Annotated in this window: 44 protein-coding genes and 1 tRNA gene (1 of these 45 running past the window's edge); 27 read left to right on the forward strand and 18 right to left on the reverse strand. The window is 58.8% G+C overall.

Features of this window, described 5'->3' with window-relative positions; translation table 11 throughout:
- Positions 1-583: 583 nt before the first annotated feature.
- On the reverse strand, positions 584-2,323 hold the full coding sequence (locus tag ACX80D_RS13280) for a dolichyl-phosphate-mannose--protein mannosyltransferase (RefSeq protein WP_459323318.1): 1,740 nt from the start codon (positions 2,321-2,323) through the stop codon (positions 584-586).
- A 69-nt stretch (positions 2,324-2,392) separates the two neighbouring features.
- On the opposite strand from ACX80D_RS13280, the gene rsmI reads away from it, so the two are divergent.
- Entirely contained in the window at positions 2,393-3,343 is a 951-nt protein-coding gene (gene rsmI, locus ACX80D_RS13285; RefSeq protein ID WP_459323234.1) for a 16S rRNA (cytidine(1402)-2'-O)-methyltransferase, read from the forward strand.
- Between the two features lie 247 nt (positions 3,344-3,590).
- On the forward strand, positions 3,591-5,117 hold the full coding sequence (locus tag ACX80D_RS13290) for an NAD-dependent succinate-semialdehyde dehydrogenase (protein WP_459323236.1): 1,527 nt from the start codon (positions 3,591-3,593) through the stop codon (positions 5,115-5,117).
- A gap of 64 nt (positions 5,118-5,181) precedes the next feature.
- Here ACX80D_RS13290 and ACX80D_RS13295 read toward each other — a convergent pair whose 3' ends face one another.
- The 3 genes from ACX80D_RS13295 to ACX80D_RS13305 are packed head-to-tail and all read right to left on the reverse strand — an operon-like array spanning position 5,182 to position 10,346.
- The gene (locus ACX80D_RS13295) at positions 5,182-7,716 is read right to left on the reverse strand and encodes a transglutaminase family protein (RefSeq protein ID WP_459323238.1); all 2,535 of its coding nucleotides are present in this window, start codon (positions 7,714-7,716) and stop codon (positions 5,182-5,184) included.
- A complete protein-coding gene (locus ACX80D_RS13300; protein ID WP_459323239.1) occupies positions 7,713-9,191 on the reverse strand; it encodes a DUF58 domain-containing protein in 1,479 nt (492 codons plus the stop codon). The genes ACX80D_RS13295 and ACX80D_RS13300 overlap by 4 nt, the downstream gene beginning before the upstream one ends.
- Positions 9,192-9,200: 9 nt before the next feature.
- On the reverse strand, positions 9,201-10,346 hold the full coding sequence (locus tag ACX80D_RS13305; RefSeq protein WP_459323241.1) for an AAA family ATPase: 1,146 nt from the start codon (positions 10,344-10,346) through the stop codon (positions 9,201-9,203).
- Between the two features lie 157 nt (positions 10,347-10,503).
- Here ACX80D_RS13305 and ACX80D_RS13310 point away from each other — a divergent pair, with 157 nt between their 5' ends.
- From ACX80D_RS13310 to ACX80D_RS13385, 16 genes are all read left to right on the forward strand, one after another.
- Positions 10,504-11,412 carry a TatD family hydrolase gene (locus tag ACX80D_RS13310; protein ID WP_459323242.1) on the forward strand — a complete coding sequence of 303 codons (909 nt, stop codon included), beginning with the start codon at positions 10,504-10,506 and terminating at the stop codon, positions 11,410-11,412.
- Between the two features lie 257 nt (positions 11,413-11,669).
- On the forward strand, positions 11,670-12,854 hold the full coding sequence (locus ACX80D_RS13315; RefSeq protein WP_459323244.1) for a transglycosylase family protein: 1,185 nt from the start codon (positions 11,670-11,672) through the stop codon (positions 12,852-12,854).
- Positions 12,855-13,012: 158 nt separating this feature from the next.
- Positions 13,013-13,885: a 16S rRNA (adenine(1518)-N(6)/adenine(1519)-N(6))-dimethyltransferase RsmA gene (rsmA, locus tag ACX80D_RS13320; protein ID WP_459323245.1), complete on the forward strand. Its 873-nt coding sequence runs from the start codon at positions 13,013-13,015 to the stop codon at positions 13,883-13,885.
- 3 nt (positions 13,886-13,888) lie between these two features.
- Positions 13,889-14,863, forward strand: a complete 975-nt coding sequence (locus tag ACX80D_RS13325; RefSeq protein WP_459323247.1) for a 4-(cytidine 5'-diphospho)-2-C-methyl-D-erythritol kinase — start codon at positions 13,889-13,891, stop codon at positions 14,861-14,863.
- Positions 14,864-14,905: 42 nt separating this feature from the next.
- The gene (locus ACX80D_RS13330; protein WP_459323249.1) at positions 14,906-16,696 is read left to right on the forward strand and encodes an ABC-F family ATP-binding cassette domain-containing protein; all 1,791 of its coding nucleotides are present in this window, start codon (positions 14,906-14,908) and stop codon (positions 16,694-16,696) included.
- Between the two features lie 236 nt (positions 16,697-16,932).
- Positions 16,933-17,109 (forward strand): hypothetical protein, encoded by a 177-nt coding sequence (locus ACX80D_RS13335; protein WP_459323251.1) that lies wholly within the window; start codon positions 16,933-16,935, stop codon positions 17,107-17,109.
- Positions 17,084-17,914: a hypothetical protein gene (locus tag ACX80D_RS13340; RefSeq protein WP_459323253.1), complete on the forward strand. Its 831-nt coding sequence runs from the start codon at positions 17,084-17,086 to the stop codon at positions 17,912-17,914. Before ACX80D_RS13335 ends, ACX80D_RS13340 begins: the two co-directional genes overlap by 26 nt.
- 140 nt (positions 17,915-18,054) lie before the next feature.
- A tRNA-Gln gene (locus ACX80D_RS13345) sits at positions 18,055-18,129 on the forward strand.
- 115 nt (positions 18,130-18,244) lie between these two features.
- Positions 18,245-19,696, forward strand: a complete 1,452-nt coding sequence (glmU, locus tag ACX80D_RS13350; protein ID WP_459323255.1) for a bifunctional UDP-N-acetylglucosamine diphosphorylase/glucosamine-1-phosphate N-acetyltransferase GlmU — start codon at positions 18,245-18,247, stop codon at positions 19,694-19,696.
- 38 nt (positions 19,697-19,734) lie between these two features.
- Complete coding sequence (locus ACX80D_RS13355; protein ID WP_459323256.1) at positions 19,735-20,715, forward strand: ribose-phosphate diphosphokinase; 981 nt, start codon at positions 19,735-19,737, stop codon at positions 20,713-20,715.
- 543 nt (positions 20,716-21,258) lie between these two features.
- Positions 21,259-22,095 (forward strand): type IV toxin-antitoxin system AbiEi family antitoxin domain-containing protein, encoded by an 837-nt coding sequence (locus tag ACX80D_RS13360; protein WP_459323258.1) that lies wholly within the window; start codon positions 21,259-21,261, stop codon positions 22,093-22,095.
- Between the two features lie 395 nt (positions 22,096-22,490).
- Positions 22,491-23,063, forward strand: coding sequence for a 50S ribosomal protein L25/general stress protein Ctc (locus ACX80D_RS13365; RefSeq protein WP_459323260.1), 573 nt, complete (start codon positions 22,491-22,493; stop codon positions 23,061-23,063).
- Between the two features lie 12 nt (positions 23,064-23,075).
- Positions 23,076-23,648 (forward strand): aminoacyl-tRNA hydrolase, encoded by a 573-nt coding sequence (pth, locus tag ACX80D_RS13370; RefSeq protein ID WP_459323262.1) that lies wholly within the window; start codon positions 23,076-23,078, stop codon positions 23,646-23,648.
- Between the two features lie 112 nt (positions 23,649-23,760).
- The gene (locus ACX80D_RS13375) at positions 23,761-26,490 is read left to right on the forward strand and encodes a LuxR C-terminal-related transcriptional regulator (RefSeq protein ID WP_459323264.1); all 2,730 of its coding nucleotides are present in this window, start codon (positions 23,761-23,763) and stop codon (positions 26,488-26,490) included.
- Between the two features lie 3 nt (positions 26,491-26,493).
- Positions 26,494-29,250, forward strand: coding sequence for a helix-turn-helix transcriptional regulator (locus ACX80D_RS13380; protein ID WP_459323265.1), 2,757 nt, complete (start codon positions 26,494-26,496; stop codon positions 29,248-29,250).
- Between the two features lie 262 nt (positions 29,251-29,512).
- Positions 29,513-32,215 carry a LuxR C-terminal-related transcriptional regulator gene (locus ACX80D_RS13385; RefSeq protein ID WP_459323267.1) on the forward strand — a complete coding sequence of 901 codons (2,703 nt, stop codon included), beginning with the start codon at positions 29,513-29,515 and terminating at the stop codon, positions 32,213-32,215.
- On the opposite strand, the gene cysC is transcribed toward ACX80D_RS13385, so the two are convergent.
- Both cysC and ACX80D_RS13395 read right to left on the reverse strand, forming a co-directional pair.
- Positions 32,212-33,537 (reverse strand): adenylyl-sulfate kinase, encoded by a 1,326-nt coding sequence (gene cysC / locus ACX80D_RS13390; protein ID WP_459323269.1) that lies wholly within the window; start codon positions 33,535-33,537, stop codon positions 32,212-32,214. The two genes, ACX80D_RS13385 and cysC, sit on opposite strands and share 4 nt — an antisense overlap.
- On the reverse strand, positions 33,527-34,507 hold the full coding sequence (locus tag ACX80D_RS13395) for a sulfite exporter TauE/SafE family protein (RefSeq protein ID WP_459323271.1): 981 nt from the start codon (positions 34,505-34,507) through the stop codon (positions 33,527-33,529). Before ACX80D_RS13395 ends, cysC begins: the two co-directional genes overlap by 11 nt.
- 189 nt (positions 34,508-34,696) lie before the next feature.
- Between ACX80D_RS13395 and ACX80D_RS13400 the strand changes: the two genes are divergently transcribed.
- Genes ACX80D_RS13400 through ACX80D_RS13415 form a run of 4 tightly spaced genes read left to right on the forward strand, consistent with a single transcriptional unit; the run spans position 34,697 to position 37,877 of the window.
- Positions 34,697-35,752, forward strand: a complete 1,056-nt coding sequence (locus ACX80D_RS13400; RefSeq protein ID WP_459323273.1) for an ABC transporter substrate-binding protein — start codon at positions 34,697-34,699, stop codon at positions 35,750-35,752.
- Complete coding sequence (locus ACX80D_RS13405) at positions 35,749-36,525, forward strand: ABC transporter ATP-binding protein (protein ID WP_459323275.1); 777 nt, start codon at positions 35,749-35,751, stop codon at positions 36,523-36,525. Before ACX80D_RS13400 ends, ACX80D_RS13405 begins: the two co-directional genes overlap by 4 nt.
- Positions 36,522-37,385 (forward strand): ABC transporter permease, encoded by an 864-nt coding sequence (locus ACX80D_RS13410; protein ID WP_459323277.1) that lies wholly within the window; start codon positions 36,522-36,524, stop codon positions 37,383-37,385. The genes ACX80D_RS13405 and ACX80D_RS13410 overlap by 4 nt, the downstream gene beginning before the upstream one ends.
- Before the next feature lie 36 nt (positions 37,386-37,421).
- Positions 37,422-37,877 carry an RrF2 family transcriptional regulator gene (locus tag ACX80D_RS13415; protein ID WP_459323279.1) on the forward strand — a complete coding sequence of 152 codons (456 nt, stop codon included), beginning with the start codon at positions 37,422-37,424 and terminating at the stop codon, positions 37,875-37,877.
- A 9-nt stretch (positions 37,878-37,886) separates the two neighbouring features.
- Here ACX80D_RS13415 and ACX80D_RS13420 read toward each other — a convergent pair whose 3' ends face one another.
- Both ACX80D_RS13420 and pssD read right to left on the reverse strand, forming a co-directional pair.
- Positions 37,887-38,465 (reverse strand): hypothetical protein, encoded by a 579-nt coding sequence (locus ACX80D_RS13420; RefSeq protein ID WP_459323280.1) that lies wholly within the window; start codon positions 38,463-38,465, stop codon positions 37,887-37,889.
- Positions 38,462-38,911, reverse strand: coding sequence for a PssD/Cps14F family polysaccharide biosynthesis glycosyltransferase (gene pssD / locus ACX80D_RS13425; protein WP_459323282.1), 450 nt, complete (start codon positions 38,909-38,911; stop codon positions 38,462-38,464). The genes ACX80D_RS13420 and pssD overlap by 4 nt, the downstream gene beginning before the upstream one ends.
- 930 nt (positions 38,912-39,841) lie before the next feature.
- Between pssD and ACX80D_RS13430 the strand changes: the two genes are divergently transcribed.
- The 4 genes from ACX80D_RS13430 to cysN are packed head-to-tail and all read left to right on the forward strand — an operon-like array spanning position 39,842 to position 44,492.
- Positions 39,842-41,404 carry a sugar transferase gene (locus ACX80D_RS13430; protein WP_459323284.1) on the forward strand — a complete coding sequence of 521 codons (1,563 nt, stop codon included), beginning with the start codon at positions 39,842-39,844 and terminating at the stop codon, positions 41,402-41,404.
- Between the two features lie 51 nt (positions 41,405-41,455).
- Positions 41,456-42,262 carry a 3'(2'),5'-bisphosphate nucleotidase CysQ gene (locus tag ACX80D_RS13435; RefSeq protein WP_459323285.1) on the forward strand — a complete coding sequence of 269 codons (807 nt, stop codon included), beginning with the start codon at positions 41,456-41,458 and terminating at the stop codon, positions 42,260-42,262.
- A 50-nt stretch (positions 42,263-42,312) separates the two neighbouring features.
- Complete coding sequence (gene cysD / locus ACX80D_RS13440) at positions 42,313-43,242, forward strand: sulfate adenylyltransferase subunit CysD (protein ID WP_459323287.1); 930 nt, start codon at positions 42,313-42,315, stop codon at positions 43,240-43,242.
- Positions 43,242-44,492, forward strand: a complete 1,251-nt coding sequence (gene cysN / locus ACX80D_RS13445; protein ID WP_459323289.1) for a sulfate adenylyltransferase subunit CysN — start codon at positions 43,242-43,244, stop codon at positions 44,490-44,492. The genes cysD and cysN overlap by 1 nt, the downstream gene beginning before the upstream one ends.
- A 64-nt stretch (positions 44,493-44,556) precedes the next feature.
- On the opposite strand, the gene ACX80D_RS13450 is transcribed toward cysN, so the two are convergent.
- The 5 genes from ACX80D_RS13450 to ACX80D_RS13470 form a co-directional block, all read right to left on the reverse strand.
- Positions 44,557-45,309, reverse strand: coding sequence for a hypothetical protein (locus tag ACX80D_RS13450; protein WP_459323291.1), 753 nt, complete (start codon positions 45,307-45,309; stop codon positions 44,557-44,559).
- Positions 45,310-45,412: 103 nt separating this feature from the next.
- Positions 45,413-46,327 carry a glycoside hydrolase family 26 protein gene (locus ACX80D_RS13455; protein ID WP_459323293.1) on the reverse strand — a complete coding sequence of 305 codons (915 nt, stop codon included), beginning with the start codon at positions 46,325-46,327 and terminating at the stop codon, positions 45,413-45,415.
- Between the two features lie 278 nt (positions 46,328-46,605).
- Positions 46,606-48,216, reverse strand: coding sequence for a CBM96 family carbohydrate-binding protein (locus tag ACX80D_RS13460; protein ID WP_459323295.1), 1,611 nt, complete (start codon positions 48,214-48,216; stop codon positions 46,606-46,608).
- A 247-nt stretch (positions 48,217-48,463) separates the two neighbouring features.
- Complete coding sequence (locus tag ACX80D_RS13465; protein WP_459323297.1) at positions 48,464-50,017, reverse strand: lipopolysaccharide biosynthesis protein; 1,554 nt, start codon at positions 50,015-50,017, stop codon at positions 48,464-48,466.
- 7 nt (positions 50,018-50,024) lie between these two features.
- On the reverse strand, positions 50,025-51,572 hold the full coding sequence (locus ACX80D_RS13470) for a GumC domain-containing protein (RefSeq protein WP_459323299.1): 1,548 nt from the start codon (positions 51,570-51,572) through the stop codon (positions 50,025-50,027).
- A gap of 361 nt (positions 51,573-51,933) precedes the next feature.
- Here ACX80D_RS13470 and ACX80D_RS13475 point away from each other — a divergent pair, with 361 nt between their 5' ends.
- Positions 51,934-52,911: a sulfotransferase gene (locus ACX80D_RS13475; RefSeq protein WP_459323301.1), complete on the forward strand. Its 978-nt coding sequence runs from the start codon at positions 51,934-51,936 to the stop codon at positions 52,909-52,911.
- Positions 52,912-52,966: 55 nt separating this feature from the next.
- Here the strand turns inward: ACX80D_RS13475 and ACX80D_RS13480 are convergent, their stop codons facing one another.
- The 5 genes in view from ACX80D_RS13480 to ACX80D_RS13500 are tightly spaced (at most 29 nt apart) and all read right to left on the reverse strand, a layout consistent with a single transcriptional unit that may run on beyond the window.
- A complete protein-coding gene (locus tag ACX80D_RS13480; RefSeq protein WP_459323303.1) occupies positions 52,967-53,902 on the reverse strand; it encodes a glycosyltransferase family 2 protein in 936 nt (311 codons plus the stop codon).
- A 20-nt stretch (positions 53,903-53,922) separates the two neighbouring features.
- The gene (locus tag ACX80D_RS13485) at positions 53,923-54,729 is read right to left on the reverse strand and encodes a Wzz/FepE/Etk N-terminal domain-containing protein (protein ID WP_459323304.1); all 807 of its coding nucleotides are present in this window, start codon (positions 54,727-54,729) and stop codon (positions 53,923-53,925) included.
- Positions 54,730-54,758: 29 nt separating this feature from the next.
- Positions 54,759-55,613 carry a sulfotransferase family protein gene (locus ACX80D_RS13490; RefSeq protein WP_459323306.1) on the reverse strand — a complete coding sequence of 285 codons (855 nt, stop codon included), beginning with the start codon at positions 55,611-55,613 and terminating at the stop codon, positions 54,759-54,761.
- Positions 55,610-56,872: a hypothetical protein gene (locus tag ACX80D_RS13495; protein ID WP_459323308.1), complete on the reverse strand. Its 1,263-nt coding sequence runs from the start codon at positions 56,870-56,872 to the stop codon at positions 55,610-55,612. The genes ACX80D_RS13490 and ACX80D_RS13495 overlap by 4 nt, the downstream gene beginning before the upstream one ends.
- A protein-coding gene (locus tag ACX80D_RS13500; RefSeq protein ID WP_459323309.1) for a hypothetical protein crosses the window boundary here: on the reverse strand, positions 56,862-57,671 show its 3' portion. 621 nt of this gene lie beyond the right edge of the window; only the last 810 of its 1,431 coding nucleotides appear in the window; its start codon lies off the right edge, out of view — the gene reads right to left on this strand; it ends in the stop codon at positions 56,862-56,864. The genes ACX80D_RS13495 and ACX80D_RS13500 overlap by 11 nt, the downstream gene beginning before the upstream one ends.

Raw genomic sequence — 57,671 nt, forward strand, 5'->3', positions numbered from 1 at the left:
ATCTTAGACAATCTGATTCTCTACCAAGGCCCTCACCTATGCCGAAACGAGTTCCACACCCGGATTCATCACTGAGCAACCCTGACTACACCCTGCATTCGGAAGAGCCTCATATAGCACCGTAATACCAACCATCTCCGATCAGCACCATCTGTGTAACTGGTAACTAGCTTATTGAGCCACAGTGACGGGTCCGTAACCAGGGCCAACGCAGAGGTGGGGTCGGCTGACATCAGCCCACTGAAGAAATTGTCGAAGTCGAGGAACAAAGCGGCTTTCATGGCCGACGATCTCGAGTTCTTCAGTTGGTTTGATGCCAGAATTCCACCTTTTGTGCCTCAGCAATAGAGTGCCAATCCTAATGAATGCTACGTTTTTCCTTTTTTCATCAACACATTGGTATTAAAAATTCGACGATGTCGAAGAAGTATATACATAGTAGTCCAGGCGGCGGTCGCCGTAGACTTCGGTGGAAACCGGTACGTTCATTAATCTGAAGAGAAACTACGGAGAAGATATTCCGTAGAATTGTTGTGGTGCGAAGTCCGGGCTGTGGTGCCCGGGACCAGCGACTACCGGTTCCTTAGATCCAGCTCGGCAACCACATGTGTTGGCGCCAGTATTCCTGCGGGATGATCTCCGCGGCCCAGATTGGGTAGAAGAAGGCACTGACGGCGACGACCAGAACTAGGAAGATTCCCACGATGATGGCACCTTGCTGCCGCCGCCACGGAGGGTCGCTCGCTTTGCCGAGAACCAGCCCGAGCACCATGACAATGGCCAGGATCATGAACGGCTCGTAGGCAATGGCGTAGAAGAAGAAGATGGTGCGCGACGGGTAGAAGAGCCACGGCAGGAAACCAGCGGCGAAGCCCGCCAGAATGGCTCCGGCACGCCAATCGCGCTTGGCAATCCACACACCGATCAGGAACAGGATGGCTAAGGTTCCGACCCACCAAATGAGTGGATTACCCACACTGGTAACGGCCGCCGTGCACTTCTCAACCGTGCAGCCGCCGTCGCCGTTTTCATAATTTTGGACGTAGAAGGATGTAGGCCGTCCCATGACCAGCCATGACCAGGCGTTGGCCTTATAGGGGTGGTCCGAGCCCAGCCCCGTGTGGAAGTTGTAGGCAGTGAAATGGTAGTGCCACAGCGACCGCAGCGAGTCCGGGATCCAGCCCCATGTGCCTGAGGGGTTAGTTGCCGCCCAGTTTCTGTCGTAAGCGTCGGTGGAACGGAACCAGCCGGTCCAGCTGGCCAAGTAGGTTGCGGCTGCCACAGGAACCATGCTGACAAAGGCTAGAACGCCGTCATTCCACACGGCCCCCGAAATCCAGTACCTGATACCCGCGATGCGGCGGGCGTTCATATCCCACAGCACGGTCATCAAACCGAAGGCTGCTAGAAAGAACAGTCCGGACCACTTGGTGCCAATGCACAGACCGAGGGCTACTCCGGCGGCGATCCGCCACCAACGGATACCAAGCCACGGACCGTACATCAGCGCCTTGCTCGGGACTAAGCCCCCCGGGCCGGCGAGGGCCGAGAGCCGCGCAGCCAGCCGGCGTCGTCCATCATCACGGTCCATGATCAGGGCGCCAAAGGCGAGCAAGGCGAAGAACATCACGAAGATATCCAGCAGTGAGGTGCGGGATTGGACTATGGCGTGACCGTCGACGGCGAAGAGCAGGCCGGCGGCGGCGCCCAGAATGGTGGAGCGGAACATCTTCTGGGCGATCAGGGCCAGTATGAAGATGGAGAGGGTGCCCACCACAGCCGCGGAGAAACGCCAACCGAAGGTACTTTCCGGGCCAAAGAGCCACATGCCGAAGGCGATCATCCACTTGCCCACAGGTGGATGGACTACGTATTCTGGAGTGTTTTCCAGGCTGGTAAAGATGCCCTGATTAAAGAGGTCGTTGGCTTTGTCGGCCCAATTGCGTTCGTAGCCGCTTTGCAGATAGCTGTAGGCGTCTTTGACGTAGTAGGTCTCGTCAAAGACCAACGACGGCGGCTGGCCCAAGCGCAGGAAGCGCAACAGTCCACCGACTAAGGCTGTCAGGATTGGGGCCATCCAAAACCAGACCCGCAGGCTCACCGGCGTGGTGCCGAAGGAGTGACGCAGGCCCAAGAGCCTAGAACGCAGGGCGGAACGGGTGAAGGCCTCAGCAGGGTCGAGCACCCACCGCCGGGGCACAGGCTGTGTGCTGGCAGGCCGCTTGCCTGCGGAGTGTCTGCTGGTGGACGCGCCTGAGCCAGTACCGTCCGTTAACGGTTGAGCGGCGGCGGTGGGTTCCGGGGCCGCCGCAGCGGTATCCATAGCTTGGGGTTGCACGGGGTCAATGCTACCCAAGTGGGCCCTGAGGCCGCGGCGCACTACGCTGGAGTAATGGAAGATGACTTTGGCACAAATCCCGCACCCGCACACGACGACTCGGACGTGTCCGAACCGGAGGTAGCCGAAGAAACTCTCGATTCCAGCCTCGCCCCTGTTGCGGCGCCGGGTGAGGGCTACATTATTTTGGCGGCAACGCCTATTGGCAATATGGGTGATGCCTCTGCTCGGCTCATCGCTTGGCTGGGATCTGCGGACATTGTTGCCGCCGAGGACACTCGCCGCCTGCACCGGCTTGTGACCAGTCTGGGTGTGAAAGTCGGTGGACAGATTGTCAGCTATCACGAACACAATGAAGCTGCGAAGACTCCAGAGCTGCTGGCCCAGGTGCAAGGCGGAAAAACGCTGCTCATGGTCACAGACGCTGGCATGCCGTCCGTGTCCGATCCCGGTTTCCGGTTGGTGGGCGCCGCCGTTGCAGCAGGCGTGAAGGTGACCTCCGCGCCTGGACCTTCTGCTGTTCTGACAGCCCTGGCGCTGTCCGGGCTGCCCACGGACAGGTTCTGTTTTGAAGGGTTCTTGCCACGGAAATCGGGGGAGCGGGCCTCTCGGCTCCACGAGCTGGCGCTGGAAAAACGCACCATGGTCTTCTTCGAGGCACCGCACCGGCTCGAAGCCATGCTGCGGGCCCTGCACACAGCCTTTGGCCCGTCGCGTCCAGGTGCCGTCTGCCGGGAACTGACCAAAACGTATGAAGAAGTGATTCGCAGGCCGCTGTCCGGATTGCTGGAATGGGCGGAGCAGAGCCAAATTCGTGGTGAGATTGCCATCGTTGTAGGCGGCGCGCCGGAGGGCGATCTGGGCACGGTGGAGGACCACGTGGCGGCTGTCAACGATCTCATTGGCAAGGGCATGCGGCTCAAAGAAGCTGTTGCCGTGATTTCGCACGACGTGCACGTCAGCAAGCGAGAGCTATACAGTGCCGTGCTGGCCGCGAGGGGCTAGTCCCCGCGTTGCCAGTCGCTGCGCGGCGCACCGAGCTACTCCGTGAGGGGCACGTCCGCTGTGCAACTGCACAGTGAATTCCTTAGGTGGCAGTGCGGGCATGCCTAGACACCTGTGTTCGGCGAGAACTACCGTGAACTAGAACACTCTTCCCGCCGCACCGCCCCCGCACCGCCGCTGCGAACCATGGATGCCATCTCCGGCATCCCGCACCGACTAAGCGGGGGCTCCAGACAAAGGAGTCACCATGACCGTGAGCCCAGCCGCGCCCCACACCAGCGCCGTCCCGATCAGCGCCGATCAGGCCGAACGCGAACGCGCCTTGCTGGCAAGCGTCCCCACCGGATTGCTGATCAACGGTGAATGGCGGCCCGCAACCTCGGGCAACACCTTCAACGTGGAGGACCCCTCCACCGGAGAAGTTCTACTAACACTGGCCGACGCCGGCGCCGAAGATGGTGCCGCAGCCCTGGACGCCGCTGTGGCCGTGCAAGAAGAGTGGGCCGCTACCCCTGCTCGCGAACGTGCCGAAATTCTGCGCCGCGGCTTTGACACGGTCACCGCCCGAGCCGACGATTTTGCCCTGCTCATGACCCTGGAAATGGGCAAGCCGCTGGCCGAAGCCCACGGCGAAGTGAAGTACGGTGCAGAGTTCTTGCGCTGGTTCTCCGAAGAAGCCACCCGCTCCTTTGGCCGCTACTCCACCAACCCCGAGGGCACCGCGCAAATCCTGGTGCAGAAGAAGCCCGTGGGTCCCTGCCTGCTGATCACCCCATGGAATTTCCCCCTTGCCATGGCCACGCGCAAGATCGCCCCCGCCATTGCCGCTGGTTGCACCATGGTGCTCAAGCCCGCCAACCTGACGCCGCTGACCAGCCAGCTCTTCGCCCAGGTCATGATGGACGCTGGCCTGCCCGCCGGAGTCCTGAACGTCATCGCCACCACCGACGCCGGCGGCGTGACCGGTCCGATCATCCAGGACTCGCGTCTACGCAAACTCTCCTTTACAGGCTCCACCCCCGTAGGCAAGCGACTGCTGGTGGACGCCGCAACCAACGTCCTGCGCACCTCCATGGAATTGGGTGGCAACGCCCCGTTCCTGGTGTTCGAGGACGCCGATCTGGACGCTGCCGTAGAAGGCGCCATGGCCGCCAAGCTTCGCAACATGGGCGAGGCTTGCACCGCCGCCAACCGCTTCCTGGTCCACGAATCCGTGGCCGATGAATTCGCCACCCGCTTCGCCGCCCGCATGGGTGAAATGACCACGGGCCGGGGCACCGATCCCGCCACCAAGGTGGGCCCGTTGATCGATGCCAAGAGCCGCGACAAGGTCCACTCCCTAGTCAGCGACGCCGTGGCTAGCGGCGCTCGCGCCATCACCGGCGGCGCCCCTGCCGAGGGCCCGGGCTACTTCTACCAGCCCACGGTCTTGCAGGGCGTGGAGCCTGGCTCGCGCATCCTCACCGAGGAAATCTTCGGCCCCGTTGCCCCCATCGTCACCTTCAAAAATGAGGACGAAGCAGTGGCCCTTGCCAATGCCACCGAATACGGCCTGGTCGCCTACGTCTTCACCCGCGACCACAACCGCGGCCTGCGCATGGCCAACCGCATCGAGACCGGCATGATGGGCCTCAACGCGGGCGTCATCTCCAACGCAGCCGCACCCTTCGGCGGCGTCAAGCAGTCCGGCCTGGGCCGCGAAGGCAGCGTGGAAGGCATCGAGGAATACCTCTACACGCAGTACATCGGCTTCCCGAATCCCAACACCCTCTGAGTCACATGAGTAGGCCCCTGGCAACAGTGATTTTTCACTGTTTCTAGGGGCCTATTCTTTGTGCTCACTTGCCCCAACGCCTGAAGAACGACGCCGGAATCCACCTCGCGCGAATCCGTCCCCACAGTGTGGCTTGAGTCTGGAGACGAGCTGTGAGGGTTTCCACCGCGTCTGCAAGATCGTCGCGCCCAGCTACGGATTCCTCTTGCGGGGCTGCTGTGGCTCCTGCTCCGTAGGCATCTTCCTCGTAGGCCTGCCGTAGTAGCGCCAGACCAGCTGGCGTTGTGGGGCCCAGCATGGCGGTGAGCTCCTGCGCATGCAGTGCCGGGGTCCTGGCCGGATCGTTCCTGTAACCAAAATCGGTGGCAGTGTCCATCAATTCGCGCCAAGCCAGCACAGGCAGAGCTTCGCTGATGGCACCTGCGGTACTTTCTGTACTTGCTGTACTTGCTGTACTTGCTGTACTTGCTGTACTGACAGTAGCGGCAGCAGAGGTGGGGGTGCGCAGGAGTGTCAGGCGCCGGCGTCGAACGTTACTTCTGACCAGGGACGGAATCAACAACAGCAGCACTAGCAGCAGCACAACACTGAACCAGGGGAGCCAGCGCGCGGAATCCGCGGCTTGACCAGGTGTCCCGGGAGCGGACGCAGCGGTAGTTGGGGCCGCCGTGAGGGTAGGGGTGGGGGTAGTCTCGGTGGGTTCAGCAGCCGGGGCACTGGCAGCAGGCGCCGCAGTGGTTTCCTCCTGCGCGTAATCGGGCACCGAGCCGCGCCCCGGAGTGGGTTCAAACGGCACCCAGCCCAGGCCCTCAAAGTACAGTTCGGGCCAGGCATGGGCGTCGCGCCCGGTGGCCCGGTAGCCGGACAGGGAGAGCCCGTCGCGTTGGAGAACTTCCGTGGTGAGCGCCCCGGGGGCATAGCCCACCGCAATGCGGGAGGGGATGTCCAGCTCGCGCGCCATGACGGCCATGGCGGCGGAAAAATGCACGCAATAGCCGCTCTTGTTGGTCAGGAAGGATTCCAGAACTTCCATGCCGGAACCGTCATACCCGTCTTCGGCCGGGGTATCGAGACTGTAGGCAAAGTTCGATGAGCGCAAGTAGGTCTGCAGCGCCATGGCCTGGGCGTAGGGGGTGCCAGCATTCCCGGCCACCGATTGGGCCGTGTCCGTGACCAGCTTCGGGACGTCGTTAGGGAGGTTAGTGAACACCGGATCCAGGGCTGGGGTGGGGGCGCCGGTGGCCAGTGCCAGCCGTTCCGGGCTCAACTGCGGCACCTCGCTGCGCACCACATAGGACTGGTTGGCGATGGTGGAACCGGCCCCCTTGATGGTGGCCGTGGTGGGGTTCCAGCGCCATCGCCCACCCAAGTCCTCAACGCTGACCGCACCGGCTGGGGCTGGCAACCACTCGCTGCGAAGCGCCGCCGGGGTGATCCACGTCAGCGTTTCAGTCCGGGGAAGGGCGGGGCTGGCATCGGGCACCGGGGCAACGCTGTCCAGATCGGGATCCAGCTCAGTGGGGAACGGCGAGGGCTTCCAAGACTTACCGGTGAAATCCTCCAAGGTATTGACTCGGATGTACTGGGCGGAGGAGGTGTTGCTTAAGTACGTCAGATGCGTCTGGGCCGACTGCTCCCGCAAGTTCTGGCCCAGGGAGATCATGGGGTCCAGGCTGGTGGGCCCATTTAGTTCGTTGAACCGCGTACCCTGCGGAAAGGCGCCCTGATTGAAACCGGGCAGTACCGCTGGCACCATCGCCATCAGCAGGACCACCGCCGCTCCCATGGTGAGCGCTCGCGGCAAGATGCCGCTGGGGAATGGGGTGATGACTGTCCGTAGTTTGCCCTCCGGCGCGTACCACCGGCAGCAGCCAAGAACCAACAGGAAACCCGCCGCCGGGCCCACGAACCCCCAGAAGCCCAGCCCGGAAGTTGTCATAAGTGCCGAGGGCAGCATGACAAGGACGAATCCCAGTGAACTGGCCGCCGGCATGGCCACCGTGACGGCCAAGGTGTGTAGCAAGAGAGCCAGGAATCCCAAACCCGCGGCGATCAAAAAGTACATTGGAGGCACCGAAGGAGCCGGCGTCAGGGTGTTCATGATGACGGTGGAGGCTTCGGAAACCATGAGTTGCGCGGACGCGAGAGTTTCGGCCGTGGGGATGATGCCGAGGATCGCCGTGGTCGGGAAAAAGACCATGGTCAGGCCCAGTAGCCAACCCGCTAGGGCGCCCAGCGGCGCAAAGGGGCTCAGTCCCTGTTTCCGGCGCAAGAGGGCAGGAAACACCAGCGTTGCAGCAACCACCACGGCGGCACGGGGGAACCAAGAGAAGTCTGCCAGCACTCCCTTTAACGCCAGCGAAGAACCCATGACCGCGACAAAGATGGCCAGCGCTAGCATCCAGCGGGCCGGTCCCGTGCGGGGATCTCTTGTGCGGGGTGCCTTTGTTTGAGGCGCAGTTGTTTGAGGCGCAGTTGTTTGAGGTGCCGTGCGGGGTGCGCCTTTGCTCTTGCGATCCGCGGCCGACTGATGGGGGCTGGGCTGGCTTAGCTTGCTCTGATGGGGGCTGGGTTGTTGAGGATCGTGGTGAAGGGTCATGGTGCCAGCCTCATGGCATTACTGCGGTCCAGTTGCAACCAGACCTCTTCAAGGGAGTCTGCCGGTGTCAAGGCCGCTGCGCGCCATCCGGCTGCGCGCAAGATTTCTAGAGCGTCGACTACCTCAGCGGGATCGTGACAGAGCAGTAACGCGTAGGCGCTCTGCGTAGATTCCGCGATGTCAGCAAGCTGCCGGGCCTGAAGGTCGGTGAGTGAGCCTGTCACGGCCACGAGTGGTCCGCGGCGCCGCCCATGGTGGAGTTTATGGGCAAGTTCATGGCCGAACGGGGATGCTTCAATAGCTGCTCGCGGTGCGGATGCGAACCTCGCGGCAGTTGCCGGAGTTGGCGTTGCCTCCCCGGAGAGTTCCAGTGCAGCCAATGCGGCAGCGACGTCAAACACGCCTTGGCTGCCACTGAAGTCTTCCACCTCAGGTGCGATGGCCGAGGCGGAGGAGGCGAAACCCGGGTTGCCCTCCTGATCCAGAACCCGCAACAAATAGCCACGTTCCAGGAGATGACCGGTGATGGAGACCACCGCCTTGACCGCCGTCTCGAAGACTGCGGTGGTTCGCAGATGGGAACCGGAAAAACCCGAACCGGAGAAACCCGAACCGGAGGAACCTGAACCTGAGGAACTCCGCCCAGACATTCCGGCACCTGATAGCCCCGCCACGGAAATGCCGGCGGCGCCCCTCCTGTTGGTTGCTGAAAGGGGGCGTTGGAGGGTGCCATAGGCATCCGGGCGCAGGTCCAGAATCATGGCGGCCTCGGGTGCGGTGACCGATTCTTCGGCTCGCACCATGAGCTTGCCTTGTCTGGCAGTGACGGGCCAGTGCACCCGGCGCAGCGGGTCCCCAGGGCGGTATTCGCGTGTCATGGCATCGTCGTGACTGGCGTGGGCCAGTTCCTTGGTGGTGCGGGAGCCGTCCTGGCCCCTTCCATCGGAGAGTGAGATGGGTGCCAGATCCACGGCTGCCGGCGCTACGGTGAGCTCTCCGCCGTCGTCCACTTTTCGCTGCAAGAAGGCAACACCGAAGGGATCGGAGAACTGGGCCCGCAGCGGGCCTACGGTGAACACACCGCGGCGGGTCGGGACCACCTGGTAGTGGTAGCGGCTGAGCAGGCCTCGCGGCACGGTGGGGTTGGGGAATTCGAAGGTGGGGGAGTCGTGGAAACTGTACGGCAGTTCTTCCACGATCCGGGCCCGCGAGGCGCCGGGGGCGTGGCCGCGCACGTCCAGAACCACGGACACGCTGCTGCCGGCCCGGGCTAGGGAGGGGGAGAGGTAGCGCTTGAGGGTAATGCCCGGCTTGAACCAGAACAGCCCGGCACAGGCCACAGCTGGCAGCGCCAAACAGAAGATGGCCAGTGTCAGCAGATCGCGCCGGCCCAGCACGATCGCCAGCAACAGGGCCAGCGCACCGGCGCCAAGAAGCAGCCACCCACGCAGTGTAAAGGGAGCGAAAGGCACCACGTCAGAGCCCTACTTGAACCGGGCGTCCTTCACGGCGCGCCCATCTGGCTGTCCAGGAACCGGCACCGTGGCCAGTAAATCGGCAATGACACTGGCGGCCGTGGCGCCGCGGCTGGCAGCCCCACGCTCCACCAGTAGGCGGTGGCCCAAAACGGGTGCGGCCAGCGCACGAATATCATCGGGCAGTACAAAGCCGCGCCCCGATAAGGCCGCAGTGGCTTTCGCGGCACGCAACAGTTGCAACAGCGCTCGCGGGCTGGCGCCCAGGAGCAGTTCCGGGCTGGAGCGGGTGGCCTGGCCCAAGGCCACTGTGTAAGCGCGGACGGCCGGGGCCACATGGATCGCGGCAACGGTCGCGATCATGGCGGTGACCTGTTCAGCTGTGGCAACACTCTCCACCTGGTCCAGCGGGTTCGCCGATTGGTGTGTTTCCAGCATGGCCAACTCGGCGTCAGTGTCCGGGTAACCCAGAGAAATTCGGGCCATGAAACGGTCCCGCTGCGCCTCGGGCAGCGGATACGTGCCCTCCATTTCAATGGGATTTTGGGTGGCGATCACCATGAAGGGTGCCGCCAAAGCATAGGTCTGCCCGTCCACGCTAACCTGGTGTTCGGCCATGGACTCCAAGAGGGCCGATTGGGTTTTTGCCGACGCCCGGTTAATCTCATCGCCAATGACAATGTTGGCGAAAATGGCTCCGGGACGGAATTCAAAGGACTGCGTGGACTGGTTGAAGATGGAGACGCCGGTAATATCGCTGGGCAGCAGATCCGGGGTGAATTGGATGCGATTGACGGTGCAGTGCACCGTGCGCGCCAACGACTTCGCCAGCAGCGTCTTACCCACGCCGGGCACATCCTCCAACAACAGATGCCCGCCGGCCAGCAGCACCGTCAGCGCCAGCCTTACTTGTTCTTCCTTACCATCGATCACGGTGTTCATCACAGCCATAATCTGCTGGCTCAACACGGCAAACCGGGTGGCCTCCATGGGCGTGGCCGCGGCGTTGATTGAGTTGTTCGGCGTGTTCGGCGTGTTCGGAACCGCACCAGCTCCTAAATTAGCTCCCACGCTCGGGGGCACGCTCGGCTGAACGGGTACAGAGCCCGGGTTTCCCGCTCCGGTGTCTGCCAGCAATGTCTCCTGCGGGCCCATGCCCCACCTCTCGGGTCGGTTCGGTACTTGTCCATTGGGTACTTGTCCTGAGGGAATCACAACGCACCAGCGCAGATCCCTGTGTCCTACGCTACTAGCTTGTCCACCGATTGGGGCCACCACGGAGGCAAAAGAACTGACGGTAAAGTAAAAGACCATGTGCACCAATGATGTTCCCCGCCCCTACCGCCCCGAAGAGCTCCCTTCAAAAGAGCACACGCACGACGCCGGCACCCGCCCGGGTGCCTTCGCGCCAGCTCCGGCGCCGCTGCCCGTGCCGGTGTATGACAACCACACACATTTCGACTTTGGCGATTCTCCCGTTGATCTGGTTGCGGCGCTGGATGCCGCCGAGGCTGTGGGTGTTGCCGGTGCCGTCCAGGTGGGTTGCGACCTTCCCTCATCACGCTTCACAGTTGAGGCCGTTGATGCGGATCCGCGGTTGCTAGGTGCTGTGGCTATTCACCCCAACGATGCCCCCGAGCTGGCCGCTGCCGGGACCCTCGACGCTGCGCTGGTAGAAATTGATGCCATGGCTGCCCACCCCAGAATTCGCGCTATTGGCGAAACGGGTCTGGACTACTTTAGGACCGGTGAGGACGGGATGGCTGCCCAACACCATTCCTTCCGTGAACACCTTGACATTGCCAAGGCGCGGGAGCTGGCCCTGCAAATTCATTGCCGCGATGCGCACGTGGATGTGCTGAAGACGTTGGCTGAGGTGGGGGCGCCCGGGCGGCTGGTTTTCCACTGCTTCTCCGGCGACGCCGAATTGGCACAGATCTGTAACGAAAATGGGTGGTACATGTCGTTTTCGGGCACGGTGACGTTTAAAAATGCGCACAATCTTCGTGCTGCCCTTGCAGTGGCCGATCCCTCGCTGGTGCTGGTGGAGACGGATGCACCATTTTTGACACCTCACCCCTTCAGGGGGCGCCCCAATGCCAGCTATATGCTGCCGTACACGGTGCAAAGCATGGCACAACTCATGGAGCTGGATGTGGACGCCATGGGTCATCTGTTGCGCACAAATACGGAGTCGGTGTACGGATCGTGGACCGATTAGAGCTGTTGCTTAGCTCACATTTGTCGAATCAAACCTTGTCCGCAATGTCACGATTGGGTTACGCTGGGTAACTATTAGCCGTGGTCGGGGAAGGCCAACGGGTGAAACGCTGCTGGAGCTACCGTTCGAAGTTGCTCCAGAGTCACCGTTCGTAAGAACAATTTTGGCAGTGTGCGCCGCAGAATTTTGCGGCCTATTTCAGCCAGAGTTGCTCCGTACTTCTCCGTGCCCGGGTGCTCTAGTAGTTATGGGAACTCGTGTCTTCTCTCTTCACCGTCAATGGCAAATTGAGCTATTTGAAGCTTGCCTGCCAGGCAGCAGTCTTGATGGCGCTCGTGGTAGCGCTCATGGCCTTCATAACGGCCACCAAAACAGTCACCTTGGTGCTGGATGGCCAGAGCAGCTCAATTCAAGCCTACGGTGGGTCCGTCGGCGACGTCCTCCAGGAAGCGGAAGTTTCCGTAACCGACGCTGACCACGTTTCACCGGCTTTGGACACCACTGTTGAAAGCGGTTCGGTTATTACCGTCAACACGGCCAAGGATATTACCGTGAGCTTGGATGGGGCAGAACGCACTGTCACCACCACCTCCACGAAGATTAGCGGTTTGATCAGCCAATTGGGCATCGCCGCCAATGCGCGGGTTTCCCTCCCAGCAGACGCTTTGATCGCCAACTCCAGTGACTTGAGCATCATCACCCCCAAGCAGATCACTCTGGTGGCCGATGGTAAGAAGTCGGTCACGACCACCACAGCCCACAAGGTTTCAGATTTCCTGCGTGAAACCGGTGTCACCTTGGCCAAGACTGACCAGCTCTCCGCACCAGCCGGGGCAGACGTAGCGGAGAACATGGTGCTCAAGGTGACCCGTGTGAACACCGCCGGAGCCGCTCAGGAAACCCACGACGTTCCATTCGAGACCGTGCAAAGCGTTGATGATTCCATGTTCAAGGATGAGAAGAAGACCGTCACCGCTGGCGTTGCCGGCACGCTGGAGAAGACGTTCCGCACTGTCATTGTCGATGGTGTTGAAGTGAGCCGGACCGAAACCGGATCCAAGGTGACCAAGGAACCCGTTGCCGCCAAGGTCAGCGTCGGTGGCAAGGAACGTCCCGCCCCGAAGAAGGTCGAAAAAGCCGCTGCCGCTGGAACCAACACGCCCGCTGGTGCCAACACCGGCGCTGCCGCCCCGTCCATGTCCAACGAGGCCATGTGGAACGCCATTGCTCAGTGTGAAGCAACGGGTAACTGGTCCATCAACACCGGCAACGGTTACTACGGTGGCTTGCAGTTTGATATCCAAACTTGGCTCGGTGCTGGCGGCGGGGCTTACGCTCCGAACGCAAGCCTTGCCACCAAGGCCCAGCAGATTGATATTGCCAACCGGGTCTACGCCCAGCGTGGCCTGCAGCCTTGGGGCTGCGCTCACGCGGCGGGCTAGCAGCTATTAGTACAGTGCGGAAGCGCCTGTTAGTACAGTGCGGTAGCAGCTACTCATGATCAGCTACCCAGCCATAAAGCGGCAACCATCACACACTCCCTTGACGGTTTTAGAACTGTCAGGGGAGTGTGTGCGTTAATAGCGGCTACCATTATTTAGTGACCTCCCCGCAATCCAGCCCCGCCACCCAGCCACTGCTGGGCGCCACCGAAATCCGCCGACTGGCGGAAGAAATCGGTGTGCGCCCCACTAAAACGCTGGGACAAAACTTTGTCATCGACGGCAACACCATTCGCCGTATTGTGGCAGCAGCCAATGTTGACCCTGGCGAAACGGTCCTGGAAGTGGGTCCCGGACTCGGATCGCTCACCCTTGGCTTACTCGACGTCGCCGCCCGCGTTGTGGCCGTCGAGATTGACCCCGTTCTAGCGGCCAAGCTGCCGTCCACAGTGGCTGCGTACCGTCCTGAGAAGGCGGGCAACCTTGAGGTGGTTCTCTCCGACGCCATGCGCGTCATGGAACTCCCGGCCCAGCCCACAGCACTGGTAGCGAATCTGCCCTACAACGTGGCCGTCCCTGTGGTGCTGCACCTGCTGGAACATTTCCCTTCCCTGCAACATGGCCTGGTCATGGTCCAGGACGAGGTAGCCGATCGAATGGTGGCCGGCCCCGGTTCCAAGACGTACGGTGTGCCCTCGGTCAAGGGCGCCTGGTACTCCAAAATGCGCAAGGCCGGAGTCATCGGCATGAACGTGTTTTGGCCGGCACCGAAAATTTCCTCCGGGCTGGTGGCGTTCACCCGCCACGAACCACCGGTGACCACGGCAACACGCGAAGAAGTTTTCGCTGTCATCGACGCAGCCTTTGCCCAACGCCGCAAAACCCTGCGCGCAGCACTGGCCGGTTGGGCTGGTAGCGCCGCCGAAGCCGAGACTTACCTGCGCCGCGCCGGCGTAGATCCCAGCGCCCGAGGCGAAGTCATTGATGTGGCTGCTTACGCCCGCATCGCCGAAGCAAAGCTGACCTCCTAGTCCATGAGCATCATGAACGAGGCAGGTCTCTGGGACCCCGCCGCGCGCCGAGTCAAGGTACGCGCCCCGGGCAAGATCAACGCCTTTTTCCAAGTAGGGCCGCTGCGCAAGGACGGTTATCACGCCGTTGCCAGCACCTATTTGGCAGTCTCCCTGTATGAGGAAGTAACCGCCACCGCCCGTCCCGACACCCTGCCCACGGACATCACCGTCTCCATCCATCCGGACAGTTCCCTGTCACCGGAGCAGTTGGCAAGCATTCCCTTGGACGGAAAAAATCTCGTGGTCAAGGCGGCGCTGCTCATGGCCGACATCGCCAAAAACCCCAGTGGCGTCCACCTGGAAATCACCAAACACGTGCCCATTGCTGGCGGTATGGGCGGGGGTTCGGCCGACGCCGCAGCCACGCTCGTGGCCTGCGATGCGCTCTGGCACACCGGACTTTCCCGCGAAGAGTTGGCCCAACTAGGGTCAGCACTCGGCGCGGACGTGCCGTTCGCGCTCATGGGGGGCGCCGCCGTCGGACTTGGAATTGGCGATGAGCTCACAGCAGCACTCGCGCCCACCCCGCTCCATTGGGTGCTGGTGCCGGCGGACTTTGGTCTGTCCACCCCTGTGGTTTATGGGACGCTGGATACATTGAGGCAGGCCGGCGGAGTTGTGGCGCCGGAACCAGGGCAGGTCGAGGCGGGAGTCTTGACGGCGCTGCGGGCCGGGGACGCGCAGGCGCTGGCGCCGTGGCTGCACAACGACCTCCAAACGGCAGCCGAGCATCTGGCTCCGTCGCTGACGGAAGTATTGGCGGCGGGCACGGATTTGGGGGCGCTGGCCGCGCTGGTTTCCGGGTCCGGGCCCACCTTGGCATTTTTGGCCGCCGACGCGCAGCATGCGCAGTCGCTGGCCACGGCGCTGGCCGAGATGGGGCATCCCGGGTGGCCTGTTGAGGGCCCCGTGCACGGCGCACACATCATTTTGTAGCATTAACGTTTGAACTAAACCCGTAAAAGAAAGTGGTACCACGTGGCTCATTTGCTGGGCGGGGAGAATCTAAGCATCTCCTTCGCGACCCGAACCGTGCTCGACGGCGTCAGCGTCGGCTTGGAAGAGGGCGACCGCATTGGCATTGTCGGCCGTAATGGCGATGGCAAGTCCACGCTGATGCGCTTGCTCGCTGGCCGTCAAACTGCCGATTCCGGCCGCGTCACCGTGCGCGGCGGCGTCCAGGTCAGCTACCTTGACCAGACGGACGTGCTCGACGGCGATGACACCGTTGGCTTCTCCATTGTGGGTGAGGCTGCCGATCACGAGTGGGCCTCCAACCCCAAGATCCGCGAGATCATGGGCGCGCTGGTGGGCGAGGTGGATTGGCACGCCAACATCCACACGCTCTCCGGTGGCCAGAAGCGCCGCGTGGCGCTGGCCAAGCTGCTCATTGGCGATGACGATGTCATCATGCTCGATGAGCCCACCAACCACCTCGATGTGGAAGGCGTGGCCTGGCTCGCCAAGCACCTCAAGGCGCGCTGGCGTGCCAACGAAGGCGCCTTCGTGGTAGTCACCCACGATCGCTGGTTCCTAGATGAAGTGTGCACCCGTACCTGGGAAGTCCATGACGGCATCGTGGACCCGTTCGACGGCGGATACGCCGCCTATGTTTTGGCCCGCGCGGAACGCGACCGAGCTGCCTCGGTCATGGAATCCAAGCGTGCGCAGCTGGTCAAGAAGGAGCTGGCCTGGCTGCGTCGCGGTGCACCGGCCCGTACGGCTAAGCCCAAGTTCCGTATTGAGGCTGCCAATGAGCTGATCGCGGACGTTCCCGAGCCGCGCGACTCCGTGGCCCTGTCCAAGATGGCCACCGCTCGTCTAGGCAAGGACGTCATCGATCTGGAAAACGTCTCGCTGACGCTGGGCGAGGGCGATTCCGCCAAGAACTTGTTTAACAACATCACCCTGCGCCTGGCGCCGGGGGAGCGGCTGGGACTGGTCGGTGTCAATGGCGCCGGCAAGACCACCTTGCTGCGACTGCTCAACGGTGAGGTCACGCCGTCGTCCGGGAAGATGAAGACCGGCTCAACGGTCAAAACCGCCGTGCTGACGCAGGAAGTGGACGAACTCGATGACGTTCTTTCCATGCGCGTCGTGGAGGTCATTGAGCGGGAGAAGCGCTCCTTTGAAGTGGCTGGCAAGGAAATGAGTGCCGGCCAGCTCGTGGAGCAGCTCGGGTTCACCAAGGAAAAGCAGTGGACCATGGTGAAGGACCTCTCCGGTGGAGAGCGCCGCCGGCTGCAGCTGCTGCGTCTGCTGGTGGGCGAACCCAACGTGCTCATGCTCGATGAGCCCACCAATGATTTGGATACTGACACCTTGGCCGCTGTTGAGGATGTCCTCGACGGCTGGCCGGGCACGCTCGTGGTGGTCTCGCACGATCGCTACTTGCTGGAACGCGTCACCGATCACCAGATGGCATTGCTGGGCGACGGCAAGATCCGCGGCCTGGTCCGGGGCGTTGATGAGTACCTGGAACTGCGCGAAAACGCGGGTCTGTCGCCTTCCTCCTCATCCCCTGCTGCCGTTGCTGCCCCGTCCGGTCCCACCGAGGGCCAGAAGCGCGATGCTCGCAAGGTGCTAAACCGTTTGGAGCGCCAGCTCGGCAAGAACACTGCTGCCAATGCCAAGATCCACGAACAGATGGCCGCGGCCGTGGGCAACTACGACGTCCTCGGTGAGCTGCAGACCAAGCTGGCCAAGCTCTCCACTGAGCGCGAAGGCCTGGAACTGGAGTGGCTGCAAGCTTCCGAGGTCCTCGAGTAAGCGCTTCTGGGTTCGGGCGTGCTGGGTTGGGGCGTGGCTTGGCTTGCTAGCTTGCCTCACCCCACCTCGCCCGCCCCGCTCAGCCACACCTCGCCCGCCCCGCCCTGCCACACCTCGGCGGCCGGCGCTCCGAGCCTTCACTCATACGCACCACTCGTTGTTACTGACGCGTCTAGACACCTCTACGCACAAGTGGCACCCAGTGGTGCGTATGAGTACGGAACAATGAAGCCGCAATGAACACATACGCACAAGTGGCGCCGAGTGGTGCGTATGCGTACAGGGTGCAGCCATTTGAGTCCTCCACAACCTTCTGGCCCTCCATCTCCGTCCCCAAATACGACGACGGGGCTGCCGCCATCGATATTTTTGGCCCACCCTTGATTCATGGACCAGTCAAGGGATACACGTAACAGGGCACTCGAGCGCGCCATGGTAGCCCGCAGCGGTGTCGCGCGGCGCAAGGATCTAGTGGCGGTGGGTTTCACCAGTTGGGATCTGGCACAGGGGCAAACCGCGGAGCTCATTAGCAAGGTCGCACCCGGCTACTATGCATTGCCGAGCGCCGCGCCAGTAGATGTCTGGCTGGCTCAACACCAATCCAGACGCACATGCTTAAGCAAAGTTGCCGATCTAGGGCTTTGGCTATTGACGGAGCCTTCACAAATTCATGTCGCGGCAGCCCATGGGAACCAGATTCCCGGCTGCGTGGTCCACCGGGCCAAAGGCCGCATAACTCTTATGGACGTGCTGCGCCAGTGCGTGCAGTGTGGAAGCGAGTTGGAAGCGCTCGTGGTACTCGAATCAGCGGTTGTTAAGAAGAAGTGCACCGTCGCTGAGCTACGCCGCGAGTTTGTGCGCCGGCAAGATTCCGCAGGGCGTGCCATTGTGGCGATGATTGATCCGCAGTCCATGTCCATCGCTGAAACGTGCGGGCGTTATCACTTGACGAGGGCGGGCTACAACGTCCAAGGACAGGCTTTTATCCGCGGAGCCGGTCATCTGGACCTGTTGGTCGATGGTGTTCTGGGGATCGAGACGGATGGCGAAAAATATCACAATGATTCCAAGCAATGGAAAGAGGATCTGCGCAAGGACACCATGTACGTCCTTGAAGGGATATGGCGATTGAGAATTCCAGCAGCAGTAGTGATGTACCAGCCAGAACTCATGCTCAGCTGGATAAAACAGGCCATGGCGATGATCGCTGCGAAGTGAAATACCAAGTGCCACAGTGTGAGCTTTGACACCTCGCAACGCAAATTAGCGCCGTGTCACGCCTCTCAACTCGCGCAACATGCCATGGCCGTGGCACACTGTATTCTCGTGAGCTTCCAGCGGGAGCAGGTCGCTCATGGTCCGCTCTGGTGTAACGGCAGCACCCCAGCCTTTGGAGCTGTGGAGTACAGGTTCGAATCCTGTGGGCGGAACCACCTTCCAAACGGTCAGTCCTGACGGCCGGGCAGGTTCCATGAGCAGGTACCATGGAGTTGTTTCCCATTGCGTACGTTTGACATCGGACTAGGGTCCGGGCAGGAGCGCCACTTAGTGAGCCCCCAAGACATCACCAGCAACAATCCAGCGGCTGTCATAGTCCTCGCTGCAGGCGCTGGAACTCGAATGAAGTCACGAACCCCCAAAATTCTTCACACCATCGGTGGTATTTCCATGGTGGGCCACGCACTTGCGGCGGCCAAGGGGCTCAATCCGGCGAAGCTGGCGGTGGTGGTGCGGCACGAGCGCGATCTCGTCGCAGCCCACATCGAAGCGCTGGATAACACCGCGGACCTTGTCGATCAAGATGACGTCCCAGGCACCGGCCGCGCCGTCCAGCAGGCACTTGAGGCACTCGATTCCCAGGGCCTTCTTGAGGGCACCGTGGTTGTCACGTACGGCGACGTTCCGCTGCTGACCACCGAGCTGCTGGCTGAACTGGTCGCTACTCACAACGCCGATTCCAACGCCGTCACCGTCCTGACCGCCGTCCTTGATGACGCAGCCGGGTATGGCCGCATCCTGCGCGACGCCAGCGATGGCACCGTGCTGGGGATCCGCGAGCACAAGGATGCCACCGACGAAGAGCGCGCCATCCGTGAGATCAACTCCGGCATCTACGCCTTCGACGCCGCCGTCTTGCGCACCGCTCTGCAGAGCGTCACCACGGATAATAACCAGGGCGAGATGTACCTCACCGATGTTCTTTCCCTGGCCAGGAACGACGGCGGCCGGGTCGCCGCAGTCTCCACGTCCGACCGCTGGCAGGTTGAAGGCGCCAACGATCGCGTCCAGCTGGCAGCGCTCGGCACCGAACACAACCGCCGCATCGTTGAAGGTTGGATGCGCGCTGGTGTGAGCATCATCGACCCCGCCACCACCTGGATCGACTCCACGGTGAAACTGGCCGAAGACGTCACCATCTTGCCCGGCACCCAACTGCACGGCACTACGACAGTGGCGCGTGACGCCGTCGTTGGTCCCGATTCCACACTGACGGATGTGCAGATTGCCGAAGGTGCGCAAGTGACGCGCACCCACGGTACCGGCGCCATCATCGGCGAAGGCGCGCACGTTGGCCCGTTCACCTATCTGCGTCCGGGCACCGTTTTGGGTGCAGACGGCAAGATTGGCGCGTTCTACGAAACCAAGAACGTAACGATCGGCCGCGGCTCCAAGTTGAGCCACCTGGGGTACGCCGGCGACGCCGAAATTGGTGAAGATACCAACATCGGCTGTGGCAATATCACCGCCAACTTCGACGGCGTGAACAAGCACCGCACGGTCATTGGATCGGGCGTACGGACAGGCTCGAACACTGTCTTCGTGGCGCCAGTGACAGTGGGGGACGGTGCCTTCACGGGGGCCGGCGCTATTGTCCGCAAGGACGTTCCGGCTGGCGCGCTGACTTTGACAGTGGCACCACAGCGCAACGCCGAGGGCTGGACCTCCGAGCACCGCCCGGGCAGCATCTCCGCGCAAGCCGCGGAAAATGCGGCCAACTAAAACTTCTCACCAACCCCACCTCTGCGAGAAAGTAAATCATGAGCGAACTAAGTCATAACGTCGACAGGAAACTGGTTCTGGCAACCGGCCGGGCACACCCGGAGCTGGCCGAGGAAGTGGCGCGCTGCCTGGACACCGAGTTGCTGCCAATGTCGGCGTACGACTTCGCCAATGGCGAGATCTACGTTCGCTCGGGGGAGAGCGTGCGCGGCAAGGAAGTGTTCATCATTCAGGCGCATCCGGCTCCGTTGAACAACTGGTTGATGGAGCAGCTGATCATGGTTGACTCCATGAAGCGCGCCTCGGCCGCCGCGATTACCGTGGTTGCCCCGTTCTACCCGTACTCCCGTCAGGACAAGAAGGGCCGTGGCCGCGAGCCGATCTCGGCCCGTCTGGTGGCCGATCTGTACAAGACCGCTGGCGCGGATCGCATCATGAGCGTTGACTTGCACACCGCGCAGATTCAGGGTTTCTTCGACGGCCCGGTGGATCACTTGTTCGCTATCCCGCTGTTGGCTGAACACATCCGCAGCATTGTGGGCGACGACGAAGTTACCGTTGTTTCCCCTGACACCGGTCGCGTGCGTGTTGCTGAGCAGTGGGCCGAGCGTTTGGGTGGCGCCCCGTTGGCTTTCGTGCACAAGTCGCGCGACTTGACGGTTCCCAACAAGGCCGTTTCCAAGACCGTTGTGGGACAGGTCGAAGGACGTACCTGCGTACTCATTGATGACATGATCGACACCGGTGGAACCATCGCCGGCGCCGTCCGCGTCCTCAAAGACGCCGGCGCCAAGGACGTCATTATCGCCGCCACGCACGCCGTGTTCTCCGATCCCGCCGCCGAGCGCCTCGCCAACTGTGGCGCCCGTGAAGTGGTTGTCACCAACACACTGCCAATCCCGGAAGAGAAGCGCTTTCCGACCTTGACGGTGCTCTCCATTGCACCCCTGTTGGCCCGCGCCATCAAGGAAGTCTTCGAGGACGGTTCGGTCACTTCACTGTTCGACGGCGACGCCTAAGCTTCGCTTACCTGGTAACTGGTAACTGGTACCTGTTGCTCGAGCTCGCTTCCTTGAAGGTATTTGAGCTTGTTTGAGCTTGCTAAGACCCGCGAACGGTCGCGTCCCCACTCGGGGAGGCGGCCGTTGGCGTTTTTACCACCGTGGGGCCCGTAGTTTTAGCATTGCCCGTCCTTGGAGTGGCGTACGCGCGTGTCTGATTTCCCCGCCCGCGCCGTCTGGTGTGCCATATACGCGCGTGCCTGCTTTTCCCCGCCCGCACCGTCTGGTTTGCCACTTACTGCGTTTGCCTGTTTTCCCCGCCCGCGCCTATCCCATATGCGCGGGACTGATGCTGTGCCCAGCGCATAATCTCCCCGGCTCTGGACTGGGCGCGGGCTCGGCGCATAAGAGCACTCGAGTGACAATATGCGCTGGATTCGCGTGCGAGTTTGGTGCATATAGTCAACGTACTTTCCTCCACAGCGGCCGCCCGAGCTGAGCCATCCACAATCACGACGGCGGGGCTGCCGCGGCTGTAGTTGCGTGGGCACACTAGGGTGCATGACACTCTCAGATGCAGTAAAGAACCGCTCTGTAGCGGATGAAGTTGCTAGGTACGGCAAGGTCGCTAGAAGGAAAGACTTGCTGGCGAGGGGATGTACGCCGTGGAGTCTGAAGCAGGCCGTGGGAGCAGGGACCATCAGCCAAGTTAGCCGCGGCTATTACGCGCTACCGGATGCTGACCCGTTGGATATTCATCTCGCCCGCTATCAGGCACGGCGAACATGTTTTACTAAGGCCGAGCAGCTCGGGTTGTGGATAATCGTGCGTCCACTCTTGCCGCACGTTGCCGCAGCACATGGCAGGCCAATTTCTGGGTGTGTGGTCCACAAAGTCAGCGGATCGCAGACATTGATGGACATCCTGCGTCAGTGCGTCAAGTGTGGCTCCGAAGTGCAGGCTCTGGCGGTCATGGAATCGGCAGTGGTACTCAAGCAGTGCACCATCCTTGAGCTCCGGGCAGAGTTCACCAAGCGAGAGGACTCGGGGGCAAGAGTCATCATTGACATGATTGACCCCCAATCCATGTCCATCGTTGAAACAGTGGCCAGGTACTACCTGCGCGAGGCTGGGTTCAATGTTCAAGGCCAGTTCTATGTCAAAGGTGTTGGCAACTTAGATCTCTTGGTTGAAGGCCTTTTGGGTGTGGAAACAGACGGCGAGAGATACCACAACACAGAGACTGGATGGGCAGAGGATCTGCGACGCGACAACCTGCTGGTGATCAAAGGCGTATGGTGCTTGCGCATACCAGCCAAGATGGTGCTGGGGAATCCGGATGTCATGGTGAAATGGGTTCGCGAGGCGTTAGTGATGATCAGTTCTGCGCCACACTAAGGAGTAATTTGGCGCATAGGATTACTCAACTTCTGGCATGCGCCACACTGCGAGTGAACTGGGCGCATCGTGGCACCAGCGCAAAACTGGCCACGGGTTCAGCGTATAACGGAAGTTCGGCGCATAACGGAAGCTCGGCGCCCGCGCTACACACAACAGCGCTACACACAACAGCCCCACGCACAACAGCAAAACAGCCCCCCGCACAAACCCGCAACGGAACAGCACCCAAGTAATCCCGGTCCTGTCAGTCTGCTAAACTTGTCCAGTAAACCTTGGCGAGGGACGCTTGAACAGCGTCCGTGATCGACTGGGTCCCACAGCTCCTGGCATTCATGTTGCGGCTTGTGTTGACCTGTTTAGTCCACGCCCACCATGAATAAGGAGCATTTTTTATGTCAGATTTGAACCTCATCGGCGAAACCCGCAGCGAATTCGGCAAGGGCGCGGCACGCCGCATCCGCCGTGCCAAGCAGATCCCTGCTGTTATCTACGGCCACGGCGCAGCCCCCCTGCACTTGGTTCTGCCGGAGCGCGAGACCGTTCGCGCCATCCGCGGTGCTAACGCTCTGCTGACCATCACCATCGACGGCGAAAAGCACCTCGCCTTGGTCAAGGACGTCCAGCGCGACCCCGTACTGCAGATCGTCGAGCACATCGACCTGTTGACCGTTCAGAAGGGTGAGCAGGTCATCGTTGATGTTCCCGTGCACCTCGTTGGCGAGCCTGCTCCCTCCGTCGTTGTCAACCAGGAAGAAATGACCGTCAGCCTTTCCGCTGATGCAACCGACGTTCCTGTCCGCGTGGAGTTCGACATCACCGGTCGCGCCGCTAACGATCACCTCCACGCTTCTGACCTGGTTCTGCCCAAGGGCTCCACTCTGGTCAACGAGGGCACGCTGTTGATCGCTCACTTCGCTGAGCCGGCTGCTGTTGCTGAAGCTGAAACCGAAGCTGCTGCTGAGTAATTAGCGCCACTTATGAGTGAAACTTGGCTTGTAGTCGGGCTCGGGAATCCCGGGCCCGGCTACAGCCGTAACAGGCACAATATTGGTTACATGGTGGTTGAGGAACTTGCCTCCCGCCTTGGAGCCACTTTCAAGACCCATAAAGCTAAGGCTTTGGTGGCCACAGGCCGTCTGGACATGGGCGGACATAAGCTGATCTTGGCCAAACCCACCGTCTTCATGAACCTCAATGGAGGTCCGACGGCGGCACTCGCCAAGTTCTATAACCTCCCCGCCGCGAATGTCATCGCCGTGCACGACGAAATTGATATCCCCTTTGACACCGTGAAAGTCAAAATTGGTGGCGGTGAAGGTGGGCACAACGGTCTGCGCGATATTACCCGAACCTTGGGCACCAAAGATTATTACCGAGTGCGCGCTGGAGTTGGCCGCCCGCCTGGCCGAGCGGATGCCGCCAGTCACGTGCTCCGTGATTTCTCCACAGCAGAGAATAAAACACTGCCTTTCCTCATCGACAGCGCTGCCGATGCGGTAGAACTGTTGGTGACCAGCGGCATGGCTGCGGCGCAGGAGAAGTTCAGCTAGCTATTTGGCTAGTCAAAACAGTTCAATTTGTCCTTATGGACTGTTATGCTCTCTTTGAGGCGGCCAAGTATCTCTGTGGGAATGTCGGCCGTAGGACAAACGGGGTCTCGACATGACAACTTACTACAATGTCGCTGCTGGAAAATGGACGAAACCTGCGGCATTGGGGACATTCGAAGCCATGGGAGCGGCTGACAGGAAGTTCTGGTCTTCTTTCGTTAGACAAGCGGAAATAGACCGAACTGTCCTTGCCCTCAACAACCATGGGACTTATGGAGTCGCAGTTGTGGGCCCCTGGGGTGTTGGCAAGACTACCCTTGGCCGTGCGGTCGAAAAAACACTGGCGCCCACCACTCACATTGAACGTATATTCGGCTCTTCGGCCGAAACTCTCATCCCATACGGCCCGCTGTCCCTGCTGATGGCGCGGCTCCCCGCCACTGCGCTAGAAACACCCACAGGCGTGATTCGCGGCATTGATGAACTTATCCGAACGGACGCGGCTGGCCGTGACGTGCTGTTGATTGTGGATGATCTTCCGGGTATGGACTTTTTAACAGTGGGTGTTGTGATGCACCTGCTCCTGGGCGGAACGGCCAAGGTGCTGGTTATGGCCCGTGACACCGCCGATCTCCCCGAAGACTTGGCGTGGTTAGCCAAGGACGGGCAACTCGGTGAGATCCGGCTGGACTATTTCAGTTTGGCCGAAGTAGGGGAGCTGATCGCCAAGGCGACCGGGACCTTTGTGTCCCAAACGGCAGTGACGGCTTTGCATGAAGCAAGCAATGGAATTCCGCTGGTTCTCCAAGCTTTGTTCCGCGAACAGGTGGCCAAGGGAAGCATTGTTAAACACCTGGGTGGTTGGGTTGTGAAGGACACTATCAATGTGGACTCCACCAGCGCCTTGGCCGAAATTCTGAGTTCTCGGCTGTCACGGGAGGATGCTGCCGTGCGCCTTGGGGTGGAGAAGATGTCACTGCTTGGCAATGCGCCCCTGCAAGTGGCCATCTCAGCTTTGGGGCAGGAGACTCTATGGCAACTTGAGGAGCGTGGATTCGTTGAGATTTCTACCGAGGGGCGCCATCGAGCCTTCCTTGCCGAGCAATATGTTGGGGACATTGTTCGCAGCGGACTGAGCCAAGACCGGATGGCTGAACTCTTTGCGGAGATGGCATTGACCCTCGATCAGGAGCTGGAATCCCTCGATAGTAGGGAAACCATGTCGCTGGCCGCCTGGACGCTCGACGCCGGAATGGTCCTGGACCCGAGATTTGCCTTGGCCGCGGCACTGAACGCATTGCGGGGTTTCGATCCAGTTTTAGCTCTGCGCTGCGCCGAGCAGGTTCCCATAAATCACCGGCTGTGGGTCAAATCAGTGCAGGCCCGCAGTGCTGCCTACCAACTGTTGGCTGAGTATGGGGGAGCCGTTGCTGTCCTTGATGCCGTGCCCGCCGCCCGCATTTCGGAGCTGTCTATTGAAGATTTTGGGGCGTGGGTGTTGGCATGCACTGGCGCGTTGCTGTGGGTGCCCGACGGCGCCCGGCGAACCCAGGATCTGTTGACCGCGGCGCAGGCACATCTAGTGGCAGAGGGCCGCAGTGCTCTGGCTGCAGACGAGCGGCAGGGACGAACACTTTTGAATCTGGCCCGCTTCGAATACTTGGTCCACCAGGGTGAGTTCGCTGCCGTGATCCCGGAGCTGGAAGCGGCAGAGAGTGAGGCCGACGCTGACTATCGTCTTAATTGCGCGTGCCTACTGGTTCCTGCCCTAGCAGTGGTAGGCCGTGAGCTGGATGCAATTGCGCTGGCACAACGCATCGAGACGGACACTGTAGCGCTTGGGGTGACACCACTTTTCAGTGACTACTACCGTAATGGCAAGGTGATCGCCCAGATTTGGAGCGGGCAATGGATGGACTGCGTTGCGATGTTGCAAGATGAAATTGAAGGCATCCGGCACCCCATTCCCTACCGCGGCGGCTTGATCGAGCTCAACCTTGGCTTGGCACATGCTTTTGCCGGCCGCGGGGCCGAGGCTGTGCAGGTGCTCATGTCTGCGGCTGCCCAACTCGAAGCACGCAACAGTGACAACGCCTTGGGTCTGGCCTATGCCGCGCTGGCCTTTTGTCACGCGCAAGTCAACAATGAACAGGACGCAAGAAGCTGGCTGGCACTGGCGCAATCTGTCCCGTGGCCCACCCTGTGGACTAACCAAGCCATGCAGGATTTCTTCATACTTCTGGCGCTGCGCTGGCTCGATGACCCGCGGGCAACCGAACAAATGCATATCTCAGTTCTCGTTGACATCGACAAGGGGCGTTTTGCGATGGCGTCCATGTCACTGTTCGCTGCAACTATCCAAGCGAGTGACAAGGAATACGCGCTGCTGGAGGAAGTTTCCTTGCGCCGCCAAGGACCTATGGCAACCTTTCTGGTGATGGTGGCTCGTAGTTGCCGCACCCGTGATGCTGAAACGGCGCTGGAAGCTGCGCATATTGCCCAGACACTGAAGCTCGATGCCGTCGAATCCCGGTGCGCGGTGCTCGCCTTGAACTTCGCTAGGGACGCGGGAAAAAACTCCTTGGCCAGACTGGCATCGCAGCGTCTGGAACGGCTCCACAAGAACGTGCCCAAAATGCCCTTCCAACCCCAAAATGCGGGAGTCAAACTCACTCAGCGGGAAATTCAGGTGGCGAAGCTGGCCAAACGCGGGCTCGGCAACCTCGCCATTGCGGATAAAATCGGCGTTTCCGTCAGGACCGTGGAAGGCCACCTTTATCAGTTGTACAGCAAGCTGGGCATCACTACCCGGCAAGAGCTTGCAGAAGACGAGGAATTTTAGGCCATGGCAGAGAATTCCGGAAGCCACCGCGAGCAGGGTGGCCTGACACTAGGCACGCCATTTTGCCGGCAGGCGGAACTGGAAGAAATAACCAACCAGCTGGATCGTTCCGGTTGCAGTGCCATCTTTTTGAGCAGTGAAATGGGCATGGGCACCACCTCCTTGTTGCGTGAACTGGCTAAAGTAACCTCCTCTCACGCAGCCGTGATTTCACTGCAGGGAACGCCGTCGTTGGCATCTATACCTTTTGGTATTCTGGCTCCCTTTCTGCGCCGTACCTCGAATGCGTTTGTAGAGTCTCACGTTGATGCCATCAGGAAAACTCTTGCTCTTTTGGACGAGCAAGAGGCAAAACTGCGGACAGAGCTGGGCAACGATGTTCGGCTTGGCAAGCCTTTGCTGATCATCGACGAATCCGGTTACATCGACAGGGCCACAGCTGAGGTGGTGGCCAACCTCGCGCAGGCGAAAAAAATTCAGGTGGTTATTGCCCACCGCGCTGGACATGACCCGGTCAGTCCCTTGCCTCAACTCTGGGACGCTGGTTTAGCTGAAAGGTTCCACCTGCGGGCCCTGACGCGTGCGGAGGGGCACGCGTTTTGCGCCCAGTTGCTGGGTGGAGCACCCACGGCCAACACCGGCTGGTACTTTTGGAACACGGCTGCCGGGAACCCGCTACTCATGAAGTTAGTCATGGACGATGCCTTGGCCAGCGGTAAGCTGCACCGCAAAAATGGTTTGTGGGTGATGGATATTGCGTCGGTGCCGGCCGGACACCAACTGCAGTCCGTGGTCAGGGAGCAACTGCGCGGGTTGTCCCCGGTGGCACTGAAAACCCTTAACCTTGTGGCTTTGAGCGAACCTGTTGGTGCCGAACTCGTCAGCAGGCTGATGGGAGTGGACGCGTTGGCAGAACTTTTTGAACGCCATCTGCTCCAGAAAACCCTCGATGGAAGCAAACTGTTGAGGCTGATTAACCCGGTCTACGGTGAGGTGATTCGCGAAATGGTGCCGCGTGCCCAGAGCCGCATGTTGCACAGCCGGCTCATCAATGAACTCGGGATGGATTCCACCACACCAGAGTCCGCCCTGAGAATGGTCATTTGGACCCTGGAAAGCGGGCTTCAGGTGCCCGATGAAGACCTGATGAAGGCCGCCATTTTTGCCTGCAAACTCTATGAGACTGAGGTAGCCTTGCGGCTGGCCGAGGAGATCACTGACGCACAGAACCACGGCAGGGCTCACGCCATTAAGGCACGGGCTCGGTTCAACGCGGGTGAGTACACGGCCGCTGCGGCATTATTGGAGAATATGCCGGAGAACGCCGCCAGCGTCTCAGAACTGATGTTTGGTGGGCTGCTGCGGGCGGCCACAAAGTCGGCGCTGGGGCTAGCGCCGGACACCATCCATGAGGATGCCACCATCTTGCGGCTGCACGCAGATCGGCTCGCCGGCAGCGATCCGGAGAATGCCCAGGACATCCTGTTGCGGGCTGGGGAACGGGCCGACATTATTGACTTGATGGCTCATTCCAGGGCTGGGGAATACCAGAAGATGCAGCCGCACATACAGAGTGTGCTCAGCAGAACTACCGGAACCGATGACGTGGATCATTTGTGTAATCGTTCTATGGCATTGGCGCTGGATGCCGAAAGGCTCAGCGCGCTGGGCCAACCTGTTGCCGCATTGACGCGGGCCATGGCAGCGTTCTCCATTGTCCAGGACGAGGATCATGACGTGTACTTCGTGCCGGAGATGATCATCACCCGGGCGCAGATTGCCTCCTTGACGGCCGGGCATTGGGACGATGCTGAGCAACTTATGCAGTCCCTTGCCGTCGACGTTGGTAAGGCCACTATTTCCTTTGGCGGCAGTGTTGGTGCTGCCCGCGGAATGATGCTGCTGCGTCAGGGCCATACGGCTGCCGCGTTGGAGCTGCTGCTGGAGGGGCGCGATGCTCTGGCACACAGCGATCCACAGCAGCTCTTTGGCTTTTGCTCGGCAATGGCTGCGTATGCGGCTGCTAAGTCGGGTCGCCGCGATACTGCGCGGGAGCTGGTTGGGCAGTACTCGGAGGATACGGGCATGTTCATCGTGGTAGCCCATGAGCGAGCTTTCATTGCTGCGGCACGGGAGTACTTGGATGGCGACGGTTCCGGTATTGCTGAGCTTTCTAGCATTGCTGATGATCTCTGTGCACGTGGTCATTTCACGGCGGAGCTCAATGCGCTGGCTTTGTTGATGGAGTTCGAACCGAGCAAAGCTCGACGCCGAATCTTGGCTGTCGCGGCAAAAGTGGAGGGCCGCTGGGCTGCTGGGTTGGCCTCCTACGCCGAGGCTCTGGAACAAAGAAGCGCTCCGGTGCTGGTGACCGTGGGCGAACAACTTTTAGAAGCACAGATGTACCAACACGCTGAGAGAATCATCCACTTCGCTGGAATGCTCCTGGAAAACCATACGAAGGATCACATCTGGGGAATGGTTCGAGATCTGCACTTCCGAGTGGAGCACGAACTTGGACGGGATCAGGGCGGCGAAGACGGGGTCCATCGTTTTCCCCAGAGTGCCGTGAAGCCTGGAAAGAACTTAACTCGGCGTGAGCTGGAAATTTCACACATGGCGGCACAAGGGTTCTCAGATAGGCACATTGCCGATGAGCTGCAGGTTTCCGTTCGAACGGTTGAAGGGCACCTCTATCGGTGCTACGTAAAACTGGGCATTGCTGCACGCAGCGAACTGGCCGAGATATTACTTGGCTAGGCGGCGGTGGGGCAATTCTGTGCATCCGGTAAGTAATCGTACTTTGTGACCACCTAGGCGATCACGTACATACAAGTAGGAAAACACCCGGCAAACCCGCATAACTGCGTATACCTGCTTACTACTTGCTTCAAAAAAACTCGTGCTTAGAGTACCCGCCACTCGTGCTAATGAACTGATGTATTCATACGCTGGAGTCAGGGAAAAGAGGACGCCTGTTCCGGCATGCCTCTGTCGTAGGTCTCGCGTAAGGGTCTCTCGCATGTCACAGTTACTGTCTGTCCGGGAAAAAGCAACACAGAACCAATCGGGTTGGGGATTCGACAGCCGACCAATTCGGGCAGCCGAGGACAGCGGTGCTGTCAACCGGATTGACACGGTGATGGAAATTCTTCGCCGATCTGACGGCTGTGGGGTGGTACTCGCGGGAGAATTTGGGGTAGGTAAAACCCATCTGCTGCGCGAAGCACAGTTGCTTGCAGCAGAGGAGTCGTATGTGGTCTCGCTGCGCTGCAGTTCCGGATTGGCGCGTGTAAAACTCGGCGCGCTGAGCCCGTTGTTAGGTGATGTCTCGGAAACTTATCTTGAGAGCCTGCACTTGGTTACACGCACTGTCACCAAATTGCTGTTAGCCGCGGCGGCCGGCAAACCCATTGTCTTATTCATAGACAATGTTCAGAACCTCGACGATGAGAGTGCACTTGTTGTGGCTCAGCTGGCAGTAAATAGGACAGTCTCGCTGGCTCTGGCTTGCAGTTCTCTCGCACAAACGCCGACCGAAATAATCAGCCTCTGGCGCGACGGGATGATTCACCGGCTAGATCTTTTGCCCCTGACTGAATCGGAAGCTCCTGGATGGTTGGAAGAAAGTCTCGGAGGCCAGGTATCGATGGCCGCAGCTCAGGCGCTGTGGCGGATTGGTGGTGGCAATCCCCGTTTTATGTCTGCGCTTGTTCAAGAGCAAATAGAGGCAGGGACACTCCTGAATCGCGACGGCGTGTGGGTTGTCACGGGCGCAGAGCTGGTCTGCGGGAACAGTTGCATTGACTCAGTCATGACAGCCGTGGGTGCACTGTGTGCAGAGGAACAATTGGTGGCAGAGATGCTTGCGGTTTCCGGTGGGATGGCACTGAACCACCTGATGGGGATTTGCAGTGCGGTGGCCGTCGATGCACTCCAAAAACGTGGATATTTGAGGATTTCTCAGGCCGAGCAAGTAACCGTGCGGCTGGCGACGCCTCTTATGGAAGAGGTATTGCGCAACCGTGTCCCTGTCGGTCGGAGCCGCGAGTTGCGGCAATGGGCTATAGGAGAAGACACTGATCCTGCCAGGAGCGGCATCGCCGCCTATCGTCTCGCCAGTTGGACAACGGAGTGCGGGATGGAGCTCGAACCGCGTCAGGCATTGCTGGCAGCACGGGAAGCCACCAACGAAGGGCATCCCACTCTGGGCCTGAGGATTCTGACCACACAATCTCGCCGTCTATCCACGACTGCTGCAGGACTTGAAACGGCTAGGGCGCTCATGGCGAAAGGTGAGCATCTCAGTGCTGAGAGGCTGATGAGCAGCCCTTTGCTTGACGACACCAACCTTGATATTGCCACGTGGTTGGAAGTCAGGCTAATGCGTAGTTCTCTAGCCCGCATACAGCCGCAGACCGGTGTTGATGCACGAACCCTCCTCGATGAGGTGGCTGCGCGTCTTTTTGATCTAACCCAAGCTAACGGTGGCAATGACCCGCTTGATGAGGTCCCGGAGTTGCGTGAGGAACTGGCGCTGGTCATGGCGCAACAAGCACTACACGAAGGTAAATATAGGGAACCGGAAGTGGTCCTTGAGAATCTGCACGGTTCTGCTCGGCAACCACGGGTCCGCTATATGGCAACCCTAGCGTTGATCGAGGTGAAGGCCCTCACCGGAAAGGCGCACAGTGCGGCGACTCTTGCTGAAGGGTTGAATAATTCTGCGGAATTCAACGCCGATATCGTTCCCTTGCGTGGCGCGCCGTTGACGATGGCCGTCGCCGCATCGATTTTGGCCGAACTGACGGGCCATCGCATGGCGAGAACATCGACGGGAACATTCGTGGGTGCTCGCGTTGCAGGCTTCAGCGAACTGGCCGAAGGTGTGGCAGCAACGTTTGGTGGCCACGCCGATGCAGCCTTGAATCGACTAATCCCGGCCACCAGCCAACTCGAGCAACTGTCAGAGCCTGCTGCGGTCCGCTTGGGTTACGCCGCTGCGGCCTATGCCTACACACTCAAGGGCGACGACGAAGCGGCGTTAGTTTCGCTAAGCCGCAGTGAAAGCAAAGCTACTTCCACCAGCAGGCTCATGAACACTGTTTGCTCATACTTTCAGGTACTTGCCTCGGCCGAGCTGGCATCTAAGGAGAAGGCGCTCATTGAGCTTTTCGCGCTTGCAGATGAGGAAAAGCGGTTTGGGTGCAGCTCAGTGGAGTTGCTCTTTGTTGCTGCCGCCGTCCGCCTGGGAACTCTCACCGCAGCACGCCGAATGGTGGATCTGGCGGATGCTGTCCAAGGGCAACTGGCCGCAATCTATGCTGGTTTCGGCCGTGGACTGGGTGAGCAAGACACCACCCAATTGTTGGCTATGGCCGAGTTGGCAGCCGCCTACGAGGAAGACCTGTTGTCACGAGATATTGCCCGGACAGCGTTGCGTATTGCCAAGGAATGCGCCGATAAGAATGCCATTCGTCAGGCGCAGCATATTATCCGGGCCGGGGTTGCTAAATTGGGGAAGGTAAAAGTAACGGCCGAAGATGGGCAGGTGCTTACTAGCAGGGAGCAAGAAATCGCCGTTCAGGCCGCCGGTGGCGTCAGCAACAAGTCAATCGCAGCGAAAATGCATATTTCTGTCCGGACTGTGGAGGGCCACCTCTATCAGATCTACTCCAAGCTGCAGGTCAGCTCACGGACCGAACTCAAAGAAACGATCAGTTAGCCTGCCACTGGGCTGGCCTGATGGAGGACCTGGCGCTGCGTGTGGTTCTGGTTTTGGGTAACGGAGAGTTGCTGGTTATCCATACCACTAAGAACAGCATCCACGGCGTCCTTGAGGCAAAGGACGCCCAGATCTAGTCGCAGGTCTGCGTCTATGGGTACTTCGTAGGGTGCACTGACACCCGTAAAGTCAGGCAGTTCGCCACGCCTGGCCTTCGCGTAGAGACCCTTTCGGTCGCGTGATTCACACACATCCAAGGATGTCGAAACATGAACCAGAAGGTACTGGCCAACAGCTTCTGCCATGGCACGCACCTCCGATCGGGTCTGTTCATAAGGGGCGATCGGAGCACAGATGGCGAGCCCACCGGCCTCAGAGATGCGTGCAGCAACCCAGCCCAGCCGTCGAATATTCTCGTCTCTGGCCAGTCTGGAGAATCCGAGATGGGGGGAGAGTATTCGGCGGACGTCATCGCCGTCGAGCAAGGCCACATGGCGTTGTTCCCTTCGCTGCAGGGCTGCCGTTAGTTCTCGGGCCAAGGTCGATTTGCCGGAACCGGACAGCCCGGTCAAAAAGATCACGGTACCGTGAGGATCCTTGGCACGGCGTTCGGATGAGAGCACCTGCCCGGAGAAGTGGGTGAAGTCCAACACGGTTCCCGCGCCAAGATTTTCCAGCACCGAAGTGTATAGGGCCATCCCTCTGGCATTCAGGAGGGGCTCAATGCCGGGCAGTACCAGAAGACCGACCCGCGCGTTTGGTACTTCGGCGGCGAAGAGCACCAGTTCATCCACCAGTGCTGTCACCGTGTAGTCGCCGTGAGGTTGGGAACCACACACTGCTAGCAGCAGCAACTGAGCGTGTTGATCATGTGCCCTCATCATGGCCAAAGCAACTTCTGAGCTCTGCGGCACAGTCGAAAAGAGGACTGCGATGGTATTCGTGCCGCCTCCTTCATCCAGTGGGGCGAGGAGCCGGAGGGGACGGTAGGGGGGATGCTCGGCCGCGCGTACCTGTGACAAACTCCCGCTTGCGTAAACTAGTGCGCCGGATTGCTCGAGCCCGGTGACGTCCATCCGCACCAGAGGTGTGCCGTCCGGGTCAGCAATCAGGAGTGCACCACACCTCCGAACAGCCTCGGCGGTGTCCGGTGCAATCTCTAAAGTGAAAGCCGCCGGCCAACTGCTGGGGACATCGTTGGGCAGGCAATAGCCGTGTGCTGGGCTGAACAGCCCGCCCACTAGTAGCTCCATTTCGTCCAAGGCGGGGCCACTGAGTACTACCAGTGGCAGGCTTTGTGCAGGCTTCAGCTCAGAGATCATTGATCTTCACATTCTGTTCGGTGGGTACCGTCTGCTGTGTTGCCAGCGACTTACGGCGTCGGCTTTCTGTGCTGGCCAGTGCAGGAAGGCCATGGTGTCGACGGATCAACATCCACACTGCAGGGGCCAGTAAAAGCGTCGCCAGCAGAGCCAGCCCAGTAGTCAGATCGGGCAGGCCCAGCATTTTTAGGCCGGACGCCAACAGGACGAAGGCCAGCGCACGGCGGACAAAACCTCCGTCGAGCCTGCTGGAGAGCTGGGCACCAAGGAAAACTCCCGGGATGCTGCCCAGCAGCAGCGGAATTGTTAGCCCAAAGTCCAGATCTCCGAAGAGCGTGTGGCCTATCGCGGCCGCCATCACCAGAGGGACAGCTTGGAGTAAGTCGGTTCCTACAAGCTGGTTAGTTTTGAGTGCTGGATAAAGCAACATCAGGCCAATGATGATGATCGAACCTGAACCGACGGACGTCATCCCCACGATAACGCCACCGATCACGCCCAAACACAGCGTGGGGATGGGGCGAATGCGCAGGGGAGTGCTGTTGCTAGGTTCGCTCTGTACTCCGGCGCGTCGTCGCTTAACACGTTCATTCATTTTTAGATACGAGCGTACGGAGAGCAAGGTGGCTGATACAAGTAGTGCCACACCAAGCGCCGTCCGGACTCCATGCTCTACACTCTCGGCTGTGCCCAAGCTTTTTAGTATGAGCACCCCGCCGAAGGCCGCTGGTACCGAGCCGATGGCCAGCCACTTGACTAGATCCATGTTGACGGTCTTTTGGCGGAAGTGGACCCACGAGCCAACTGGTTTCATGACTGCGCTGGCAACAAGGTCCGTGGAGACAGCAGCTAAGGGAGGGACCCCAAAGAGGAGCACCAAGGCCGGTGTCATAAGAGCGCCGCCACCCATCCCGGTGAGCCCCACAATAACCCCAATACAAAACGCGACAACACCTATCCATAGGTCCATGTCCAAGATTGTGCCACTGAGGTGACGATGGGAACATGCGTATTTTTATGTTTGGCTGCGTGCAGGCCTGCCGAAAACACAGTAGTCCGGTAGGGAAAACAAGTAATCGTAACGCTGTTGCCGGATCGATAACTTGCATAACCTAGCGGCAATGTATGTTTTAGCAATTCCGGGATAAGGACACTGATTATGAAACGAATCACCCAAGGAGTGGCAGCGCTGGCGGTTCTGGCATTGCTAGCCGCAACGACAGGCTGCACTCCGGCAGACAGTGCCGAAAATACGGCCGTGGGAGACGGGAACGCCACTGAGATTAGAATTGGATATTTTCCGAATCTGACACACGCTCCAGCCATTGTGGGGATGGAGAAGGGATTCTTTGCCAGCCATCTGGGAGCCACAACCTTGACTCCAACAGTCTTCAACGCGGGGCCGGCCGCTATCGAGTCCCTGTTTTCCGGAGCAGTGGACATGGTTTTTGTCGGGCCGAACCCCACTGTCAACGGATTCGTCAAGAGCCAAGGGACGGCGCTTCGAGTCGTGGCCGGAGCAGTCTCCGGCGGCGCTGGGTTGGTGGTCCGGGCCGGCATCAAGGATGTTGGAGATCTCCGCGGGAAAACAATCGCAACACCACAGTTGGGTAATACCCAAGACGTGGCTCTTCGTTCATGGCTAAAAGCTCAAGGGCTCAATGCCGACACGGAAGGCGGCGGAGATGTCAGCATCATGCCACAGGAAAACTCTTTGGCTCTTCAGTCCTTCCTCAGTGGCACCTTGGATGCTGCTTGGGTTCCTGAACCGTGGCTGACCCGAATGATCCAAGAGGGTAATGGACATCTTCTGGTGAATGAGAAGGATCTCTGGCCAGACGGCAAATTTGTGGTGACCAATCTGGTGGTGAGCACCGAGTTCCTCCAGAAGTATCCGGCGTCGGTGGCAGCGGTGCTGGCTGGTGAACTCGACGCGGTGGAGTTCATTACCGCAGAACCGGCGGAAGCGAAGAAAGTTGTCAATGAGGGGATCGAAAAAATTACCGGCCAACAGATCAAACCCGAGGTCCTTGATGGCGCGTGGAAAAATGTCAGCTTCACCCTTGATCCGCTCTCTGCAAGTTTGGCCAAAGGGGCGGCAAACGCTGCCGCTGTCGGGTTCATTGACACCTTCGATTTAACGGGGCTGTATGACTTAGCACCCCTGAACACGCTTCTGAAGGCGCGCGGACTCAAGGAGGTGCCGGTACCATGACCACTCAGGAATCAGTGGTCAAGGTGGGATCCACACTGCAATCGGCCGCGGTGGATATCAAGGGTGTCAGCAAGTATTACCACCGGAAGAACCAAAAGATCTGGGCCCTAGAAAATGTGAATCTTCAAGTGGAGCCCGGTCAGTTCGTGTGTCTGCTGGGGCGTTCGGGCTGCGGAAAGTCAACGCTGTTGAATCTGGTTGCAGGACTTGACGTCCCTAGCCGGGGGACTGTGGATGTCGGTGGACGCCGGGTGGGTGTGATGTTTCAAGACGCCAACCTCTTTCCCTGGCTCACTGTGGCCGGGAACATTGAGTTGGCTCTAAAGCTCTCCAAAGTTCCCAAGCGCGAACATGCGGACAGGGTTGGTGAGTTATTGGAAACGGTTCGGCTCGTTGGTGCGGAAAAGCTCCGTCCCCACGAACTCTCCGGAGGTATGCGGCAACGCGTTGCCTTGGCTAAAACCTTGGCGCAAGATTGCCAGATCTTGTTGATGGACGAGCCATTTGGGGCGTTGGATGCTTTTACCAGAGACGCCATGCACGACGAGATTGAGCGGATTTGGCAAGAACGGAACCTCACGGTTCTGTTCGTTACTCACAATGGGCGCGAAGCTGTCCGCCTAGCTGACAATGTGGTCATTATGGCCACCTCACCAGGGCGAATCGATCTCGAACGGCCCATTGATATTTCCCGCCCCCGAGCCATCGATACCGCTGAGGTGGCGACGGTTGCTGCAACCCTGTCGGCTCACATTCGAAAGCAGACATCATGAAAAACCTGTTGATCACCCAGAAGAGCGATGTAAGCGCGAAAATCGCTGTGGACGCTCCTCCCCGAGACAAGCGGGGGATCCGCTCGCTGCTTCCGCCCTTGATCGCTGTGGTACTGGTCTTGGTGCTCTGGGAAATCATTTACCTTTCCGGTTGGCGTCCGCACTATGTCCTTCCGTCGCCGCTTCAGGTCCTCGGACGGCTCATGTCGCTGTTGGGGGATGGGAAGTTCTGGTCGGGGGTATCCACAACGATGACGCGGGCCGGCGTCGGATTTGGCATATCTGTGCTCATCGGAACGGTGGTGGGGCTCTTAGTTTCCCAGTCGAGGATATTGCGAGAAGCGCTCGGATCCTTGATCACTGGAATGCAGACCATGCCATCGATCGCATGGTTTCCGTTCGCTATTTTGATTTTCGGGTTGACGGAAAATGCGATCCTCTTCGTGGTCTTACTGGGGGCAGCCCCGTCGATCGCCAATGGTCTCATTAGCGGAGTCGATGAGATTCCCCGGCCACTTCTGCGCAACGCCCAATCGATGGGTGCGACGGGGCTGCGCCTCTACAGATATGTGGTTATGCCGGCTTCGCTGCCCGCCTACGTCTCCGGGCTCAAACAGGGCTGGGCCTTCGCCTGGCGAAGTCTGATGGCTGGCGAGCTCCTGGTGATCATCGCCTCACGGCCATCGTTAGGAGCTTCTCTGCAGTTCTTTCGGGAATTCTCCGACACAACCGGATTGATGGCTATCATGATGGTGATACTTCTTGTGGGGATGGGTGTGGACCAAATTTTTACCGCGTTGTCCAAGCAGTTGCAGTTGCGCCGTGGACTGGGCGGAGGCTTGCAGGGCAGGAAAGCGTAGTATGCAGGGCGTCGTCGCCCGGACAAGGAGTTCGCCATGCATGTGACAGCCAAAGCTGATTATGCGTTGCGGGCGGTCATTGAATTGGCCCTCCATGAGGGTTCAATGGTCACCCGCGAAAGGATTGCCGCAGAGCAAGCAATCCCCACAAAATACCTTGAGGCCATTTTGGCCCAGCTGACCCGCAGCGGAATACTCGCGGCCAAGCGAGGTGTCAACGGCGGCTACCTCTTGGGCCGCGCGGCAGCAAAAATATCTGTCGCAGATGTGATTAGAGCCGTCGATGGACCGCTGGCCGGTGTCCGAGGTCAACGGCCTGAGGATGTTGATTACCCGGCCTCCAGCACTGCTTTGAGAGAGGTTTGGATTGCTGCCCGGGCCAGCCTGCGGGCCGTGCTTGAAGCCACCACTGTAGAGGAGATTGCTCACAAGGCGCTCTCGGATGAGGTTGTTGAGCTGCTCCATGGGGCGGGTGCTTGGGAGCGTCGTTAGATCAGCTGCCTAGTGACGGCTGATGACCTGACGAATGCGGTGTAAAGCGATGGGGCCTGTAACGACCCGGTCAAGCTGGGAGAGGGCAGATTCAAGTTTCCGTGCTGCCGCTGCGGGGTCACTTCGCCGTGGCTGGGTGCGCATTTTTGCCGGGTTTGCCAGTGCCAAGGAAAGCTCGCGGAAGAGGTCCTGGGCAGTTTCGACGGCGATGGCCTCGCCATGGTCCGCCATGGTCCTGGTGAACGCAATCTGATGCCCATCCACCACTTCGTGGAGTTCTGGGCGGCGGGGGATAGCAAGCGGAATATGCCCAACTTCTCTCGCGTCGAGAATGGAGCCAGGGCCTCCCTGGACAACAACTACGCTGGCGAGACTGTACAGCTCTAAAAGGTCTTCTCGCGGCATACGAGGAACCCCCGATGCCACAGCGGGCTCCTTGCTGCCTCCATATTGCACCAGGCACGACGGCGGATCGGCTTGGGAGCTGAGCCACTCGTCAATCCAGTCGATTAGACGATCAAATTTGTGATGGTCGGTGCCTAGGGAGACCACCACTTGCGCGGCGTCATGACCTGGCGTGGTGCTCACAGCACGGGCCCAATATTGATGGCGTCCGGATAGTAGCGCAATTGTTCCTCCCACTGAACACAAAAAACATCGGACATTGGATAGCACAGCCGGCCGCTCAGGGTGGGCATGGTGATTCGGTCAAAGCATTCTATGTAGACCGTGTGGATACCGAACAGTCTGGCAAGCAAGAAGAAAGGGACGCTGACGCCGGCGCCGACGGAAACAACTACGTCGGGACGTGATCGTCGAAGGGTGGGCCAAGCCAAAAAAAGGTTGCGGATGGCATTCGGAACGTTCCGCGTGGTCGGGAAATAGCACCATGTCACGTCTTCGCCCACTAGCGCGGCTTCCACTTCTGGCCGCCGGAAAGTTACCCACTGCCGTGTGCAGTCCTTCCACCAGCTCTCCAGTGGCAACAACTGTGCCAAATGGCCCCCTGCGGAAGTAACAAACATGACTTTCATTCAAGCGGTCCTTTCCCTCTGTGAATCGTCCTGCACATCCGGACTGTCACTCGCAAAGGCTCTGAATGCGCGCCGGAAATGCTATGTAGTGGATATCAGCCTAGGATCAGCGTTTGCTTTTGCCACGAGTACTGGTTACTTGAATCAGCGACCGCACTACGCGGTTCACCAGAGTGCTGGCATTTATCTCGAGTGCGGCACTGCCGAGCGCGTAGTTCCACCTGCTGGCAAGTAGTGGGGCTGGAAACTTCGGCTAAAGGTAAGTGATCTCATGACACTTTCCCGTAGTTCTTACCCGTGCCAGGGTGGGCGGACTCTTCCTAGACTTGCCTTAGTCCCTCCTCGGGACAGAGGGTAGAAACACCTGCAGTTGCCGAGGTTCTGGGGCACATCGCAGCCGATGCCCAACCACCAAAAGCACAAAATGGACATCGGCCCCCTAATCGGGAGTCGGTGGCGAATTGTCGTCTGAGACCACGGCATCCCCCAGTCGCCGCCGGCTCCTTCTTCATGTCACGGGCGAGGGATATAGCCAGGGCGGGTACTACCCGGTGCCGGGTTGGGACAAATCGAGTACTGCCTACTCGTGTTCTTACTCTGGATCGTTCCTAGGCTAAGAGTAAATATTGGACCTTGTTGGGGGAATAGACCATGGATGAACCGGAAGCGTCAGAAGTACGTACGATCATTGAACCGTCGAAGCCGCGCCTAGCGGCGGAAATACTGGCAGGCCGCATTCCACGGCCACCTGATACGGGTTCTAGGTATGTTCGATGCTCTCGCTTTGGCGCGGCCCCCCTGTGCGGAGCCGGCGGCGACGGTGCCTTGACTGCTAAAGGCACCTCCCCCAGCCGTCGTCGGCTCCTTTTCTACCCGCCGTTTGGCAGACTCCAGTGCCGGGTCTCGACACTGCGGTCGAAGTAGCCAGCGGTGAGACCTTTTGATTTAGGAGCCAATGACGGCGGCGTTCGGCGGCTGGTGGGCCCATTTACCACAACGTACGGCGATAAAACCACGGCGGAAAAGCAGTTTCCCAAGCGGGATTCGGCACACCATTCGCCTACTCGCGAGCGGTCAGGTGGATCGGCCATCACGTGGGCCAAGCATTACCGGGCCAGATTACGAATAACGGACACGGTGCTTGTCATCATTTCTGTTGTGCTGAGTTCAGGTGTGGTGGCTGAGGGGCTGAACCTTTCGATCTATCGAGTGGTACTTGTAGATTTGGGGATGGCAACGGTGTGGTTGCTCGCCATGTCCCTATGGAAGACACGGGACTCGAGAATTGTTGGTGTCGGTCCTGGCGAGTATAAGCGAGTCATCGCCGCCTGTGGCGGCGCATTTGGTTGGCTGGCAGTGCTATTTCTGCTCAATCAGGCCCAGGGCATGGCAGTGTTATTCCTCGTCACCATGCCCATCGGCACAGTTGCTGTGCTTGCAGGGCGCTGGGGGTGGCGGCACTGGCTGATTCGCCAACGCGAGTTCGGTCATTACCTTTCCCGAGTGATTGTTTTGGGCAACCTTGATGACGTCGATTACGTCGTTGACCAGATCGATAAAAAATCTGGCGCTCTTTACAAAGTGGTTGGCGTTGCCTTGGAAGAGTATTCAGTCGGTACCGAGCTGCGCGTGGGGCGGTCTCAAGTGGCTGTGGTTGCGGGCCTGGAGAACGTCACCGAGGCTGTGGCTCTCTATAACGCCGATGCAGTCATCGTTGCCGGGCAAGTTAACGGCGGTAGCAGTTATCTGCGTGAGCTGGGTTGGAAACTGGAGGAAAGCGCTACCGAGCTCGTGGTGGCCCTGGCTTTGACAAATGTTGCTGGTCCCCGGATTCAGATGCGTCCGGTGGAAGGGCTGCCACTAATGCATGTGGACCTGCCCCAGTTCGCCGGCTATAAGCATTTTTTGAAGCGCTCGGTGGATTTTGTCGGTGCACTGTTTGCGATTCTCCTGTTGAGTCCGCTGCTTGCTGTTCTTGGTTTTCTGATCCGCAGGGACAGCCCTGGACCTATCATCTTCCGTCAGGAGCGTGTGGGCCGCGATGGCAACACTTTCGAAATCTACAAATTCCGCTCTATGAGTGTCGATGCCGAGGAGCGCCTGCTCGAACTGGCCGATCTCAACGAGGGGAGCGGACCGTTGTTTAAACTCCGTGAGGACCCTCGCGTGACCCGTGTCGGCACGTGGATGCGCAAGTTTTCTCTCGATGAACTCCCACAGTTTTTCAATGTCCTCAAGGGGCAGATGTCCTTGGTTGGGCCACGTCCGCCGTTGCCTTCAGAAGTGGCAACTTACGACGGCACAACGAGCCGCCGTCTCTTTATCAAACCTGGGGCAACCGGCTTATGGCAGGTGAGTGGAAGATCTGACTTGGACTGGCAAGAAAGCGTCCGGCTTGACCTCTACTACGTTGAAAACTGGTCCTTGACCGGTGACCTGATGATCATGTGGCGCACGTTCAAAGTCATGTTTCAACCTGCCGGAGCTTATTGAATAGCGGCACAGGAACTAAATTCACTATCACCACGGACACTGGGGCTTCGTATGAACTCGGAAATAAATGTACTTCACACTACTACTTCAGCTATCTCAGCCGAGACTGACCTGCTGCTCGCCGTTCGGCTTGCCAGGGAAGCTGGCGAGCTATTGTTAGCGCTCCAAACACAGGCCCTGCAAGATGGCATCCCACCGGCTGATCTGAAGTCTCTCGGTGATCAGCGCGCACAGGACTACTTGGCAGCTTCCCTGGCTGACAAACGGCCCGAAGACCATGTGCTCTCCGAAGAAGGGGCAGACAATCAACGGCGTACAACAGCACAGCGTGTCTGGATCATTGATCCGTTGGATGGGACCAGGGAATTCTCAGAAGGACGAACTGATTGGGCCGTGCATGTGGCCCTTTGGGTTTCTGGTCGTCTGCACGTGGGTGCCGTTGCGTTGCCCGGGTTGGGAAAGACGCTCGGTAGCGGCCCCGAGCAAACAGCCCCACAACGGCAACCCGGTCCACTCCGCTTCGCCGTTTCCAGGACGCGAGCGTCGAGTCTTGTCACGGAGCTTGCCGCGCGCTTTGACGCCGAACTTGTTCCGATGGGATCGGCCGGGTTCAAGGCGGCTGCGGTAATTGAGGGTGTTGTAGATGCGTATGTGCACAGTGGCGGGCAATACGAATGGGACTCCGCAGCACCCGTTGCAGTAGCTCGCAGCCGCGGTCTGCATGCCAGCCGGATTGATGGCAGTGAGCTTCTTTACAATCGTGCGGACCCATACCTTCCTGATCTTCTGCTTTGCCGTCCTGAGCTTGCTATTGAAATTTTGGATGGAATTCGCGAACTTGGCGACATCACTGCCTAAACGCCAAAAAACTAGCCTCACTATGTATAAGAGTCTCAGAAAGGAATCCCATGCTAAGCCCCGATCGCACGGAAACTGGCGGAGGCTTCAACCTCAGCCAGCTGCGGATATTGGAGTCAGAAGCCATCTATATCATCAGAGAAGTGGTGGCCGAACTCGAACACCCGGCCCTGATGTTCTCTGGTGGCAAGGACTCAATTGTCCTACTCCATCTGGCGGCGAAAGCCTTCGCGCCAGCCCCCATCCCCTTCCCTGTTGTCCACATCGACACGGGGCATAATTTTTCCGAGGTCTTGGAATTTCGAGACAAGCTCGTGGCCGACTTTGGCCTCAGTCTCGTGGTTGGATCCGTCCAGGACGCCATCAATCGTGGACTGGTTCAGGAAGAACCCAATGGATCTCGGAACAGATTGCAGACCAGAGTTCTCCTGGAAACTGCCGAGAAATTTGGTTTCAACGCTCTAATGGGTGGGGCCAGACGAGATGAAGAGAAGGCTCGCGCCAAAGAGCGGGTGTTCTCCTTCCGTGACGAGTTCGGCCAGTGGGATCCGAAGAATCAGCGTCCGGAGCTGTGGGAACTTTACAACACTCGCTTGCATCTTGGCGAAAGCATTCGAGTGTTTCCGATCTCCAACTGGACGGAGCTGGATATCTGGAGCTACATAGCCGAGAAGAATATTGGCGTCCCGTCCATCTACTATGCGCACCAGCGTGAGGTGTTCGACCGTGGTGGGATGCTTTTCGGTGTTCACGAACATTGCCAGCCCCGTGCGCATGAGGAGGTCTTCACGGAAACGGTGAGGTACCGCACCGTAGGGGATGCCAGCCTGACAGCAGCCGTACGTTCGCCAGCTGCAACGGCGCAGGAAATTGTGGTGGACGTCGCAGCAACTCGGATTACCGAGCGTGGGGCAACACGTGGCGATGATCAGGTCAGTGAAGCGGCCATGGAAGATCGAAAGAAAGAAGGGTATTTCTGATGGACCTCTTGAGATTTGCTACCGCCGGATCGGTGGATGACGGGAAAAGCACCCTCATTGGCAGGATGCTTTACGATTCAAAATCAATATTTACCGATCAACTGGAATCCATTGAACGAACCAGTCGGGAACGCGGTGATGAATACACCGATTTGGCGCTGCTGACGGACGGATTACGTGCTGAAAGGGAACAAGGAATTACCATCGACGTGGCTTATAGGTATTTCTCAACTCCCAAGCGGAAATTCATAATCGCCGACACGCCGGGACATATCCAATACACCAGGAATATGGTGACTGGCGCATCTACTGCAGATGCTGCAATAGTTCTTATTGATGCCCGAAAAGGAATTGTCGAACAAAGTCGACGCCACGCATTCTTGGTGTCATTGTTGCAGGTCCCACATTTGATTTTGGCAATCAACAAGATGGATCTTGTGGATTTCTCGGAAAACGTCTACGAGAGTATTAGGGCGGAGTTCGCCCAATTCGCGGCCAAGCTGGAGGTAGCTGACCTTCAAGTGATTCCAGTATCGGCTCTGCAAGGCGACAACGTGGTGACTCGTTCGGAGCGAATGCCATGGTACAACGGTCCCTCACTCCTGCACCATCTGGAGACTTTGCACATTGCCAGCGACAGAAATCTAGTGGACGCGCGGTTCCCGGTGCAATATGTGATCCGGCCTCATCAGAGCAGTCACCATGACTATCGAGGCTATGCCGGTCGAGTGACCGGCGGCGTCTTGCGAGTCGGGGATGAGGTGTTGGTGCTGCCCAGCGGGCTGCCGTCAAAGATAGCGTCAATTGTTGATGCCGATGGTCCAGTGGAAGCAGCTTTTTCGCCTATGTCAGTCACTATCTGTCTGGAGGATGATCTGGACATTTCCCGCGGAGACATGATTTGCCGGCCGCATAACCAGCCCTCGGTTTCTCAGGACATCGATGCCATGGTGTGCTGGATGGGGAACAAGCCGCTAGAAGTGGGCCAGCGGCTAGCCATCAAGCACACAACACGGAACGCTCGGGTCCTGGTGAAGGAATTGCAGTATGAGTTGAATATTAACTCTTTACATCGCAACTCTGAAGCGTCAGTGCTCAAACTCAATGAGATTGGCAGGGTCAGGTTGAGGTCCACCGCGCCGCTCTTTGCTGACGAGTATCGACGAAACCGGCAGACGGGTGGATTCGTCTTGATTGATGAAGCTAACAACAACACCGTGGGTGCAGGGATGATTGTCAACGCTGACTAGAATTTGGTGGTTCACGGCCTGTCCCGGAGACGATTATCGAGTCCGGGACGGGCCGTTGTTGTTCCTACCAGGCCCATTCCCAGCCATAGGAACCTTCAAAACCACCTATGACATAGGAGGCAGAGCCGCTCCCGGGCACCACGTCCAAGATAATTGCGCCCTTTTCAGTTGTCCCTGGTTCAATGGGGCTTGGGAGCATAGCGTTCTGGTCTACACATCCCGCACTGTTACCAATAGGGTCAGATAGGCGGATGGCGGAACCGTCCCAGACTGAGAAGTCCGGAGCCGACATGGCCAAGCTGGGCCAACCTGAGTCGGCAAAATTGTTGTTAGCACTCAAAGACAAGTTGAGCCGAATATATTGTCCGTTGAGGCTAGGCAAGGCTCCGGGGGCCGTGCACTTAAAATTCGTGTCGATGCTGACCACTGATAGCTTGGCAAATTCCTGCCCGCCTCCGGTCTCACCGAAAGTACCGGTCTTACCCACCTCGACAGGGATGTTGCCACGGCCGTTAAGATTCAATTCCTTCAGCGGGTCAGCGACTGGACTAGGTGCTGAGGCAGAGGAAGCAGCGGAGGGTTTCTGAGTCGGCGTCACCGGCGCGGGTGCCTGCGCAGTGGCCGTTTGAGCCGGTGGCGGAGTTGCAGAAGGGCTCTCGCTGGCGCTCACCGAAGGTGTGGCAGTGGACAGGGGAGTCACTACAGCGGTTCCGCCCGCTACCGTCACAGGGGCACTGGGATTTGCTGGGGGAGTGGAACAGGCAGAGATGACTGTCAGCACTGTGGCTGCGCAGAGCAAAACAGGAACTTTTTTCATTCAGGTCTCCGAACCAAGAACACAAGAGCCGATACCCGGCAGCCGGGTGCTTTGATGATAACTGGATCCGAAGGCGAAAGGTACAGGTAGTGCGGCGGTGTTTTTAAGTAGCTGGCCCGCGTTTGATCACGCCGGTTGGGCAGCCCCATGGTGCCGTCAAAATATCGCTGTGCGCAAGCCGCCGAAAGGCTAGGAGAGATTGCCTGCTGGAATCTACTGCTGTGGTGCCGACGGAGATCCTTCGGCCATCAGCTGTTTTGGCTCCGTGGTTCCAATACACCATGGCCCTGAGCCGTGGAAAGCTTGGTAGCTGCTTGGCAACCGAATCAAGAAAGTCGGCATTGAGTCGAGGAGAATCTGGTGGGTCATGGACGCCCCATTCACCGAGCATTTGCGGCTTGTCGGGAAAAGTTGTCGCAGCCCAAGTATAAAATCCAGGCCAGTCGGGGCCCTGTTGGTTCAGCAATGCGGTGAGGTCTGGAGTGCGGAGTAAATCATAGGCATAAGGATCCTGCGCAATCCAATCAACCACGTCATCACCAGGGTACAGCTCAAGGAACCATGGCTGGCTGGCCCATTTGTAGCTACCTGTGTAGTTCATGACAGTTACGACGTTGGTGACGCCGTTGCTACGGAGCATGCGTGTGACGTAACGAAAGTAGTCCCGGAAGTCAGCTGCCGTTTGTCCAGACCCGGAGCGAACGTCCACCTCATCTTCCATTTCAGCACTCAGTGAGAGGAAAAATGGATCTTTGAGGTTATCGCCTAGCTCTCTGGCGAGTTCATGGAGATACTCATCTGCCGCGCCCTTGGCAACATCACCCCAAGTAAGCCCGTCGGGCTTCCAGTTGTAGAACGGGATTCGGTGGACCCCGTTCTCGTCAATGCGGTTCAGCTCAGTTGCTGTGGGGAACACTTTGTCCTGCCCGCGTTTGTAATAGCGGACAATGTCAACCGGGCGTCCAATAGTGTCCTCGAAGCCCATCAATGCCGCATCCCAATTCTGAGAAGCCTCCATCGGGTTGGGCGCCACTCCGAAAAGAACCGGGCACGGCGTTGTGTGAGGTATTCCAGGCAGGATAAAAAGCAAACCCAGCAAAAAGGTGAGCAGGCCGAGTCGGCTGCTTCGCCACGGATTCACCATGCCTCCACAATCACTGCATCCCCCAGAATTGTGTTCAGCATAAGTCAAATTCACGGTGAAGGGTAGGGCACCCAAGCTGCAGAGCAAACACTGATGGCGGGTGAGTGGCAATTAAGCCACTCACCCGCCATCAGTGTAGGTAGAGTCTGCTGCTACTTCAGGTAGCTGGCGCCAGCCTTAGTGAGCAGATCGCTGTTGGCGAAAGACTTGTAGGCGGCCAGTGAGGTAGTCTTCGACGTCACCAGAGTGTCTCCGACCGAAAGTACGTTTCCGGAGGGCTCTACGCCGCTGGAATCCCAGTAGACGAGCGCCTTGAGCTTAGGCAGCTGTGTCAGCTGTGCTTCTGCAGTTTTGAAGAAATCAGCTTTATACGTGGGGTAAGCGGGATCTTCATCAACGCCCCATTCGCCCAGCATTTGCGGCTTGTCAGGGTAGTTGGCTGCAGCCCAGTTGTAGAAACCAGGCCACGTTGAAGAATTGCTCGTGCGGTTGACCATCCCGGCGAAGTCCGTCAACCAAACAGGGGGTTTGCCGAAAGCATACGGATCCTGAGCGATCCAATCAACCACGTCGTTGCCCGGGTAGAGGTCCTTGAACCAGGACATTTCGCCCCACTTTTGAATACCCGTGTAGTTCATGACGGTGACCATATTGCTGGCGCCATTGGCACGCAGTACTTGGGTAACATGGCGGAAGAAGTCACGGTAATCCGTAGCTGTCTGACCTGAGCCAGCAGCGGTCTTCACTTCATCTTCCATCTCGGCATTCAAGGAAAGATAAAACGGTTTGTCGGCATTGGCCTTCATGTGCGCTGCAAGCTGCTTGAGGTAACTATCCGCTGCACCGTCGGCAACCTGGCGCCACGTCTGACCACTTGGCTTCCAGTTGTAGAAGAGAATCCTGTTCTTACCAGTTTCATCCTGGCGGTTAAGCTCAGCCGTGTTGGGGAACATGGCACTCTGGCCGCGCTTGTAGTAGTGGGCAATGTCCATCGTGCGCCCTGAGGTCTTCTCAAAGTTAACGAGGGCTTGATCCCAGCTTTCACCGGAGAGGGGGTTCGCTGACGCACCATAGAGGACGCCGCAACTCGGCACCAGCTTGGCAGAGACCTGGCAGGTCGATGGCTTTGACACGACCGGGGGTGTGGTCGGCGGCGTCACCACCGGCGGCGTCGTTCCGACCGGAGGTGTCGTAGGGGCGGTCGTGGCGTTCTTCGTGACAGTGATACTTGGCTGCGCTCCAGCCGCTTCGCGGGACGCAATACGGCTCAAGCCGCTGCTCCGATCCAATTTGATCGAAACCGTGCCGTCGCTGGCAGATATCCCACTGAGCGTCAGGGCAACCTTTTCCTCCCCCCCGGTTACGGCGACGCTGCCGACTGACTTACCAGCTTCAGGAGCAGAAGCGTACGTCAAGGTGCCTTCGCTCCACGAAGAGGCAACGGTGGCAGCTTTGATGACGCCCGCCGTGCCACCGAGAACCGTCAGCTCAATATTGAGCTGATCAGTGCTGGCAATAGGGCCCAAAGCCACAAATTTGAGATAGCCGCTCTTGCTGTCGGCGCTGTCGAAGCCCACGGAGATCTTGGCTGCGGTGCCATATGACTTGCTTGGAACCGTCGAAACGGTATATCCGTCGGCCACGGCCACATTGCCTTCTGCGGCCTGCGCCGGGAGGGCGACTGATAGGGCTGACATCAGCAGGACCACTGACGCCACTGCCGCCAGCGGCTTTGTTACTGAAAATTTCTGGGGGATGCTCACATGGGGTGAGCTCCTGAAATGCTTAGACGAAGAGTGATTCGTCATACCTAAAACTCCATTTCGGCTGCCACCTTGGCCCCAGCCAACAAGCTAGCCGCAATAATAGTTATTGAACCGTTATGGATACTACTGGACGCGCATCATGAGGACAAATCGCCATTGTGGGTGCGGTTGCGGCCCGCCTACTCTCTGTGAGGTGAGTTCCTCTGTTCACGAACTGACCTCTGGTGTGACATCCCACCTGCAGTTAACTCTTGAGAATCAGCCCGTCGCGGCGCCACCACAGGCAAGAAGCGTAGATGAGCGCTGCCCCAAAGACAATGAGTAAATCGGTCATGAGGTTCTCAGCGAAGACCCATCTCGCCAGACTTGTCAGCATGAAGAAGATCACAAAAATTGCAGTTATTGCCATGGCGCCTTGGCGTGAGAAGGGGGAAATTGCTAGCGTTCGCTGAACTTGCAAATAACACAGTACATTCTTGACGATGATGGCCCCCATCCAGGCCACGGCTGCCCCCGTGGCGCCCCAGATAGGGATCAGTAGGAGACAGGCTCCTATGTCCACTATGAGTGCGGAGATGGTGTTGAGCAGTGAGAGGCTGCTGCGGCCAGCCATGAGCAGAAGCATGTCCATTGGCCCCATCGCTGCAGCGAAGAGCATGGCAAGGGCCAAGATCCGAAGAGAATCTGCTCCAGCTACGTAGCTGTCGCCAAAAAAGGTCGAGAGTAAAACATCCGCAAACACGACAAACGTGATGTAGATCGGTGTCGCTAGGATGACTGACCACAAGGTGAGTTGCCTCGTGACCAGGCGGGCTCCGTCGTGGTTATTTCTGGACAGCAACTTGGCGATTTGGGGTTCGCTGACTTGTTGAATTGCGGCAGTTGCAAGTTGACCGAGGGCAAGGAACCTCGAGACGGCGGTATATAGGGTGGCGACAGCAGGGCCGGCAATGATCGTCACGAGGATGATGTCTGAGCGCTGCAGACCCACCTGTGCGAGGCGGGCGAAACCGCGGGGTATGGTGAAGCGCCAGAATTCGCCGATATCAGCTCGTGGAGACGTAGCGGTGACAGCTGAGTCGGAGCGAAATAGGGCATGTCGGTGTACAACCAGCCAAGTTGCGACGCTGCAAAGACCCACCACATAGGGGGCGGACCATGCCAGGGCTAGTGCAGTTGCGTTGCCTCCGGCCAAGCCCACAGCTAAGACCGCCAAGACTTGCAATACTGGTCTCACCATACGTTCAATGACGATGGTGGGTTTCATGATGCTCAGTCCTCGCGTCACCGCCAAGAACAATTCATAAGCTGCAGCAACTGGTAGCGCGCACGCCAGGACCGTGAGCATTTCGGCTGCTTGAACGCTGGCCGCATCCACAAGGAACTGCGCCACCGTTGCTGCAAAAACCACCCCCAGAGTCATGATAAACAGTGCCAGGGACAGCGCCACGAAGATTCCGCTGAGAATCAGTCGCCGATTGCCGCCACTTTGTCCCCGGCCAGCATTCCATGCCAAGAAGCGGATAAGACCCTGATCAACGCCCAACTGCGAAAGCGCTAAGGCGATGAGGAACAGTGACGACAGCGCAAAAAGTGTGCCAGCAGTTGTAGCGTCCCACAACCTAGTAATCAGAATGACCAGCACGAAGTTTGCTACCGCCGACAGGCCTGCGCCGAGGAGGTTAGCGCTGCCAGCCCGGGCGATTCGCTTTACCGCATGGTGCGCATCAGCTTGGTGGCCGTGTTGTGGTGGTGTGGGAATTTCTTGATTATTGGTGAGGTCGTTGCCGGTGGACATCGCGGTATTAGTTGCGCGGCTGGTGGGAAAACACCCGGTTGGATGGCAGTGGTGGGGGATCAACGACTGTGGAGTCTGTGGATGGTCCGGGGGAAGTTGCGGGGGCATCCTGATCTTGATGTGGACGTTCCTCGGTGGGGCGGGTGTCTTGGTCCGGTGACGAACCCACACCAGCAGCTCGGCGAGGTGTTAGGCGGCGCTCGGCACGGCCGAGGAGTACAGAACCGGCAAATTCGCTATGAATTTGCCGCATCACGTCCAGGACTGGTGCCAGCGCCGCCACCGTTGCCTGGTGGGCATCAATGACCAGCATGACTTCTGCTGCATGATTTGCCAAAGCCACTCCGGCTGCCGTGTCCAACGAGGGCCCTGCCACTAGGACTACAGCATCGGTACGCAGTTCGTTCAAGATCTCGCCCAGGGCGGGGCGGAGCGAGAGCTCATCCCAACGTTCCACAAGGGTGCCCAGCTCCAAGACCATGTGCTTTCCCTGCGGTTGGAGCAGCCGCCAGACGTCCGACGGCGTGCGGCCGGCGGCCAGGAGGTCGGTTAGCCCAACGACAGATGACGTGTCCTCGTGTTCAGTTTTGGTAGCTTGCACGAGCACGACAGGAGTTCCTGCGTCGTCGAAAGCCGTGGCTAATTCCCTGGAAACCTGCAAAGTATCAGTCCCATGCGGTACGCCAGTCAGGAGCAGGACGTGATTTTCCAGTGGTTGCGCAGATTGCAGAACGAGTTGTAGGCGGCGGTAACCATCGGTATCCGGGATCAGCTGATCCGGGGACTTCCAGCGTCGAATCGTGCCACGCAACGGCCCTCCACCAGCGGCAGTAATATCACCTTCATCCCGGATACTCTGATCAAAATGCTCCCTGGCCAAGAGTACGATGAGTGCGAAGAGGGCGAAGAGCAAAACCACGCCGACCGCGATCAGCGCTGGGTTGATGCCATTGGGGCTACCGGGCAGTACTGCCGGGCTAATAATGTCGCCGGGGATGATAGAAGTGGAATCTGCACCAGTTTGCAGGAGCCGCACTTGGGCAAGTTGGTTGGCATAAAGGGTGACCTGCTGCTCCAGATCCAAGATCTGAGCCTGTACAGAAATGTTCCGGCGTGCACTATCTAGCTGCTTCGAGGCGGTGTCGAGCAAGGTGGTGATGGACGCCAACTGCTGGTTGCGCAGTTCAGTTTCTGCTGTCACAACGCGGGTGGCGCGTTCTTTGCGGTAGTTGAGGTAACTTTCGGCGAGTGCTTGGGCACCTGCTTGCGCCAGCTGCGGATTCGCCTGCGTGTAGGTGATCTGAACAACTTGAGAGTTGGAAGGTACCTCAGTGAAAATATCTGCGCGCATGTCGGCCGGCAGCGTCACGCCCTTTTGCGTGGCTAGCTTCACAGCGGCGCCAACAACGACATCGGTGTAGACAAGACCAGCTTCTGTGGTGAGTGCTGCCAGCTGCTCGGTCCGGGACGGTGGCGTTGTGGGTGAATAAGGGTTTCCTGCCAGCGGTTGGAGAAACACAATGCTGGTTGAAGAATATGTGGGTTTGGTAATCATGATTGATCCCGCGGCAACCATGCAGCCAATTACCAGAATTACAACAGCAAAAATCCAATGATGACGCAACGCTCTGCTGAAAAACGCCGCGCGGTTTGTTGTTTCGTTCACTTTTCCCACCCCGAGCTTGAGACCTAGCTAATAGTGCGTAGGGCCTATTCTGATAAGCATCGCACATAACAGTTCAGATTCGTAGAGTAAACGATAGAAAAAATGTCGAATATGTGACCTAGAAACAACTTGGAAGTGTGTCTGAGGAATGACGAATTGTCTCATAACAACACACCCTTGACACAAGGTGACAGAATCTATAAATCGGCGCTCTCCATGTGCCGTATTTGGGATACAAGGGGATCTTTCAATGAATCACAATTCAAAAATCCACTCCAGCGATGCCAGGGGTGCTCAAATGCGTCCTAATGTGCTCATGTTGGGTGGGTTTGGTCGCAGCGGATCAACCTTACTGGAGCGGTGCCTGGCCGAGTGTGTAGGTGTGACGGGGCTGGGAGAGGTGTTGCATCTGTGGGAACGGGGACTGCGAGACAACGAATTGTGTGGTTGTGGATTGGCGTTTCATGACTGCGTCTTTTGGCAGGGCATCGGCGATCGTGCTTTCGGTGGCTGGGGCGCAGTCGATAGTGCTGAAGCCGTCACGGACCGGCAGGACGTGGTGCGTAATCGACATTTGGCCGAGCTATTGACCGGGTGGTACCCCTCCGCTCGACGTCAGCGGGCCCGGCGGCTCATGGACCGGGTCAATGACCTCTATGCGGCAGCTGCCAGCGGCGAGGCGGAGCTAGTGATTGATTCCAGCAAGCATCCTGCTTACGCCTATTTTCTGCGCCGGGCACGCATAGATCTCAAATGCGTGCTGGTGGTCAGGGATCCACGTGGAGTTGCCTATTCGTGGTCGAAGGTGGTTCGCCGGCCGGAGACGGGTGAGGCTGAGGCCTATATGCCCAGGTACTCCACCGTAGCCGCCGTGGCAAACTGGTCCCTCTACAGCGTTCTGTTCCACGCACTGACTGTGCTGCGGGTCCCTGTCAAGACAGTGCACTATGAGGATTTCATGGGTGATCCGCGCGCGGTCGTCGAGGATATTCTGCACTTCGCTGGCCATCCTGTGAACCCGGGGGACACCGATTTTATTCAGCCGCACTCGGTAGTTCTGGGCGTTCACCATACGGTAGCGGGCAATCCAATGCGAATGAAAACGGGGGAGCTGAAGATTCGGCTCGATTCAGCATGGAAAGTGGAGATGCCAGCCAAAGCTCGTCGTGTTGCAGGAGTGTTGACGTTACCGCTTCGACTGGTTTACGGCCAACATGGCCAGAAGTAGCGCTACCGCCAGTAGCCGGTAGCCAGTCGCTGGAACCAGCAGCTCAAGGAAGGTCCTAGATGCCGCGGCCACGCGCATTGAGGGCTTTGACAATGGTGGCTGGCCGGATCAGTCCAGCTGCCACGAGCAGTGCCAGGTAGGCCCTGGGTTCCCTGACATCCATGGTCAACGATCTGTACGCCGTCCGGATCGCATTGCCCCGTTGATTATGCTGGGCGGCCAGCGCGAAAGCCCGCTGACCTTCCATCCACGCGTTTCCGCGCTTGTTTTCCGTAATAACAGGGTGCTTCTCCAACAAGTACTCCAATCCATCCGCCATCGCTTCCCATCGCTGAGAGAAATAGGACCCGCCCGGATGCCACAGAATATCCGCACCCACCCCAGCATGGACCGCGATGAGCCCGGCCTCGGCAGCACGCAGAAGAAGGTCGTAGTCTTCGCCATACCCAAAAGGCAGCTTTTCATCGACGAGTCCAACGGAGTCTAATAGCCGGGCACGGTCAAACAGATAGGTAGATGGGTGGGCCCCGGTCATCCGGCTCCCAGAAAGTGCAGCGACCGTGATTTCAGTGGCGTCAGGGATGCGTGTCTTGCGTTGTTCGCCAAAATGAACTTCAATTCCACTAACACAACCAAGGGCATTGCGTGCAGTGATCACAGCCAGTTGTTGGCTAAGTTTCTGCGGTCGCCAGGCGTCGTCGTCGTCACAGAACCCAACCCACGGTGCTGTGGCCGCGAGCAGTCCCGTGTTGCGGGCACCGGGAAGTCCTGCAGTCCGGGTATTGGCCATGACTCGAACTTGCCGGTTGCCCGTGGTGTGCTCCAAATCGACGCGGGGGCTGGCGTTATCGAATACTATCGTGGTCCGGATGAGCCCTGGATAGTCTTGAGCGCTGATAGCCGACACACTTTCCTGCAGCAGCTGAATGCGGTCCCGGGTAGCAATAATTACATCCACTGCGCCGTCGGATTGGTCGCTTGAGGGGAGCATGATGGCCGGCTTTCTTCAGGTTAGGAATTAGTGCGATGGCGTGGGTGCCGCCGGTTCATGAACGTGGCAGTGGTGCAGCCAGCCAGCAGCCCGACAGCTAGTGAGGAGCCGGCAAAAACCATGCCACGGGGCCGTGCACTACTGACAGGAAGCTCAGCGGCGTGAGAAATGTAGCCGGGCTCGGCGACGCTGACAGAAAGCGCAATAAGTTCCGTTTGCAGAGCGGCCTGTTGTTGTAGAAGCAGGGGAATTGTTTCATCCACCTCATCCCCTACCCTGGCTGGTTTCGATCTGGCTGCGTCCAGAGACACCTGAACGGTTGCCATTTGGGCCTTGAGCGTGGCTGTTCGAGCAGCTTCATTGTTCTGCAGCGACGTCAACCGAGCCGCCAGGAAGTTTTCGGTGAGGAGCGTGACGGCATCATAAGCCAGCTCCGGTGTAGGGGATGAGATGTAGATCCGTAGAATGCGTGAATTGATCAACGGTGAGATGTCCATGTCCGCAATCAATCCGCTGGAACGGTTCGGGTAGTTGAGTGCCCGGGCCGTGTTGCCCAGTACTTGGTCTGACAAGAGCACCTGAACCGCGGAATCGATGGAGACATCCGAGACTTTTTTACCTTCCAACGTTAAATCTGAGATCGCTACAACCACAACATCTGTGCGGGCCCGGAACTTAGGTGTTGTATTCAGAAAAAGGACTGTGCTGCACACCACTGCGATGAGTATTGCTGCAATGATGATTGACCAGCTCTTTCTGAGGAAATCAACGTAGTAGCGCAGATCCTGTTCACCAGGAGCACCTCCCCGCTCCGGTTTCTGGTGCACGGGTAACTCTCTATTCTCAAGCAAGGCCGTCATCGCAACCAACTGGGGACGTAGCCCAACAGTGCAATGAGCTCAGTATTATCGTCAGTAAACTGTTCCTCCAGCCATGCCCTTTGTTGCTGGTCCATGCGTTCGCTCGGCCGGGCGTTGGACTGCAATGTCTGCGCCGGGCGCCACTGGGAGATGCCGAGGAATTCCGCTAAAACGTGCCATTGGGACAGTTCCGAACTTAGGAAATCATCTGCATCGAGAATCAGGACATGGTCCCGTCCCAAAGCATCAAACGCACGTTCCAATTGGCCAGCATAATGGCCCCGTGCTACGTAGGCGTGGTGCTGGTGGGAGAAAGACTGATAGGACGGATCTGCCACGATGCGTTCCTCTTCACCGTCCAATCTGCCGGGCTCCGCGGCGAGTGCTGCAGCAAATCCTAACGTCTCAAAACCTCGCGATTTTTCTTGCTTATAAGCCGAATATGCTCGCTCCACTGGGTCACGGAGAAGAACAATGGCTTTCACCTCCGGATAGGCAGCTGCGATCCGTGACATCGCCAGTGGGTGGAAGAGGTAATACGGGCTGCCTTCCCCCGTGAACGATGCGCCCGTCCCCGGCCGCCGGAGTGGGAAGTGCCCGCTATAGAATTTCTGTCCGCGCCGAAATCTGTTGGCAGTGTCAAAGTAGTGGATGCCCTTGTTGAGCGCCGGTGCCACCATGTCCGGATGTGCGGCCAGCATTCTGTAGAGACTGGTCGTACCGCAACGCTGGGCGCCGGCAATAATGAATGTGGGATCCATGCGTAAGGGCGCGCTGGCCTGCCCGACGGCGGAAATCACGGCCCGCGCGCCGCTACGCGCCGTGCTGCGCAGAGTGTTTAAGGCTGTCATCGCTGTGCCGCCTGACTCGCATCGGTGGTACTCAAACCACGTTGCAGTTGATCGTAAATAACGGTTCGGTGCCACTGCGCCAAGTCCCTGATTGGCCCACCGGTAGGGGTGTGCGCATCCAGGGTGAAACGGGTGGCGATGGTCAGCAAGTAGCCGATCACAATGGCGTGGAGAGCGGCGGGAGTTGGCGTATTGACGCCGGGGGTCCGTGCCAAAACTTTGCTCAAGGCAGTCATGGCCGAGTTTTCCAAAGCGCTGCGAGCCGCTGCGACGTTACCAATCTGACGCAGCGCCCGGTGCGCCTGATAGTGCACCACATCCATGCCTCCCGGGACATCGAGAGCATAACGTTCCCAATCCCAGATCATCGGAAGAGAGGATGTATGGGCCAAGTTCCACGGGCCAAAATCTCCGTGCCACGCACCAAAAGGAATGACGGTGTGTTGGTGTAAGCGCAGAAATTGGTCTAGAAGAACGGGGAGATCCCTGTCGCTGGTGCCCCGTAATTCTGCCGTGGAATGGCCCAGACCGGAGGCCCACGCGCTGTCTCCTATGGTGCTGTGATAAATCGGAGCCGTAGCGATGATGCCTGCGGCAGCTGCGGTCAAGGGCGCTAGTTGACGTTGCGGCACGTCAGGCCGCAGAGCGCTCATAAGAAGGACTTCGTGACCTTGCCACCGTCCGCTATGAATCGTTTGTGGCGCTTCAAACGTTGGGGTTCCTGCCGCTGCGAGCCGTCCCAAGGCCTGTCCTTCATGGTGGACTAGCTGGTTAGTGAGGTCGTTCAAACCAACTTTGGCGAAGCCGATTTCTACTCCGTCTTCGCGGTGCACGTTGAGGATGGGTTTCCGGTTTGCTCGAGCAGACCCAACTGTTAAGGACACCACAACTCGATGGCCCACGACCTCCGCGAGGTAGTTGGCTATTGAGTCTGCAGGATCCAGCCCGGTCAGTCCATAGGGCATCAAAAGTGGTCCTAGGCCGCGTGACAACATCGCTGAGAGTATCCGTCGAGGTGCCGCTGTCCGGAAGGTATCGCTCGCGCTGGGCCTCAGTAGGGCTTGAGCGGCAGCTGAACTTGGGCTGGCGGTGACCGCCATACGGGGGCGTCTCTTGCTCGGAACCAGGCGCAGTGCCGAGGCATCCTGTCCCACGCGGGTCACCTTGATCGTGGCGGCCGGATACAGCTCCGCAAGCGTTGTGGTCAGATCGCCTAAAAGCGGCGATAGTTTGCTGGTTTCTCGTTGTTCAGAGCTCATCGGCCTGACCATTACGTGTCCTTTCAGGGCGGTCAGGGACAGTTCCCTGCTGCTGTTCGAATCGCCAGATCAAACCTAGAGTGATCATCAAAATCATCAAGGGCGAGCCCACTAAGTCGTAGACCGGCAAGATACAAGCAAAAAACACCACGGGATATACCAGTGGGGTGGCCCACGTCTCGGTCTTGGTGAAGACGGCTTTGGTACGCCGCACAATGAACCACCCAAAGAGGGCCAAGCCAAAGATGCCAGTGCAGAAGATCAGATACCAAAGAGAGCCTTGAGTGCCCAATTGGGGCGGTGAGCATTGGTGGCAGTCAGCTGTGGCACCGGAGGCGATGGAGAAAAAGTTACCCTGTCGCTGCCGGGTGGATCCAAATCCTATGAGGGGGGAGTTGGCTAGCACCGTCTCGACGGAAATATCGGCAAGATTAGATCGCCCCTCATTACTGTGCGGATTGGCTAGCCTGGCTTGAATCAAATTCCACAGTGGTGAGAAGTAAAGCACCAAGAAGGCGAGTGCGCCGATCGCCATGGTCCCCAAGACGGTGAACCACTGAGCGTTGATGGCTTGACGAATAAGAACCACAACGACCAAGATGCTAAGACCTGCCCAAAGCCCCCGGTTGAGAGAAAAAATTGCTGGCGGGACGGCTGCCACTAGTATTGCTACAAAGGCTGTCTTGTGAATCGCTGTTCGGGCATACCGGAAACTCATCAGGTAAAACGGCAAGAGCAGGCCGTAGTTGGCGCCCCATGAGTTGGCGTAGTCGAAGGGCGCCTTGGGGCGAGGTTCTGA

This window comes from Arthrobacter sp. Sr24 (assembly GCF_054511175.1).

What these genes read in the sequence shown, in the direction of transcription:
- ACX80D_RS13280 (WP_459323318.1), bottom strand. Translation starts at nt 2,323, where the DNA reads ATGGATACCGCTGCGGCGGCCCCGGAACCCACCGCCGCCGCTCAACCG.
- rsmI (WP_459323234.1), top strand. Translation starts at nt 2,393, where the DNA reads ATGGAAGATGACTTTGGCACAAATCCCGCACCCGCACACGACGACTCG.
- ACX80D_RS13290 (WP_459323236.1), top strand. Translation starts at nt 3,591, where the DNA reads ATGACCGTGAGCCCAGCCGCGCCCCACACCAGCGCCGTCCCGATCAGC.
- ACX80D_RS13295 (WP_459323238.1), bottom strand. Translation starts at nt 7,716, where the DNA reads ATGACCCTTCACCACGATCCTCAACAACCCAGCCCCCATCAGAGCAAG.
- ACX80D_RS13305 (WP_459323241.1), bottom strand. Translation starts at nt 10,346, where the DNA reads ATGGGCCCGCAGGAGACATTGCTGGCAGACACCGGAGCGGGAAACCCG.
- ACX80D_RS13310 (WP_459323242.1), top strand. Translation starts at nt 10,504, where the DNA reads ATGTGCACCAATGATGTTCCCCGCCCCTACCGCCCCGAAGAGCTCCCT.
- ACX80D_RS13325 (WP_459323247.1), top strand. Translation starts at nt 13,889, where the DNA reads ATGAGCATCATGAACGAGGCAGGTCTCTGGGACCCCGCCGCGCGCCGA.
- ACX80D_RS13335 (WP_459323251.1), top strand. Translation starts at nt 16,933, where the DNA reads ATGAACACATACGCACAAGTGGCGCCGAGTGGTGCGTATGCGTACAGG.
- ACX80D_RS13340 (WP_459323253.1), top strand. Translation starts at nt 17,084, where the DNA reads ATGGACCAGTCAAGGGATACACGTAACAGGGCACTCGAGCGCGCCATG.
- ACX80D_RS13355 (WP_459323256.1), top strand. Translation starts at nt 19,735, where the DNA reads ATGAGCGAACTAAGTCATAACGTCGACAGGAAACTGGTTCTGGCAACC.
- ACX80D_RS13360 (WP_459323258.1), top strand. Translation starts at nt 21,259, where the DNA reads ATGACACTCTCAGATGCAGTAAAGAACCGCTCTGTAGCGGATGAAGTT.
- ACX80D_RS13365 (WP_459323260.1), top strand. Translation starts at nt 22,491, where the DNA reads ATGTCAGATTTGAACCTCATCGGCGAAACCCGCAGCGAATTCGGCAAG.
- pth (WP_459323262.1), top strand. Translation starts at nt 23,076, where the DNA reads ATGAGTGAAACTTGGCTTGTAGTCGGGCTCGGGAATCCCGGGCCCGGC.
- ACX80D_RS13375 (WP_459323264.1), top strand. Translation starts at nt 23,761, where the DNA reads ATGACAACTTACTACAATGTCGCTGCTGGAAAATGGACGAAACCTGCG.
- ACX80D_RS13380 (WP_459323265.1), top strand. Translation starts at nt 26,494, where the DNA reads ATGGCAGAGAATTCCGGAAGCCACCGCGAGCAGGGTGGCCTGACACTA.
- ACX80D_RS13385 (WP_459323267.1), top strand. Translation starts at nt 29,513, where the DNA reads ATGTCACAGTTACTGTCTGTCCGGGAAAAAGCAACACAGAACCAATCG.
- cysC (WP_459323269.1), bottom strand. Translation starts at nt 33,537, where the DNA reads ATGATCTCTGAGCTGAAGCCTGCACAAAGCCTGCCACTGGTAGTACTC.
- ACX80D_RS13395 (WP_459323271.1), bottom strand. Translation starts at nt 34,507, where the DNA reads ATGGACCTATGGATAGGTGTTGTCGCGTTTTGTATTGGGGTTATTGTG.
- ACX80D_RS13400 (WP_459323273.1), top strand. Translation starts at nt 34,697, where the DNA reads ATGAAACGAATCACCCAAGGAGTGGCAGCGCTGGCGGTTCTGGCATTG.
- ACX80D_RS13405 (WP_459323275.1), top strand. Translation starts at nt 35,749, where the DNA reads ATGACCACTCAGGAATCAGTGGTCAAGGTGGGATCCACACTGCAATCG.
- ACX80D_RS13410 (WP_459323277.1), top strand. Translation starts at nt 36,522, where the DNA reads ATGAAAAACCTGTTGATCACCCAGAAGAGCGATGTAAGCGCGAAAATC.
- ACX80D_RS13415 (WP_459323279.1), top strand. Translation starts at nt 37,422, where the DNA reads ATGCATGTGACAGCCAAAGCTGATTATGCGTTGCGGGCGGTCATTGAA.
- pssD (WP_459323282.1), bottom strand. Translation starts at nt 38,911, where the DNA reads ATGAAAGTCATGTTTGTTACTTCCGCAGGGGGCCATTTGGCACAGTTG.
- ACX80D_RS13435 (WP_459323285.1), top strand. Translation starts at nt 41,456, where the DNA reads ATGAACTCGGAAATAAATGTACTTCACACTACTACTTCAGCTATCTCA.
- cysD (WP_459323287.1), top strand. Translation starts at nt 42,313, where the DNA reads ATGCTAAGCCCCGATCGCACGGAAACTGGCGGAGGCTTCAACCTCAGC.
- cysN (WP_459323289.1), top strand. Translation starts at nt 43,242, where the DNA reads ATGGACCTCTTGAGATTTGCTACCGCCGGATCGGTGGATGACGGGAAA.
- ACX80D_RS13450 (WP_459323291.1), bottom strand. Translation starts at nt 45,309, where the DNA reads ATGAAAAAAGTTCCTGTTTTGCTCTGCGCAGCCACAGTGCTGACAGTC.
- ACX80D_RS13455 (WP_459323293.1), bottom strand. Translation starts at nt 46,327, where the DNA reads ATGGAGGCTTCTCAGAATTGGGATGCGGCATTGATGGGCTTCGAGGAC.
- ACX80D_RS13465 (WP_459323297.1), bottom strand. Translation starts at nt 50,017, where the DNA reads ATGTCCACCGGCAACGACCTCACCAATAATCAAGAAATTCCCACACCA.
- ACX80D_RS13470 (WP_459323299.1), bottom strand. Translation starts at nt 51,572, where the DNA reads ATGATTACCAAACCCACATATTCTTCAACCAGCATTGTGTTTCTCCAA.
- ACX80D_RS13475 (WP_459323301.1), top strand. Translation starts at nt 51,934, where the DNA reads ATGAATCACAATTCAAAAATCCACTCCAGCGATGCCAGGGGTGCTCAA.
- ACX80D_RS13480 (WP_459323303.1), bottom strand. Translation starts at nt 53,902, where the DNA reads ATGCTCCCCTCAAGCGACCAATCCGACGGCGCAGTGGATGTAATTATT.
- ACX80D_RS13490 (WP_459323306.1), bottom strand. Translation starts at nt 55,613, where the DNA reads ATGACAGCCTTAAACACTCTGCGCAGCACGGCGCGTAGCGGCGCGCGG.
- ACX80D_RS13495 (WP_459323308.1), bottom strand. Translation starts at nt 56,872, where the DNA reads ATGAGCTCTGAACAACGAGAAACCAGCAAACTATCGCCGCTTTTAGGC.